Source organism: Bradyrhizobium murdochi (assembly GCF_000472965.1).
Taxonomy (GTDB): Bacteria; Pseudomonadota; Alphaproteobacteria; order Rhizobiales; family Xanthobacteraceae; genus Bradyrhizobium; species Bradyrhizobium murdochi.
On record NZ_AXAU01000019.1, the window covers coordinates 56,916 to 114,586 of the forward strand.

Below are 57,671 nucleotides of genomic sequence, written 5' to 3' on the forward strand. Positions count from 1 at the left end.
ACATGCCGAGCGGCGTCAGATGCACGGGATCGGTGGCGCGCATCCGCTCGTAATGCGGATAGGGGTTGCGAATGAATTCCGGGGCCAGCGGATTGAACAACGGCGCGCTACTGGCAGTCTGAACATGCTCGTTCATGGAGACCTCCTGCTGGCTGTGCGCCATTCAGCGCGTTTTCCCCCGGGCCGATCGGTCGAAACTCGATACATTATTGTATTGAGTTGCATTCTCGCCTAAACTGGACAGATGTCAAGAGTGCGAACCAGACCCACAAGGGACGACACCCGCGAAAAGCTGTTCGAGGCGGCGGCGCGGGTGTTCGAGGAACAGGGGATTGGCGGCGCCAGCATCGAGGCGATTGCGGCGGCGGCCGGCTTCACGCGCGGGGCATTCTATTCGAACTTCAAGAGCAAGGACGAACTGATCATCGCCATGCTCGAGGATCACGTTGAGCAATCTATCGGGCGCATCCGCGATCTGCTCGAGCGGCATAGGAGCCTTGCCGATTTCATCGACGCGCTCAAAACCATGAATAAAAGCCAGCAGGATCCGCTTGGCCGCTCGCCCCTGCTGCACATGGAAATGATTCTGTTCGTGGCGCGCGCGGAAAAGCGCCGGCCCGAACTTGCCAAGCGGCTGCGCGCCCGGCGAAAGCTTGTCACCGACATCATCGAAACCACGGCCAGGAACAGCGGCCGCACCACCATTCTCAATCCGACCTGGGCCGGCGCGCTGGTGCTGGCGCTGGAGGACGGCTTCCGTCTGCACCGCCTGATCGACCCAGAGACCACGCCACCCGACAGCTTTTTTCGCGCCATCGGCGACCTGCAGCGGGCGATGGGAATTTCATCGGCATGAGACGAAAATATCTCCGCGCGCTCCGGACGATGCTTCGCATCGCCGCGGCTACGCCGGGTCGTGCTTGATTGGCGCCTTGTGCATTTGTCCGGCGACCGCCCTCACCTTGCCCGGCGATGCCTGCCAGATCGCTACTGCCGACAGGATGCTGACGGCGATGCCGAGCACAAACGCCGACGTGTAGTTGCCCGAAAGGTCGTACAGCAGCCCGGTTGCCCATGGGCCCGCCGCGCCTCCGGCCAGCGCCGCCAGCATGATGGTGCCGAAGATGCTGCCGTATTGCTTGCCTTGAAAGATTTCCAGCACCACCGCGCCCATGATCGAGGTCAGGCCATAGCCGAGCGCGCCTTGCGTGAAGATCATGAGATAGACCAAAGGCAGGACCGGCGCGAACTTCAGGACGATCAGCGCTGCAAAGCAGATCGCAAACCCGGCGCAGCTTATCGCCCAGATCCATTCGCGGCCGATCCGATCGGAAAGATGCCCTAGCCAGATCTGGCCGGGGATGCCGAGCAGGCTGACGACGCCGAGCGCCCATACCGCGACGTTGGCGCTGAAGCCAATGTCGAGCAGGTATTTGGTCTGGTGCACCTGCACCGCGTACCAGACATACAGGCCGCCGAAATAGCCGAGCGAAATCCACCAGAATCGCGCGGTACGCAGCGCGCGGCGCAGCGTCCAGTCGGTGGCGGCCCACACGGGGTCGACGACGTTCGAGCGAGGGGCGGCCGATGTCGCCGACGGCGCCGCGTCGCCATCCGGCAATAGCCCGATATCCTCGGGCCGTTTTCGCAGCAGAAGGTTGATCGGCGCGAGCACGGCGAGCACCAGAATACCCATCGCGGTGCAGGCGGTGCGCCAGCCGGTCTGCTCGATCATGTGCTGCACCCACGGTAGCAGCGTTACCGAACCGATGCCGACGCCGGCAAAGGCGAGCCCCATGGCGAGCCCGCGGCGGCGAATGAACCAGTTCGGCAGAAACAGCGATTGGCCGGAATAGCCGAGGCACACGCTGCCCGCGCCGACCAGCACGCCGATGGTGAGATAGAGATGCCAGGGCTGTGTCGTCAGCGGCGCCAGCAACAACCCGCCGCCCATCAGCGCAACGCCGAGCTCCATCACCGCACGCGGCCCGAGGCGATCCATCATGCGGCCGATCAGCGGACTGACGCCGCCGGAAACCACGAAGCCGAACGAAAACGCGCCGGCGGTGACGCCGCGATCCCATCCGAACTCGCCGATAACAGGCGGAAAGAACAGCGAGAACGCCGTCCGCGCATTGACGCCGATCGCCATGGTCACGAACGTGACCACAACGATCAGCCAGCCGTAGAAGAAGGGAAGACGCATTGGGGGATTTTCTGTTGGCGCGATTGGAGTGGTTCGGCCTTGTTGTGAACAAGGCCTTGTTCCGAAAGGCCCTCCATGGCTATTTACCTTTCGTCGCCTGAGTGAGGGGCAATCATCACTGTGCGGAGTGTTGTTCTTCGAGCCTCGGATCAGGCGTTCGTATTCTGTCCGGTTGTTTGACTAAGCAGGCGAGCCGCCGAAATCATATCTGCAGTGCCCAATCCCTCGGCCATTCGGCCGTAGAGCTGGCCTAACCTCTCCAAGGTAGCGGCGCGTTCAGTGCCCTGTATAGCCGACGCCAAGCTGAGTAGCGCGCGCAATTCCAGCGCCTGAGCACCCATTTCGCGCGCGAGGTCGGCTGCTTTTCGGATAAGATCGAGAGCTTCTGGATTCCCCCGATTTCCAGCAAGGATAAATTCGCCTCGGAGTCTGTGTAATTCCGGTTCACAGAATTTCGTCGATATGGTCACGGCAACTTCACCGAGCAAATGAAGTGCATGCTGCGCATCGCCGGCTGCCGCAACTGTCTCGGCGAGCAACATGAGTCCATATGGACGCATCAGCTCCGCGCCTGTTGCACGATAGTCTGCAAGGCCCTGTTCGATTTCTGCCGCGCCTTCCCGGAAGTCGCCGAGTTTGCCGACAGCCCAGCCCCGCAGCATTTGGCCCCACGCACTCCAATATGGAAAGCGATATTTACGCCCAACGTTGATGGCTCGCTCGGCGGCTTCGAGGGCCTCGACTGGTTCGCCCCGCGCCTGTCGAATCGAAGCTTCGAAGCTCAACGCAAACCCAAGACTGTGTGGATGATCGAGTTGAACAGCTCTATCGATCGCCTGAGCACTGTCCGCTACGGCACTGTCTGCCAAGCCCAAAAACCACTCAGTCCACGCGAGATTGCATTGGGCTAGAACAGCAGGATCCGAACCATACTCAAAACGGTGATGATGGTGCCGGTCCGGATCATAGAGCCGGAGCGCCTCCTCAAGAGTTGCTTTTGCAATTGCGAATTGGCCAAGATAGAAAAGAGTCAGCCCAAGCGGCCGCTTTGCCTGCAGCAGAAGATCGCGGTCATTTGCCAGTTCTGCTTGTTCGACCAGACGCACGCCCAGCGTCTTCGCCTTCTCGAGCTGACCTCGAACGATGCAGAACATCATAAGACCGTAGAGCGCTCTAAAGAGCATGTGATGCTCGCCGAGCCGTTCACTCAGTTCGCAAGCGCGGGAGAATACCGTTTCGACTTCAGGCGCAGCATTACCCTTCGTAGCGAGGAGTTGGGATCCCCGACTAATCTCTAGCGAGAGCTCGCGGCGCGCGCGCTCGGCTGTGTCAGGAAGGCGCCGCAGCGCAGCCAGTGCACTCGCAAAATGGCTGGCGGCCTCCACGTTCGCTGAGCGCTCCGCGGCCTTTTTTCCCGCTGCTTCCCAATGCAATATCGCAGGTTCAAAGAGGTTCGCGGCTGCGTAATGTTGGGCAACTACTTCGGGAGTTGCGGCAACAACTGCTGGAAACTGACTCGACAGAACCTCCGCAATTTTACGGTGCAATGCTTGGCGCTCGCTTTTTAGCAACGAATCGTACGCGGCGTCTTGAATGAGCGCGTGCCGGAACGAGTATTTCGCTTCACCGAGCATTCCGTGCTGTTGCAGGAAGTCATCGCGCAGGAGTTCAGCCAACTGATCGCGAAGTGCCGCCTGGCTCTCGCCAGTTACTGCACTTAGAACTTCCCCATCGAAGACACGCCCGAGTGTCGCAGCAATTTGCGCCAGTGGCTTCGCTACTTTAAGACGATCCAGCCGGGCAGCCAGTGAACCACGCAGCGTCGAAGGAATGCTGTCTACGGCAGGTGCAAGTCGCAAATAATCCTCGCTGCTTGCGGACACATTGCCTTCAAGCACCGTTTTAGTTAGCTCCTCGATAAAAAGCGGGATACCACCTGTCTTTGTAACAATGAGTTCGATCACATCAGCCGGGACGGTCGCCGCCCCGACGATTTGATTGACCAGCGTTCGAGCCTCAATCGGAGAGAGTCGCCGGAGTCCGAGACGCGTGCCCTGCGCTTCCAGCATCCATTCAGCCTTAAACTCCGGCCGGAACGTGAAGATTGCCATCACCTGCCGGGCCGATATTTGCTGAATTAGCCGGGCGAGCAGACTGCTGGTCGAAGCATCAGCCCAATGAAGATCTTCAACAATAAACAGGACGGGTAGCTGTTCAGATTGTCTAAGCAACCAGTGTGTGAGGACCTCAAGCAAAAGCTCGCGACGCTGGGAAGGGGCCAACTCGTACTTCGGTGACGACACAGGCAGTTCGAGAAGTTCAGCTATCAGCCCAACCGCATCGGGGGTTACCGACTCCAATCCGGCAAAGGCTCTTTCAATACTTGCAAGCTTACCCTCGACGGTGCCGAGACTATCCAAGCTCAAGGTGCGACGGATCAACTCAATAATTGGATAGAGTGCGCTCGACTGATTGTACGCAGAGCAATAGCAGGTGACGGATGATACTTTCGTGCCCGCAAGCGCTTCCTTGAACTCGCGCACCAAGCGCGTCTTGCCCGCGCCAGCTTCAGCCGCAATGAGGACCAGTTGTCCCTCTCCATCAATCGTCTGCGCAAAGCGATCCTGCAGAAGGGCAAGCTCCTGACCGCGTCCAACCATCGGATGGGCAGCGCGCAGCGCATCACGACCGTGATCCAACCTTTCAGCGACAACCTGGTAAAGGTTAGTTGATTCCTGTGTACCGCGGATGTGGTGCGAACCAAGGTTTTGAAGTTCGAACAGGGTGCCGACCAGCCGAGCGGTCGTTTCGGAGATTACCAATGTATCCGGAGGTGCGATTTGCTGCAGTCGGGACGCAATATTGGGGGTGTCGCCGAGGATACCCATTGTCTCGAACGTTCCGGATGATCGCAAATCACCGGCAATGACAATGCCGGTATGCATGCCCATGCGCAGGTGGATCAGCGGCTTGGACGACGATTCCCGGCTGTTAAGTTGACGCATGTCGTTCAGTAGCGACAGCGCTGCGCGTACAGCTCTGACTGGATCATCCTCGTGCGCTACAGGAAAACCGAAACATACAAGTAGCCCATCTCCGATATAGCGGATAATGGTGCCATCAAAGCGTCGTACCGCGTTTGCGCAGGTGTCGCGATAGCTGAAGATGACATCCCTGAATTCTTCCTCGTCGAGCTGAACTGACAGATCGGTCGAGCCGATCATGTCAATGAAAAGCGCGGTGACCTGGCGTCGCTCGGGACGCTGATCATGGGTCGCGCCAGATGCCCCAGTCGATGTGGAATGATCCCGGCGCTGAACATCCAGGAGAGCTGGAAGTGGCGCACCACACCCGCCACAAAATCGAGATTCGGCTGGGCCTTCAAAGCCACAGCGCTCGCAGACTAGATGCAGCCTCGCGCCGCATTGGGAGCAGAAGCGCGCTGTTTCCGGATTCGAACGACCGCAACTAGGGCATTGCATATGAGTGACTGCAGGCTTAAGGCTTGCCAATTAGTATGTCTTATGCCAGCTTAGCATTCCAAGCTTGCGCGAGATAGGCCCACGACGCATCGGATCGCGTCGCAGAAACAGGGTCGGCCGTCATGGCTCCCATACAAAATCCCTTTGCGCTTCAGAAGCCTCTCAAGCTTACAATTTGCTACACCGAAACCTGCAACCTCTCCTGCCAACATTGTTATGCCGATTGTTCACCGGAGAAGGCGTCGGCCGAGCTGAACAGTGAGGAGTGGAGTCGCTTCCTTGATGAAATTGCCGAGTTGGGCGTGGTCTATCTCTACATTGAAGGAGGCGAACCTTTTCATCGGCCAGACTTCTTGCCCTTCCTCGCTTCCGCATCGAACCGTTTCTTCACTCAGGTTCGGACCAACGGCACACTTATAACGCGCGATATCGCCGCCAGACTCAAGGAGGTCGGCGTCGGTATCGTGCTCGTTGATATTCTTAGCCCACATGCCGAGGTGCATGATTATTTTACAGGCACACAAGGCAGTCATGCGCGCGCCTGCGAAGCCGTCACATACCTGGTGGAAGCAGGAATTGAAACACAGCTACTCACGATCCTTAACCGCAAGAATGTCGAGGACCTGCAAGGCTACATTGATCTAGCCCACCGGCTCGGTGTGAGGACGGTCGGCGTTTTGCGGCCTTATCCGCTCGGCCGCTTCAAGTACCGCTGGAACGAATTTTCTCTGTCGCTTGACGAAATGCATGCGGCGCTCGACTCGCTGCGATTGCCCGCCGGCATGAAGCTGATGCAGTCATGGCATCCCAATGATGGCAATTCGTGCTGGCAAATGGCTGCGGTCAATGCATTCGGGGCCTCGATAGGGTGCGCCTATCTTCGCGAATATGTTGACTACGGAAATATCAGGAATGTCTCCTTTATGGAGACCTGGGACCATCCGCTGTACCGCGAGTTGAGATTAGGTCGGGTTAAGGAGACATGCCCTAGCTGCTCGTCGAGCCAGGGATCCCACGGCGGATGTCGCTCTACTGCTTACGCATTCCACGGCGCGTGGGACGCGCCGGATCCATTTGACCGAACGCTCAATCATGGAGTCGACTTGCGTGTCCTCCCCGAATGGCTGCTACAGCCACACCCCAAACCTCCGGGTACGCCCTGTTGAAGAGATGAAGAGTTGCGTGGTGTTTCGGCCCAATCCGCCGAAACTTTTCATGCTGAACCTCAATGCTTGGCTCATATTTGAGCTCTGCGACGGCAGCAGTCCCGACCACGTCGCGCAGAGGTATCGAAAAAGCGTGGCGGCTCAGATGTCCGAGCGCGAGGCCGATCGCCATCTTAGGATTGGTATCAAGAATTTGCATGACCAGGGCCTGATTGAGTTGAAATTAACAGATTGAGGAGGACTGAATGAGTAACGTCGATCCGACCCGGGTGGTAGCCGACCTTGTCGCCGGTGAGCGGCTGACCACTCCGACCGTCAAGCCAATCGAGCCGGAGGTGCGATCGGGCGGCTTTTTCCCGTTCTGCGACCTCCTCAAGCATGGAGAGGGCGCGGACCTTAGCCAGCTCGTTGCGGACAGCACTCTGCTGGGTGCGCTTGTGATTGAATGGGGTTATGAGGTTCCATTCGACAAGCACGAAGAGTTCAAAGCGTGGCTGATCCGCAATGAGGCAGACATTGTAAAGTATCAGCCAGACGGCGTTCGCTACCGAGGCACCTATGCAGTTTCAGCAACAAGCGAGAAGCACAGTGGGCTGTATCGCACGATCTGGTCGTTCAACACGCTTCTAGCGCTAGATACCTTCAGTGACGCCATGCATTCCAAATCGGATTTTGCCCGGCTTGTTGACGAATTGAACGCCTTCCGCGACCGCGACCGCGGCGCGGACAGCAGCCAGCAAATGTACCAGCCGGTGCGTTGCGCTCATCGTTTCGGTTGAGACGGGACAACGCAGCGCTGGCGGTGGTTAGCCGTAGTTGCTCGTTCGCGGCGACCACGGTACGCATCGCGCGCGGCGCCGAAGGCTCGGGTCGCCTCGCGCTTGAGTCAGGCTCGCCACTTCCAGTGATTGGCGTTGACCGCGCCGACCGGCACCTCGCCCGCAATGACGGCTTCGACTTGCCGCACCGTCTCCAGCGACTGGCTCTCGATCGCCGGCGGCGTCAGGCCGCCGATATGTGGCGTCGCGATGACGTTCGGCAGGCTTGCGAGTTCCGGCGATGGCATCTGGTCCAGCGCGCGGCCGACGTCCATCGCGGCGCCGGCGATGCGGTTCTCGCGGAGCGCTGCTGACAACGCCGCCTCGTCGACGAGATTGCCGCGCGACAGGTTGATGAAGAAGGCGTGCGGCTGCATGCGGGCCAGCGCCGCCTGCCCGATCAGGTTTTCGGTTTGCTCGTTGGCGACCGCGAGGCAGACGACGTAATCGGAGTTCGCCAGCAGTACGTCGAGCGGCACATGCCGGATCGCGGCGTCGCTCACCGTCGCAAAGGGATCGGCGACCATGATCTCCATGCCCAACACCTTGGCGATATCAGCCAGGTAACGGCCGATGCTGCCATAGCCGATAATGCCGAGGCGGCTGCCGGCCAGCTGCCGGCCCATGTGACCTCCGGCTTGCTGCCGGCATGGTAGTCGGCGGTCGCGCGTGAAACGCCGCGCGACAGATCCACCATGAAGCCGAGCGCGAGTTCGGCAACCGATTGAATGAAACCGGGTCCAGCCCGTGTGACCAGAACGCCGGCGGCCGAAGCGGCTTCGACGTCGACGTTGCGGATGTCGACCGCGCAACGAACGAAGGCGCGCAGCTTTGGCAGCTTCGAAAATATCTCGCCCGGACCCGCGGTGAGCCGGTCGGCCACGATGATATCGACATCGCGGGCGGACGCGATCAGGCCAGCCGCGTCGAGCGCGTCGCTTGCTTCATGCAGTTTCACCTGCGCGACGGCCTGCAGCCCGGCAAGACTACGGTCGCCGTAGTACTGGGCGCGCGACTGCGGCGTATGGGTCAACAGCACTTTCAACGCGGAACGGCTTCCCTGTCGATCGCTAAGCGAATGCAGCGTCAAGGCCCGCTCATCTATGGCCAAGCCGCCCCCGCAAGGCAAGGCGACAAAAGCCGCGTCGGGCTACTTGGTTCGCGCCACCGTCGTTCCGTCCCAATCTTCGCCGACCGGATTTTCGAGCTGCTGCCTGCAGCGCTCGATCATCGTCGCCGACGCTGCATCGTGCTCGCGGATTTCCAGCACCTTCTCGAACGCGCCGATCGCTGCCGAGAAATCCCGTGCGCGCCAGGCGGCAAGGCCGGCCTCGTACGAAGCCACCCAGGCGGGTGCGCCGATATCGCCGGCCATATCAAGCAATTCATAGATCTGCAAACCGCCCGCACGGCCATAGACCGCCAGCCGGTCGAGTTCGCGAACCACTATGCTCTTCCCGGCGAGCCGGCGCGTTTCGGGGCCGATGATGATCGTGGAACCGTACGCCTTGTTGGTGCTCTCCAGCCGGCTCGCAATATTCACGGCATCGCCGATCACGGTGTAGTTCAGCCGCACCTCCGATCCGATATTGCCGACCAGCATGTCGCCGGAATTGATGCCGATGCGGATCCTGACCGGCTGGCCATGGTCGTCGACGAGGCCGGCCTCTTCCACCGCGCGCCGGCACGCCAAGGCGGCCCGGCAGCAATCGACGGCATGATCGGGGTTGGGCGACGGCGCGCCCCAGAACGCCATCACGGCGTCGCCGATGAATTTGTCGATGGTGCCGTTCTGGTTTTGAATCTGCGCCGAGACGCAATCGAAGTAGCGCGACAGCAGCGGGATGATGCGGTCGCCGATCCGCTCCGATATGCCGGTGAAGCCGGCCAGATCGATAAACATCACGCTCATCGGCCGCACCGCGCCGCCAAGCCGCGCGCCGTTGCCGTCGCTGATCAGCCGCTTGACCAGGTCGGCCGGGATGTATTTGCGGAAAGCGGCAAGCCCTTGCGCCATGTCGCCGATCGCGCCGGACAGGTTTCCGATCTCGGCCAGCCGCGACGGATGCCGTTGCACCTTGTCGAGATCGAAACGCTCGACATGCCTGATCTCGTTGACCACCTTGATCAGGGGAGCTGCGATCAGGCGCTGGGCGAGCCATGCCGACAATAGCCCGGCAAAAACGATCAGGACCGCAAGCCCGATCAGCAGGTTTCGGATCGTCATCTGAACCGGTCCGAGAAATTCCGATTCCGGCACCACCGTCACCAGCGACCAGCCCGGAAACGAAATCGGCGTGATCACGGCCTGATAGGCCTTGCCGTCGCGCGTCACCGTCGTGTTGAACGGCTGGCCCTCGCCGGGTTCGTAGGCGCTGCCGGCATTGCGGATCGCATCGACTGCGACCGGAAACAGCGGATGATCGGTCTTCAGCGCCACCAGTTCGCTGGCATCAGCGTCGGGCGAGGCCACCACCTTGCCGTCCCGCTCGAGAATGAAGGCGCCTGCAGATTTGCCGACCGTGAGCTGCGACAGGAAGTTCGAGACGCGAGTCAGCTCGATGATGATCGCAACGACGCCGGCCGGTTTCTGATCGATTTCGATCGGGGCAGAAAAGGCCGCCGCCAGCCGCTCCCCGCGCGGATGCGTCGTCAGCGTCGACCAGTGTTCGTCGTTGGTCTCTTTTGCGACCCGAAACCATTCCTGCTCAGTCACGGAATAGTCGGTGTCTTCGAACCAGCTCGCGTTGAGCCGAAGATCGTTACCGACGAATTCGTAGCGATTGATGCGCAAATTGCGGTCGGGCGTGATTTCGAGCATTTCGATGACGTTGTCGCCGAGTTTGTGCCCGGCAAAGAACGACCCGTCCGGCCATCCAAATGCCACCCAGGAGATCGTCGGTTGCGACAGCAACTGCGAGCGGAAGACGATCTCGCGTTTCCTGGCGTCGCGCGGGTCGAACACTTTTTCGGCCAGCAGCGTTCGCACCGACAGCATCGACGACCGCGCCTCTGAAGTGACCGACTGCAGTTCGTCGCTGACCGCGGAAACGATCTGGTCGTTGATGGTGTTGGCAAGCGTCTGGCTGACCTGATGGGCGGTGCGCCACCACAAAAGATGCACGCCGACGGCACTGACGACGATCGACGTCAGCACGAGGGCGGAAATGGCGGTGCGAATGCCGAGGCGCATGCGGGTCTCGTTGACGGTCTGATTACTGCAATACGGGACCATACCAGCGTCTGTTTCGCCAGCGAGGCAATTTAGGCGCCCCGGACACGGCTCTGTGACCGCAGTTGAGCCGTAATGGCGACGAAACTTATCAATTGCCTGTTCCGTACAAGCGAAGACGGCGCTATGCCTTGCGGCAGTTCTCGAAGGTCATGCGATGCACGATGTTTCCATCCCGGCGGCCCTGATTGCCGGTCTCGTCAGCTTTCTGTCCCCCTGCGTGCTGCCGCTGGTGCCGCCCTATCTGATCTATCTCACCGGCGCGACCATCGAGCAGGTCGCCAATGCCGGACCGACGCAGGCATCAAAGCGCGCGGTGATGGCTTCGGCGCTGATGTTCGTGCTCGGCTTCTCCACCGTCTTCGTGGCGCTTGGCGCCAGCGCCTCGCTGATCGGCGGCCTGATCCGCGCCTGGTCGGCGGAGCTCTCGATCGTGGCCGGCATCGTGATCATCATCATGGGCCTGCACTTCCTCGGCCTGACCCGGATCGGACTGTTGATGCGCGAGGGGCGGATGCCGATGCCGAAACCGGTGGGCCTCTGGGGCGCCTATGCCATGGGGCTCGCCTTCGCTTTCGGCTGGACCCCCTGCATCGGCCCCATTCTGGCGGCGATCCTGTCGATCGCAGCCGCCGAGGCCACCGTCACCAAGGGCGCCGGCCTGCTCGCGGTCTATTCCGCCGGGCTCGGAATCCCGTTCCTGCTGGCAGCTTTCATGATCGAGCAGTTCTCCTCGCTGTTTGCGCGGATGAAGCGGCACCTCGCCAAGGTAGAGCATGCCATGGGGATCCTGATGGTGATCACCGGCATCGGCTTCCTGACCGGCGCCGTCTCCAACGTCAGCATTTGGCTGCTCGAGACATTCCCCGCCCTGCAAAATTTCGGCTAAGGCCCCGTAACAAGCGGGCCGGCTATTGCGTCCTTCCTGTCAGGACCAGATTGCCGCGCTCGCGGCCGCGGCTTCTTGCGCGCACTGGATTGAAGAAGCCAGGTCGCGGCATCGCCGAATACTCAACGGGGGGATTCACATGTATTCGATCGTTTATCTGCTCATCCTGGTGCCGGCGCAGATCGCCTCGCATTTTTCCTGGGCCGGCCCCCTGATCATGCGGCTCATCGTCGGTTACACCTTCATGCTGGCCGGCTGGGGCAAGCTCAATCATCTGGCGCAGGTCACCGAAAACTTTGCCGGTTGGGGCATCCCTTTCCCGACAATTCTCACCCCCTTCGTGTCCGGCGTCGAATTCTTCGGCGGCGCCATGCTGATCGTCGGTCTGTTCACGCGAATCCCGGCTGCGATGCTGGCGGTGGTCATGGTCGTCGCCATCAAGTCGGCCAAATGGGGCGACGTCGATTCACTGGAGACGCTGCTCGGGTTCGAGGAAGCTGCCTACTTCGCCGGCTTCATGTGGCTTGCGATTGCCGGTCCCGGCGCGGCGTCACTGGACCGGCTGCTGGTGAATGCCAGCGGCCACCCCAAAGCTTCAACCTGACACTCACAATCCCGTGACATCGGCTAATGCTTGAGCCCTAATCTTGCCGCCTGCGTAGCTGGAGAAAACGCCACGCTTCCGGGAGCTACCATGAAATTCGTCCGCATTGCCGCCTTCGCACTTGCCGCGCTGGCGGCATTGCCGTCGTTTAGTTCGGACGGGCCCAAATGGAGCGACTGGAGCGACGATCTGTTCGCCCGCGCGCAGGCCGAACAGCGTTTCGTCATTCTCGATCTCGAGGCGGTGTGGTGCCACTGGTGCCACGTCATGGAGAAAACGACCTACGCCAATCCCGAGGTCAGGAAATTGCTCGCCGCGAAATATCTGCCGGTGCGAGTCGATCAGGACGCCAACCCCGATCTGTCGAGCCCGCTATGGCGACTGGGGTTGGCCGGCGACCATCGTGTTCGGCCCCGACGGCACCGAGATCGCCAAGATCAGGGGCTATATCGAGCCGGAGCGCATGCAGGCGCTGCTCAAGGCGATCATCGACGATCCCTCGCCCGGACCGTCAGTCGGCGAAGCCTTTGAGGTGAAGCCATCGACCTCCGCCTTCCTCGACAAGGAACAGCGCGCCGCGCTGATGAAGAATGTCGACGAATCCTACGAGGAAAAGCTCGGCGGCTGGGGCGAAAACCAGAAATACATCGACGCCGACAGCATGGACCTTGCGATCACCCGTGCCGAGTCCGGCGACGCCATAGCGGCCAAGGGCGCCCGGCAGACGCTTGACGCCGCGATCGCGCTGATCGATCCGGTCTGGGGCGGCGTCTACCAATATTCCGAAGCGGGCTCCTGGACGCATCCGCATTTCGAAAAGATCATGTCGTTTCAGGCGCAATATCTCCGGCAATACAGCCAGGCCTATGCGCTGTGGAAGGATCCGAAATATCTTGCTGCCGCACGCAACATCGAACGCTATCTCGCGGAGTTTCTCAAGAGCCCCGAGGGCGCGTTCTATGTCAGCCAGGATGCCGATCTCGATCACGATACCGATGGGCACACATACTACGCGCTATCGGACGGCGAGCGGCGCAAGCTCGGCATGCCGCGCATCGACAAGAACCTGTATGCGCGCGAAAACGGCTGGGCGATCTCGGGGCTTTCGGCCTACTATAACGTCACCAACGATCCGAAGGTGCTGGCGATCGCAGAACGCGCGGCGAAATGGGTGATCGACAACCGCGCGCTCCCCGATGGCGGCTTCCGTCATGGCGAGAAAGATCGCGGCGGGCCATTCATCGGCGACACGCTGGCAATGGGCCAGGCCTTCCTCGATCTCTATGCCGCCACGGGAAACCGCGACTGGCTCACCAGAGCCGCCAAGGCCGGCGAATTCGTCGCGACCTTCCACGATGAGACCGGCGGCTTCGTGACCTCGAAGACAGCGGAAGGCAAAACCGGCGTGCTCGCCAAGCCCGCCAAGCTGATCGACGATCAAGTGCAGGTCGTCAGATTCATGAACCTGCTCAACCGCTATTTCGGCAACGAGACCTATCGCGAAGAGGCCGCGCATGCGATGCGCTATCTCGCCGGCGCCTCGGCCGGGATGATGCGTCCCCTGCCCGGCGTTCTGCTCGCCGACGAAGAGCTCGCGGTGGAGCCAACCCACCTGACAATCGTCGGACACAAGGATGACGCCCGCGCGAAAAACCTGCATGCGCTGGCTCGCGCGCTGCCGGCCCGCTACAAGCGACTGGAGTGGCTCGATCCGCGCGAGGGCAAGCTGCCCAACCCCGACGTCGAATATCCCGATCTCGGCGAACCCGCGGCGTTCGCCTGCAGCAACCGCATCTGCTCGTTTCCGTCCTTCAACGCCGAGGAGCTGCGGGCCACCGTCGCGCAGATGGCGAAGCTGAAGCCGGCGCGGGGCTAGGTGAACTAGGCCGCGAACCCATAAACCTGCCGGGGAGTCGGCTTGCTAGAGTCCGCTATGCCCCGATAGCGACTAGATTCCGCAGCGCGGCGAAGCGACGCGAAGCGACGCGAAGCGCCATTGGCGACTAATGCAGTGCAGCAAATAGCGTCCTATTCGATCACCTCTTCGGCGCGGGCGGGAGTTTTGCCGGATCATATGTCCACACCCCGGCGACCCGATGCCGGCGTTCCTCAGCGGCCCAGGCCCGCACCCGACGCCCACGCCAGCCTGCTGAAGCTGCCACCCCCTCAAATTATTTTTTGTGTCGCGACCCCGGCGCCGGGTTTGCGCCCTCTTGTCTGGGTGAATGCGCCATAGCGGCGCGTCACGAACCGGAGCACAGAACCATGTGGTATAGGAAGAACGTTGGCGGGTGGGAGCGCGCGGCCAGGCTGATCGGCGGGGGCTTGATGCTCATCTGCGGCGTGGTTGCGCTACACGCTTCGCCGCTCGGGCTACTGCTCAGCGGCGCGGGTGTCGTGACGCTGGTCACCGGCGTGTTAGGCTATTGCCCTGCCTGCGCCGTCGCCGGGCGCGAGCCACTGAAGGGGTGACTGCCTTGGCGCGCGTATCAGACGATCTCTTGCTCGCGGCACAGTCGGGTGACCGGCACGCGCTGACACAGCTATTGGTGGCGCTGCAGCCGGACATTCGACGCTACGCCCGGCGCCTTTGCTACCGCACCTCGGTTATCGAAGATGTGGTGCAAGAAGCACTCATCGTCGTGTACCGGCGCGTGGGTACGATCCGCAGTCCAGCCGCACTCGCCGGCTGGCTGCTGACCGTCATCGCGCGCCTTTGCATGCTGCCGGCGCTGATGCTGATGCGCGGAGTCGAGGAGCTCGCCAGCCGGGAAGAGTCACGCGAGCTCGCAAAGGTCCCGCCGGACGAGTTGCGCATAGACTTGGTCAATGCGATCGAGTCGCTTTCGCCGTCCCATCGCGAAGTGCTGCTGCTGCGAGATCTCGAAGATCTGACGATTTGGGAAATCGCCGGGCGGCTCGGCGTGACGCGCGAAGCGGCCAAAAGCCGCCTGCGCCGCGCCCGCACATTGGTGCGCGAATACCTGCTCGGCACAAAGGACAGCGGACGAGAGAGCACATGAATTACTTTCGTGGAGTCGGCATGTTCGGGAGCGCCTTCCTGGGCGCACACCTGATGCGCGGCGCAGCTGCAGCGGCGCTACTCGCTTGGGCCATCGTCCACCAGACCGCGCACCCTTGGCTATCTTTGGGCGTGGGCGTTGCCGCCCTCGTCGCGCTACGCGGATGCCCGATGTGCTGGACTGTGGGCTTGGTCGAGACGCTTTCGCAGGGCCGTCGCGATTCAACGATAAGATAGTTGTTTGCGTGCGTGAGCCGGCGCCTCGATGTCGGGGCTGGCGCGCCGTGGCCGATGAAGATGGGCACTACGTGTTCGCCGTGGCGCTATGATGCAAACGGTTCAATTTTGCCGACCGCCTTGCGACAGGACGGGAAGGAGGTGCCATGCCGAAAACGATCGCGGTAGTGGGCTCTGCTCTATTCTTCGTCGTCGCGCCCTTGGTGCTGGCGGGGTTCGTCCCATGGTGGATCACACATTGGGAGTTCCGGCCGGCTTTTTTCGGCTTTGAACTGACCCGCGCCATCGGACTTATGTTGATCATTGCCGGAGTGCCCGGAGTTGTGGATTCGTTCGCGCGGTTTGCACTGCAGGGGCTGGGAACGCCAGCCCCGATCGCGCCGACACAGAAGCTGGTGGTCACGGGTCTCTATCGCTACGTGCGAAATCCGATTTACGTCGGGGTCGCTGCTGTCATTTTTGGTCAAGCACTTTTATTCGGCGATTGGCGCCTCCTCTGGTATGCCGCGCTGCTCTGGCTCTTTTTCCACGTCTTCGTCTTGGTGTACGAAGAACCAACGCTCAAGCAGACGTTTGGCGCGCAGTACGAGGACTTTCGGGCCAACGTCCCGCGCTGGGTTCCACGGCTGGCGAGTCCCGTAACGCGAGCATCATGACGACGGGCACTGCCTTCGCTAAGGTCCAAGCGCGCCTCTCCTCCCCGATCAGGTGCAGCAGCTGCGGCGGCGCCATGTCGGCTTGGGGTCATTCGCGACCGGGTCGAGCCAGCAGCAAGTCCGGCCATGTCAGCTATGCCGCCGAAAGCGGAAGTAGATTCAGGGGCATTAGCGACGCAGCGATGGCCCATTGCGGGTTGATCACGCTGCCGTGGACATGATTCAAGCTCCGAAACGGGAGCCTCGAATCATGCGCTACGAACTCAGCGATTATGAATGGACCGCCATCAACCGATGCTGCCGAACAAACCGCGTGGCGTTCGGCGTGTAAATGATCGTCGCGTGCTCAATGGCATCTTTTGGGTCCTCCGTTCGGGCGCGCCCTGGCGCGACCTGCCAGCGGCCTTTGGTCCCCGCACCACTTGTTATAATCGCATCGTTCGCTGGCGGCGGGCGGGAGTCTGGGACCAGATCATGGATGCGCTGGCCGCTGGTCATGATCCGGCGGTGCAGATGATCGATACCTCCGTCGTGCGCGTGCACCAGCACGGAGCTTGTATCGCGGACAACAATCAGCAAGATATGGGACGTTCACGCGGTGGCCTGACCAGCAAGATTCACGCGGTGGTGGACAGCAATGGCCTGCCGGTCCATCTCGCTCTCACGCAGGGTGAGGCGCATGACAATCGGCTGTGTTCCGCTCTCCTCAGCGCCTTGCTTCCACAAACGATGTTACTCGCGGACCGCGGATACGATGCAGACTGGATCAGGGAGCTTGCCCGCCAGCAAGGTGCATGGGCAAACATTCCGCCGAAACGAAATCGCAAAGACCCGATCTGCTTCAGCCCATATCTGTATCGCGCGCAACTTGATCGAACGGTTCTTCAACAAGATCAAGCAGTGTCGGCGTGTCGCGACCCGATACGACAAACTCGCGGCCAACTATCTGGCATTCGTCAAGCTCGCATCAATCCGCATTTGGTTGCGGGCTAGAGAGTCCGCGCCCTAGATCTCTTTGTGCAGTGCAATCAACTGCCGACATTCCGGCCAATCTGCTGAAGCATCGCACCAACCGCAAAAAAAGAAAATTTTTTTGAAACTCTGTAACCAAATCGCCCGATGCACCGTAGCTGGCATGGATGAACAGTCGGGTCACGGCGGCGTGACGTTTTCTGCAAGCCCGCCGCGACCTGGTTGCCATCCGTCACATCGCTTGCGTTGTGGGGGTCCGTGAACGAACGGTCAACGGATGCGCGCGACGTCCTGTCTGCAAACAATCATCGAGGAGATCGTCATGAAGTTGAATTCCAAATCCGGTGCGACGCTCGCCGCAGCCGCCGCCACTCTGTTCCTCGCCGGCTCGGTGGTGTCGACGGTGTCGACGCCTGCGAACGCCGCCCAGGGCAAGTGCATGGCCGGCAATGCCTGCAAGGGCCAAAGCGCCTGTAAGGGCGCGGCCAACGCATGCAAGGGCCAGAACGCCTGCAAGGGGCAGGGCTTCTCGGCGACCTCAGAGAAGGCTTGCGCCGCCATGGGCGCCAAGTTCGTCAAGGGCTGATCGTTCCGATCAGGTGCAACGAGGGTCCGGCGTTTGCCGGGCTCTCGTTGTTTCGACACTGCGGCCAAAATAAAGTCGGCCTCGCGTGTAACTAAATCCAGACCCGCCACGTAGCTATCTCCGGGCGCAGTTTGCCGGCCGGAACTGTCGCGGCTTGCGGGCGATGCACCCTCACACTTCCTTGGAGGAACCCATGAAGATGACTTCGAAGTCCGGCGCCACCCTCGCTGCCGCTGCAGCCACCTTGTTCCTGACCGGCGCCACCGTGTCGACCGTGGCCTATGCCGCCGGCGAAGGTAAGTGCGTCGGCGCCAATGCCTGCAAGGGCCAAAGCGCCTGTAAGGGCGCGGCCAACGCATGCAAGGGCCAGAACGCCTGCAAGGGGCAGGGCTTCTCGGCCATGACCAAGGAAAAGTGCGACGCCGCCAAGGGCAAGTATATGCCGTCTTAGTTATACTGCGTCATCGGCCCCTCATGGTGAGGAGCGCGAAGCGCGTCTCGAACCATGAGGCCCCGTTCGTGGCCTACATCCTTCGAGACGCCCGCTTCTCGCGGGCTCCTCAGGATGAGGAGTTTGAGCAGCTATGACGCAGTAGAACTAGGGGACGGTCCGATCGAGGCCCGGTGTAGGCCGGGCCTCGCATCCATGCTAGGTTGACGGTGCAGTTTGGGACACGCCGCGCGTTTGCGGTGCCGTTCGAGCGGAGACGAGATGAACGTCGCAAGCAGATTGCCAGATACTTCGGCGGCTGCGCTTGCAGACCGCCAGGTGACATCGGCCAAGCCGCCCTTCCTCGGCTTCGGTCTCGGCTTGCGCCATCAGCACTACGACGAAATCCTGAGCGGTAATCCGCCGATCGACTGGTTCGAAGTGATCAGCGAAAACTACATGCTGCCCGGCGGCCAGCCGTTGCGCACGCTGGACCGGATATGCGAACGCTACCCCGTGGTCATGCATGGCGTGTCGATGTCGATCGCCTCAACCGCCCCGCCGAACTTCGAATATCTGCAGGCTCTGAAGGATCTCGCCCGGCGCGTCGAGCCGAAATGGGTATCGGACCATCTGTGCTGGACCGGCGTGCACGGCAAGAACCTGCATGATTTGCTGCCGATCCCCTACACCAGGGAAGCGCTCGATCACGTCGTCAGCCGTGTCCAACTGGTGCAGGATTTTCTCGGCCGCGCCATCGTGCTCGAGAACGTCTCGACCTACGTGCAGTTCAGCAATTCCGAGATGATGGAATGGGAATTCCTCTCCGAATTGTCGCGCCGCTCCGGATGCTGGCTCCTGTTCGACGTCAACAATGTCTTTGTCAGCGCCTTCAACCACGACTACGATCCCATAACTTTCCTCAATGGCATTCCGACGGATCGCGTGGTGCAGTTTCACATGGCCGGCCACAGCCACATGGGCACCCATATCATCGACACCCACGACCATCCGGTGTGCGAGGATGTCTGGGATCTCTATGCCGCGGCGTTGAAGCGTTTTGGCCGGGTCTCGACCATGATCGAGCGCGACGATAACATCCCGCCGCTCGATGAATTGTTGCTCGAGGTTATCAGGACCCGTGAGATGGCCGAAAAAATCTTGCCGAGGTGCACGCAGGCGGAATGAGCGATTTTGCGCGACAGCAAGCCGAGTTTCAGCGCGGCATCCTCGATGGCGACGATACGGTGCTGGCTGAAATCCTCGACAGCCCGCGCGAGAAGCGCGAAACGCTGTTCGGCGTCTATCGCTATGCCTACGGTTCGCGGCTGGTCGAGGCAATGCGCAACGACCACGAACTGCTGCACCTTTATCTCGGCGACGAGATGTTCGACGAGATGGGGCACGCTTATGTCAAGGCGCGCCCGTCCGCGCATCCGAACCTGCGTTGGTTCTCGCAAGGCCTGCCGGAGTTTTTGAAATCGGCGAAGCCTTACTCGGACCATCCCGTATTGTCCGATCTTGCCGCGCTGGAAAAGGCGCTCAACGACGCCTTCGACGCCGCGGAAAGCAAGGTGGTCGAACTGACCGACATGGCACGCTTTGCGCCTGAGGCATGGTCGGGCCTGAGGTTTCAGCCGCATCCCAGTGTCTTCAGGCTCGATCTTGCAACCAATGCGGCTGCGATCTGGCTCGCGCTCAAGAACGACGAAACGCCGCCGGACGCGACTGTACTGGAGCAGCCGGCGCATCTTCTGATCTGGCGTCAGGACGTCACGCCGATGTTCCGCGAGCTTTCGGCGGAAGAGGCGATGATGTGGGATGAGGCCGCGAACGGCATTCCGTTTGGCGTGCTCTGCGAAATGCTCGCGACCTATGACGACCCCGACGGCGCGGCAGGCCGCGGCGCCGGCTATCTGCACGGCTGGATCACGGCGGGACTTTTGACGGATGTTTCCGTCGGCTCATGAAGGGGAGCGCTCGGCGAATGGGAATGGACACCGATCGCCACTTCATCGAGCGCATGCACTGGGATGAAGTCGCGCGGCGCATCGGTAGTGGCGCGGTGGCCATATTGCCAATCGGCGCCGCCGCCAAGCAGCACGGCTTCCATCTCCCGCTCAACACCGACCGCATCCAGGCCGAATGGCTCGCAGCCAGGATGGCGGAAAAGATCGACGCGCTGATCTGGCCAACGCTGACCTACGGCCATTATCCCGCCTTCGTCGAATATGCCGGCAGCACCAGCCTGTCGATTTCGACCTTCGAGGCGCTGGTGCGCGAGATTGCGGGGCTGATTCTCGCCAGCGGAATCCCGAAGCTGCTGGTGCTCAATACCGGGATCAGCACGTTAGCCCCGGTCGATCGCGCACTGGCGCGCCTCGACGGCGAGCGGATCAGGCATCTGTGGATCCACGAAGGCCCGCGCTATCCGCGCGTAGCCAGGCAATTGGCCGAGCAGAGCCATGGCAGCCATGCGGATGAACTGGAAACGTCGCTGATGCTGGCGCTGGCGCCGCGTCTGGTCGATATGACGCGCGCCGAAGCCAGCCCTGCCCTGAACCAGGAGACGCCGGGCGCACTGACGCCGTCGGATCCGTACTCGCCAAATTACAGCCGCTCCGGCAGCTATGGCGATCCGACACGGGCGACGTTGGCCAAGGGCGAAGCCTTGCTCGCCGCCATGCTCGGCGATCTCCACGAACAGGCCGCCTCGTTCATCGCGCAACGCCCAGGTGAGGAGCGGTCGGCCGCGGTCCAGACCGTGCTGAGATGAAGGTCGCCAGCGCCTTTCGCTGGACCGTAGCCGCCACCGTCATCACCGCGATGCTGGCAAGCGCCGTTTCGTTCCGCGCCGATGCGCAATCGGAATATATGCGCGACCGGATGCCCTACGACGCTTTCGACCGGCTGCCCAAAACCGATATTGAAGTGCCCGGCGGCATCATCCATGTCGCGCTCGCGCCGGGCGACTTCATGCTGCCTAGGGAAAAACTGCTCGACTGGATCAGGATGTCGGCTCGGGCCGTGACGACCTATTACGGGCGATTTCCCGTCAACTCGCTCCGGCTGCTCTTGGTGCCCGTCGATGGTGGGCGCATTCGCGGCGGCACGACGTGGGGCTATCGCGGCGCCGCCATTCGCATTCCGCTCGGCCGCGACTCCACGGAAGATATTTTGCGGCGCGACTGGGTGATGGTGCACGAGATGGTGCATACCGCCCTGCCCGACATCCCCGACCGCTACGCGTGGCTGTCGGAGGGGCTGGCCGTTTACATCGAGCCGGTCGCGCGGGTGCAGGCCGGCGACCTCGCGGCGCGCGAAATCTGGCAGGCGATGATGCGCGACATGCCGAAGGGGCTGCCGCAGGCCGGCGACCAGGGCCTCGACAACACCGGCACCTGGGGGCGGAAATATTGGGGCGGCGCGATGTTTTGCCTGCTAGCCGACATCGAAATCCGCAAGGCCACCAACAATCGCCTCGGCCTGCAGGACGCGATGCGCGGCGTGCTCGCCGCCGGCGGCAACCACGAACAGGACTGGCCGATCGAGCGCATCCTTGCAACCGCCGACAAAGCCGTTGGCGTGGACGTGCTGACCCGGCTTCACAACGAGATGGGGCCGAAGCCGGTGACGCCCGATCTCGCGTCGCTGTGGCGCGACCTCGGATTGAAGCGGATTGGCGAAGATCTCGAGTTCGACGACACCGCGCCGCTTGCTGCAATCCGCAAGGCGATCACCGCGCCGCCCGTACGCTAAAGCATTAGATGAGCGCGACATGATGATCCGGCAGCAATCTCCGCCGGACCATCCTGAGCGAAGCATCAGAACCGATAACTGGCGCCCACGCGCACGAAGTGCATCTCGTTGCGGAATTCAGCCCGGGTGCGGTCGCGGCTCGACATCGTGGCGCTGCCGTAATCGGCATAGAGATATTCACCGCGCGCGACCAGATGCTTGGTGAAAGCATACTCGATGCCCACGCCTGCTATCAGCCCTGCCTTGACCTGCTCGTCCCAGATCGCCTGCTCCAGCGTGTCACACCCTCTCTGAACCGTATAGCGATAGCCGTTGCTGATGCTGGCCACGCCGACACCGACCGCACCAAAGGCCAGCAGGCGGTCGAACGCGTAGCCGGCGCGCAGGCGTGCGGAGCCGAACGCGCCGAATCTCGATAGCAACGCACTGTCGCCAAAGACGAGCTCGTCCTGTGACGAGGTGGACTTGCCCCAATCGAATTCAGCGCCGATGACAAAGCGGTTGGCGAATTGATAATTGTAGCCGCCGTAAACGCCGACGGCGAAGCCGCCCGCCTGTCCCTCCGCATGGCGGCACGCACCGTTTCGGCAGTAATCGGCGGCCCACGCCGCATACGCACCGCCGCCGTAAACGCCCGCATAGAACCCGGTCCAGTTGTAGTGAGGCGAAGGCAGGTCCGGAACACGGATTTCGGCAGCCCTCGCCGCCGGACCTGCCAGTAAAAAGCCGCAAGCGGCAACAATCCCCCAGGAAATAAAACGCATTAACGCACCTCATCACGCAAGACACACGCAACACATGTTGCGGAACAAGCTGAAGAGGTCAGTTCGGGCGCGACAATGTTTAAGTCTGGCGGCGCTGTGTTGAAACGAGGCTATGTTTGGAACCAAACTGCGACGGCCGCCACAATGTACAATCTTTGATTGAACAACCTCGTTGCAACCTCCTGTCCGCCACCTGCGGTTTCACGCGAGGGTGGCGGAGCGCGGGCGCAGCCAGGCCGCGCCAATAATTTCCCGCGCCGCTACTTTTTTGACGCGGCCGCTGGTGCGGGCAGTAGGACGAGCGCCGCGACCAGCCCCGCCGCTGAGGCCATTGCCGCTGCCGAGAACAGCCAGATGTAGCTGATCGCCGATCCCTGGTTGTGAAGCGCCGCGCCGAGAACTGCGATGCCGACCGCGAAACCGGCTTGGCGCATGACGACCGTCACGGCAGATGCGAAGCCCGCAAGATCCGGCGGCACAAGCGACACGGCCGCGCGGGACAGTTGCGGGTGAGCCAAAGCGACGCCGACCCCAATCGCGACGATCCCGCAGAAAGTCGGGATTAGCGGCGGCACTGAACCATCCGAGAGCAGCGCGATCACAATGGTCGCATTGCCGGCTGCCAAAATTGCGAGCGCCAGGGCGAAGTGAAGCCGCCATCCGAGACGATCGACAAGCCGGCCGCCCAATGCCGGCAGGAACAGCATCGGCAACGTGGCCGCCAGCAGCGCGATGCCGGCCACTTCCGAGGGCCAGCCGAAAGCGGCAGCAAAGAAGAGTGGCAAGTAGACGAGGATCGCCCAGTAGCCGATCGATACGGCGCACAGGAGGATCGCAATTCCGATCATGGCCCGTTGAACGAATATGCCGGGATCGAGGATCGGGTCGGCGCGGTTTCCCTGCTGTACGGCGAATACAGCCAAGAACACCGCACTCAGCGCGAGACCCGCCACCAAATGTGACGTCGACGTGCGGCCATGCAACAGCGCTTCGACAAGCGCAGTAAGCGCGGAGGTAAACAATACGACGCCCAGGATGTCGAGCCGCCGGGGCACCGCCTCGCGTGCTTCCGCGACCCACCGTGGTACGCCCCACGCGACCAAAGCGCAGGCTGGCAGGTTGATGAGGAAAATCCAGCGCCAGCCGATCCACGATGAGACAAGTCCGCCAACCGTCGGGCCAAATGCCATGGCGACGCCGGACATGACACCAAGCAAGGCAAACGCATCTGTGCGCGCCCTTGCCTGCGCATAGACACTGGCGATCAGCGCAAGGCCGCCGGTCACGATGAACGCAGCCCCGATTCCCTGCAGTGCGCGAGCGCTCAATAGCGTCGGCCCGTCCCATGCCATCCCGCACGCCAAAGACGCGAGAGCAAAGATGCCATTGCCGACAAGCATCGCCCGCCGTCGCCCATACCGATCAGCCAACGCTCCCGCAAACAACAAGCAGGCTGTGAAGGCCAAACTGTAGGCATCCATGACCCACGCGTACCCAGCAACGTCGAACCCGAGTTCATGCGCGACCGTCGGCAACGCGATGGCTACCGCCGTCACATCAAAATTGGCCAGGAAGGGCGCCACCCCTAAGAGCAGGGCCGGCATCATGGATTGTGCAGACCGACCGGAGTCGCTGTCTGCGATATTTATCGGCTGTGTCATCGTGCGGCTACTCGTGTCTTGGATTGCCGCTTTTTGCCAACGCCAATTGTTCACATCGCCATGAATATCCCTCATAGTGCCGGCATGCGTGCCCTTCCTCCTTTTGATGGCCTGATTGCGTTCGACGCGGCGCTGCGCCATCGCAGCATGACGCTCGCGGCCGGTGAGCTGGGGCTCACGCAGAGCGCGATCAGCCATCGACTGAAGAAACTCGAGGGCTTTGTGGGCACGCGGTTGCTTGATCGTACAGGTGGCGGCCTGTTGCCGACCGCTGCTGGCGCCACCTTGGCCGAGGGACTCGGGCGGATGCTTGACGAGATGGCAGAGCTACGCGCCCGCTCGCGTGCGTCGGTGCGGCCGCTGACACTCAAGATCGGACTGGGCTCCGCTCTTGCGAACTACTGGCTGGTGCGGCGTCTGACGGCGTTTGCGTCCGCATATCCCGATATTGCGATCGAACTCTGCATCATCGAAAGCGATGTTCAAGCGCGCGCCCTCGATCTCGACGTGCAGATCCGATGGATTCCTAAAGCTGGCGCGCGCGCCACGTCGACGCAGCGCTTGCTGTTCGACGAGATGGTTTTCCCGGTCGCGATCCCGTCTCTGCTGCCGCGCGGGCGCCCGTTGCGAGAGCCGCATGTGCTCGGCACTTTACCAATCCTGCACAAGGGCCTCGTTGGCCGGAACGACGGCGCGGAATGGTCGTGGCCGGTGTGGTTCGAACGGCTGGGCGTCACGGCTCCCGTTCAGCACGGGCTTCGCTTCGATAATCTCGGTACAGCAATCACCGCCGCTTTGCAGGGCAGCGGCGTCGTTCTAGCCAGGTCTTTGCTTGTTCATGATGCACTCGCGGAAAAGCGGCTTTGCCGCGTCGTGTCGTCAAACTGGGATATGACGTCCAGCAAGGCGCACATCGTCCGCTGGCCTGCCGCCCTGGCGAATGACAGGCGTGTCGCACTGTTTGTTGACTGGGTTGTCAAGGAAGCGGAAAGAACATCCTTTCGATGAAGTGCCTCGCCGCTGACGTCCGCTCCGCGTCAACGAGTCCGCCTACCCCACCGGCACGATCTTGCCGGGATTGAAGATGTTCTGCGGATCGAGCGCCTGCTTCAGCGCGCGCATGGCGTCGATCGCCTCGGGGCCGAGCTCGGCCTTGAGGTATTTCTGCTTGCCCTGCCCGATACCGTGCTCGCCGGTGCAGGTGCCGCCCATCGATTGCGCGCGCTCGACCAGGCGATGCATGAACTCCTCGCCGCGCGCCATTTCTTCCTTGTTGTCGACGTCGCAAGCCAGCGAGCAGTGAAAGTTGCCGTCGCCGACATGGCCGACGATCGGCGACAGCAGGTTCAGCCGTTTCAGATCCTCCTCGGTCTCGGTAACGCAATCCGCAAGCCGTGAAATCGGCACGCAGACATCGGTCGCCACCACGCCCGCGCCGGGCCGCAGCGCCTTGACGGACCAATAGGCGTCATGCCGCGCCTGCCAGAGCTTTGTGCGGTCCTCAGGCTTGGTGGTCCAGGTGAAATCGCCGCCGCCGCATTCCTTGGCGATTTCGCCGAAATTCCTGGACTGTTCGGCGACCTCGATGTCGCTACCGTGGAATTCCAATAGCAGCAGCGGCGTCTCCGGCAGGGTCAGCTTGGAATAGGCGTTGCAGGCGCGCACCTGCTCGGCGTTGAGCAGCTCGATCCGCGCCAGCGGAATGCCGGTCTGGATGGCCAGGATCGTGGCCTGGCAGGCGCCGCGCACCGTCTCGAACGAGCAGGCCGCGGCTGCGATCGTCTCGGGGATGCCGCGGAGCTTGATGGTGAGCTCGGAGATGATGCCGAGCGTGCCCTCGGCGCCGACGAACAGATGCGTCAGGTCGTAGCCGGCCGAGGACTTCTTCGCCCGCGTGCCCGTCGTGATGATCTCGCCATCGCCGCGCACCACTTTCAGCGCCAGCACGTTCTCGCGCATGGTCCCGTAACGCACCGCGTTGGTGCCGGACGCCCGCGTCGCGGTCATGCCGCCGAGCGAGGCGTCGGCGCCCGGATCGATCGGAAAGAACAATCCCTGGTCGCGCAGGTGCTCGTTCAGCGCCTTCCGGGTGACGCCGGGCTGGATCACGCAGTCCAGATCCTCCGCGTGAACTTCGAGAATCCGGTTCATGTCGCGCAGATCGATGCAGATGCCGCCGGCCGGCGCATTGACCTGGCCTTCCAGCGAGGTACCGGTTCCAAAAGCGATCACGGGCACGCCGTGTTTGGCGCAGATCCGCACCACGTCCTGGATGTCGGCGGTTTCCTGCGCCATCACCACTGCGTCGGGCGGCTGGGTCGGCAGCCATGTGGTGGTATGGGCGTGCTGCTCGCGCACCGCCTGCGAGGTGATCAGCCGGTTGCCGAACCGCGCCGCCAGCGCCTCGACCGCGCTTGCCAGCGCCTGCGGCTCCGGCCGCTTCATACTACCCGATATCGTCATCGCCACGTCAGTTCCTCCCGGATTTGAGCGGACCGTGGCAAAGGATATAAATGGGGTCAAGATAGCGAAACGACAACGGGATGGATGATGACGACCGCTGCCGCCGCCAGGGAAAACCTGAAAGATATGCCGCTGCCGCCGGCTCCGTTCCTGTCCTCGGTCATGCAGATCGAGCCGCAGTGGATCGATTATAACGGCCACCTCAACATGGCCTATTACAACGTGATGATGGACCGCGCCATCGACGAAATGTGGCTGCAGCTCGGGATCGGGCCCGCCTACATGAAGGCGCGCCACTGCTCGACCTTCACTGCGGAAGCCCACGTGCGCTACCTGCGCGAAATTCACCTCGGCGACCCCGTTCAGATTTCAGTTTATCTGTTGGGTGCCGACGAGAAGCGGTTGCACACGTTCGAGGAATTGCGCCACGCGACCGAAGGTTGGCTCTCCGCGACTTCGGAAAACATGACGCTGCATATGGACATGAAGCAGCGGAAAGTAGCGCCCTTCCCGCCCGACATTCGCGCGCGCATCCTGGCGGTGATGGATTCGCATGCCACCGTGCCGCGGCCCGAGGGGATCGGCCGCAAGGTCGCGATGCCCCAGAAATAGCGACTCATTCAGGCCGGCAGCCCGGCCTCCTGCAGCGCCCCGACGACCAGATCGCACTGAATTGGCGGCAGCGGCGGCATGCCGCGCTGCACTTCCGTTACCGTGAGATCGGGGTAGTGCTGGCGCAGCGCACCAAGGCTGCGGCGGGCCTGCGGCGCCTGCCCGGCGAGCACATAGGCCGGGCACAGCGTTCGATGCACCCAGCTCGCCGAGGGATGTTCGACCAATGCGCGCTCCTGCCAAGCCGCACCTTCGGCGTATTGACCGGCGGTGAAAAGCGCGCAGCCGATCCCGACCATGCTGTTGAAGGCCAGGGGATCGTGGGGAGCGAGATCAAGCGCGATCTTGAAGCGCTCGACCGCCGATTGCGGATCGCCCTTGTAAACGTCGATCCACCCGCTGCGGCTCCAAGCCCAGGCGGATCCGCCGTCCATCGCAAGCGCCTTGCGCGTGACGAGATCGGCGGCATCGAACTCGTTGAGCAGCGACAGCGCGTTGCCGAGGATCGCCAGCACAGTCGCATCGCCGCCCAGCGCCCTTACCTTATGCGCCAGTTCGAGGCTTCGGGCGCGCTCTTGCAGCGGCGCATGGGTGAAGTGATAGACCACGCGCTGGACATGCGCCCAGGCCGCCAGCGCGATGGCGAGCGGATGGTTGGGGTCCTGATCCATCGCGCGCTCGAGCAATTCGAGGGCCCGGGCATTGCCATTGGCATCAAGCGAGAGAACGCCCGGCATCGCCCGTAGCGCCAGATCCTGGGCACCGAGGCAATTGGCCGGCTTGCGCAGCGCGCGATCGATTTCGGCCAGCCGCAAACATGGCTGCAGCGCCGCCGCGATCCTGGCTACGAGATGTTCCGTCGTTGTGGTTTCGCCGCGCAGGACGCCATCGGCGCGATGCGCCCAGAGCTGGCCGCCGGTTTCAGTGTCGATCAGCCTAATCGTCAGGTGCGTCTGCGCACCCGATCCCCTGATGGCACCACCCAAATGATAGCGCGCCGCCATCGACCGCGTTGCAACTGCGATTCCGGCGCGGGTCAATGCGGTGACGAGATCGTCGGCGATGTCAGCCGCGACGACCAGATTTTCCTTTGCCGCCTCGATCGGGCCCAACGCGACCGCCGGCCGGTCCCGCGCTGGCAAGAACAGCGAGGGCATCGCACCGAGCGCGTCGGTGAGCACCTCCTGCCGCTTCAATGTCTGCGATGGCGTTTCGCCATAGCGGTGGCGATAGGCAATCGAGAACCGCCCGAAATGCGGAAAGCCGCAGCGCAGCGCCACGTCCATGATCTTGATATCAGGCGTACCCTGCAACAGCTCGCGACGGGCGCATTCGAGCCCGATCTCGCGAAGCGCGGCACGCGGGGTCTTGCCGACAAAGCTAAGGAACTGCCGCTGCAGGGTTCTGCCGGATACGCCGCCGATCGCGGCAAGCTCCGTCAGCCGCCAATTGTGGCCGACATTGCCACGCATCGCGTCCAGCGCACGCCTGACGCCGCGCGGCAGCGGCGATGTCGCCGGTAAAGCGGTCTGGCCAGCAATCATCCACAACTCCGAAGGCCCCTGGTGGTTGAGTCCTGGGAACAGCGGAAAGGTTCACGTTCCGGATAGCCATGTCGCGAACTGGATAGGCATCCGGCGGGCCCGGGGACTAAGCCGACAGCACGCTGAAATCGGCAAATTGACCCGCTCAAAGGAGTAGAACATGGCTACATCCGCCGCCGCTCAAACCCTGCAACCCGGCCAGATCGATCTTTCCGCCCTGAAAACCAAGCAACACGGCGCTTGGTCGTCCGGCGACTACGCCGTTGTCGGCACCACGCTGCAGATCGTCGGCGAAGAGCTGTGCGAGGCGCTCGACCTCCGGGCCGGCCAGAAGGTGCTCGACGTCGCTGCTGGAAACGGCAATGCGACGCTTGCCGCGGCGCGCCGCTGGTGCGACGTCGTTTCGACCGATTATGTGCCGAGCCTGCTCGACCGCGGCCGGTCGCGTGCCGCAGCCGAAGGCCTGTCAGTCGAGTTCAAGGAAGCGGACGCAGAAGCTCTGGACTTCGGTGACGCGACCTTCGACGCGGTGCTCTCGACCTTCGGCGTGATGTTCACGCCGGACCAGGACCGCGCGGCATCCGAACTTTTGCGGGTATGCAAGAGCGGCGGCAAGATCGGTCTCGCCAACTGGACGCCGGAGGGCTTTATCGGGCAATTGTTCAAGACGCTCGGCAAATATCTGCCGCCGCCGGCGGGCGCGAAATCGCCCGCGCTGTGGGGCACCCAGGCGCGCATCACGGAGATGTTCGGAACGTCGGCCGCTTCTATCAAGGCCGAGAAGCGTCACTTCATGTTCCGCTACCGCTCGCCGCTGCATTTTCTCGACGTGTTCAGGAATTACTACGGCCCGACGCTGAAAGCCTTTGCCGCACTTGATGAAACCAACCAGCGCCGCCTCGCCGACGACATCCTGACGCTGATCGCGTCGATGAACCGCGCCGAGGATGGCACGATGGTGCTGCCGAGCGAGTACCTGGAAATCGTCATCGTCAAACGCTGACGGAATCGGGAGAGCCCCTGCGGCGACGGCCCACCTTGGCCGTCGCCGTCAATTTTTGCGCAGCCGTGCCGGCTGACTAGACATTGCTTCGTCCGCGCACCAGTCCGACCACCGCCGAGATCAGGAACAGGATTACGGCGATAAAGAAGATCGCCTTGGCGATTTCGACCGAAGCGCCGGCGATACCGCCGAAGCCAAGAACACCCGCGATCAGCGCGATGATCAGAAACGTAACGACCCAACTCAGCATGTCACGACCTCTATTGCCCGTTGCTCCTTCGATGGCGGCGATTGAGGCGTCGCACATCGCCTGTGGGACCAATCCGGGCTGGGAATGATGGTTCCGGGCGGCAAAAGCGCGAAATTTGACGTTTCGAGCGGAACAAAATCGCCGCAAAGCCTCGAAATCGGGCCAGCAACCGCGACCGCATAAAACCTGTCAAAACGGCCGGACAGGCCCTATATGGCCCTTGATCCCTGCTATGAAGGCTCCCCTTTGCTGCCTCACGGTGCCATCGTGTGGCCAAGACGATTCGAGAAATGACCGAGCCGAGCAAACTGCCCCATCACGGCGTCCCCGAGCACCAGCCTGCGGCTGGCGGCATCGCCGCGCGTGCGCGGGCCGCCGCTGGCCCGCAATATCTCAACGGGCTCAATCCGGAGCAGCGCGAGGCGGTCGAGACGCTGGATGGGCCGGTTCTGGTGCTGGCAGGCGCCGGCACCGGCAAGACCCGCGTGCTGACCACGCGCATCGCCCATATCCTGAGCCAGGGCCGCGCGCGGCCGCATGAAATCCTCTCGGTGACTTTCACCAACAAGGCCGCGCGCGAGATGAAGCTCCGCCTGGGCCAGATGCTGGGCCAGGCCGTCGAAGGCATGCCGTGGCTTGGCACCTTCCACTCGATCGGCGGGCGCATCCTGCGCATCCACGCCGAGCTGGTACAGCTCAAATCCAATTTCACCGTGCTCGACGTCGACGATCAGGTCCGCCTGCTCAAGCAGCTCCTGCAGGCCGAGAACATCGACGACAAGCGCTGGCCGGCGCGCATGCTGGCCGGGCTGATCGACGGCTGGAAGAACCGCGGGCTGGCGGCCAGCCAGGTGCCATCGGGCGAAGCCGCGATGTTCGGCAACGGCAAAGGCGGCAAGCTCTACGCCAGCTATCAGGAGCGGCTGAAAATCCTCAACGCCGCCGATTTCGGCGATCTGCTTCTCGAGAACATCCGGCTGTTTCGCGAAAACCCTGATGTGCTCAGGCAATACCAGAACCGCTTCAAGTTCATTCTGGTCGACGAATATCAGGACACCAACGTCGCGCAGTATCTCTGGCTGCGGCTGCTGTCGCAGGCGCCCTCGCGCCCGGGCGCACCGCTGTCGGCGATCATCCCGGGGGATCTAACCTCGCCCCGCTTGCGGGGAGAGGTCGGCGCGCAGAGCGCGCCGGGTGAGGGGGACTCTCCGCAGACTGAGCTCGTGGAGACGGCCCCTCACCCCAACCCTCTAAGAGCGAGCTCCGCTCGTCTCGACCCCGTGAAGGACGGGGAGAGGGAGAAGAGCGCCCCCGCCTCCCCGGCCAAAAACATCTGCTGCGTCGGCGACGACGACCAGTCGATCTATGGCTGGCGCGGCGCGGAGGTCGACAACATCCTGCGCTTCGAGCACGATTTTCCCGGCGCAAAAGTCATCCGCCTGGAACGCAATTACCGCTCCACCGGCCACATCCTCGCCGCCGCTTCGCATCTGATCGCGCACAACGAAGGCCGGCTCGGCAAGACGCTGCGCACCGAGGATGTCGACGGCGAGAAGGTCACGGTCACAGGCTCCTGGGATTCGGAAGAGGAAGCCCGCGCCATCGGCGAGGAGATCGAGGAGCTGCAGCGCGCGGGCGAAAACCTCAACGAGGTCGCGATCCTGGTGCGGGCCTCGTTCCAGATGCGCGAATTCGAAGATCGTTTTGTTACCCTCGGCTTGCCCTATCGCGTGATCGGCGGTCCGCGGTTCTACGAGCGCGCCGAAATCCGCGATGCGCTGGCCTATCTGCGCGTGATCAATTCGCCGGCCGACGACCTTGCCTTCGAACGCATCGTCAATGTCCCGAAGCGCGGGCTTGGCGACGCCACCGTGCAGTTGCTGCACGACCACGCCCGCAAGCGGCGCATGCCGCTGTTCGAAGCCGCGCGCGCCGTGGTCGAAACCGACGAATTGAAACCGAAAGCGCGTGGCGCGCTGCGCGATCTCATTCTGCAATTCGACCGCTGGCGCGCCCAGCGCGAGGTGACCGCGCATACCGAGCTCGCCGAAATCGTGCTCGACGAGAGCGGCTATACCGAGATGTGGCAGAAGGACCGCTCCGCCGACGCCGCCGGCCGGCTCGACAATTTGAAGGAACTGGTGCGCTCGATGGAGGAATTCGAGAACCTGCAAGGATTCCTCGAACACATCTCGCTGGTGATGGACCGCGACGGTGAGGCCAGCGACGAGGCGGTGTCGCTGATGACGCTGCATTCGGCCAAGGGGCTCGAATTCGACAACGTGTTCCTGCCGGGCTGGGAGGAAGGCTTGTTTCCGAGCCAGCGCACGCTTGACGAACAGGGCCGCGCCGGCCTCGAGGAAGAGCGCCGCCTCGCCCATGTCGGCCTGACGCGCGCCCGCCGCCGCGCCAAACTCTATTTCGCCACCAACCGCCGCATCCACGGCACCTGGACGACCACGATCCCGTCGCGCTTCCTCGACGAACTGCCATCGGCCAATGTCGAGATCACGGAATCGAAAGGCGGCTCCGGCTGGGGCGGTGCCGGCGGCTACGGCCCGTCGCGTTTCGACAATGTCGAATCCTTCGGCTCCAGCTATACGACGCCGGGCTGGCAGCGCGCGCAGGCCAATCGCAACCGCAACCAGGGCGGCCGCAGCGGTCAGGCCCGCGGCGGGTTTGAGGAAAGCCAGTCGTCATTTTCAGGCGGCTTCTCGCGCAACAAGCGCGGCCCGATCGTGATCGAAGGCGAGTTGGTCGCGAAATCCACCGGCACGGTTTCAGAATTCTCGCTGGCCGATCGCGTCTTCCATCAGAAGTTCGGCTATGGCCACGTGGTGAAGATAGACGGCAACAAGCTGACGATTGCGTTCGAAAAGGCCGGCGAGAAGAAGGTGGTCGATAGTTTCGTGGAGCGGGTGTAGGGGCGATAATTTTTCCCCGCGCGATTGCATAGGTGGCAAAACGTTCCTATCTCCCGGTTCCCACCCCTCCCCGCCTCGACCCGGCCAAAGCGCCGCTTCGACGCGGGCTACATTCCGTTTCAGACTGTCATGCTCGCGCCACCTCCCATCATATCCGTTTCCAATCTTTCAAAAACCTACGGCTCTGGCTTCAAGGCGCTGAAGGGCATCAACCTCGATATCAAGCGCGGAGAGATCTTCGCGCTGCTTGGGCCTAACGGCGCCGGCAAGACCACGCTGATCAGCATCATCTGCGGCATCGCCAACCTAAGCGAGGGCCGCGTTACCGTCGGCGGCCACGACATCAATAGCGACTATCGCGCGGCGCGGTCGCTGATCGGCCTGGTGCCGCAGGAACTGCACACGGACTCGTTTGAAACCGTTTGGGCGACGGTCAGCTTCAGCCGCGGTCTGTTCGGCAAGCCGAAAAACCCGGCGCATATCGAAAAGGTGCTGAAGGACCTGTCGCTGTGGGACAAGAAGGATTCCAAGATCATCACGCTCTCCGGCGGCATGAAGCGCCGCGTGATGATCGCAAAAGCATTGTCGCACGAGCCGCAGATTCTGTTCCTGGACGAGCCGACCGCGGGCGTCGACGTCGAATTGCGCAAGGGCATGTGGGACGTGGTGCGCGGCCTGCAGGCCTCCGGCGTCACCATCATCCTGACCACGCATTACATCCAGGAAGCCGAAGAGATGGCCGACCGCATCGGCGTCATCAACAAGGGCGAGATCATCCTGGTCGAGGACAAGGCCGGGCTGATGCAGAAGCTCGGCAAGAAGCAGCTCACGCTGCACTTGCAGCAGAAGATTGACGCCATCCCGCCCGCGCTCGCGCCTTACAAACTCCATCTTTCCGACGACGGCCGACTCTTGACCTATGATTACGATACCAAGGGCGAGCGCACCGGGATCACCAGCCTGCTGAGCGACCTCCGCAATGCCGGCATCCACATCTCCGACCTCGATACCACTCAGTCTTCGCTGGAAGACATCTTCGTCAGCCTGGTGAGGGCACCATGAATTACCGTGCGATCCGCGCCATCTATCTGTTCGAAATGGCGCGCACGTGGCGCACGCTGCTGCAGAGCATCGTCTCGCCGGTGGTTTCCACCTCGCTTTATTTCGTGGTGTTCGGCGCCGCGATCGGCTCGCGCATCACCGAGGTCGAGGGCGTCAGCTACGGCACCTTCATCGTGCCGGGCCTCGTCATGCTGTCGGTGCTGACCCAGAGCATCGCTAACGCCTCGTTCGGCATCTACTTCCCGAAATTCGTCGGCACCATCTACGAAATATTGTCGGCGCCGGTTTCCTATATCGAAATCGTGATCGGCTATGTCGGCGCGGCCGCGACCAAATCCATCATCCTCGGCCTGATCATCATGGCGACCGCCGCGCTGTTCGTGCCGCTGCACATCCATCATCCCCTGTGGATGCTGACCTTCCTGGTGCTGACGGCGGTGACCTTCAGCCTGTTCGGCTTCATCATCGGCATCTGGGCCGACGGGTTTGAAAAGCTGCAGATGATCCCGATGCTGATCGTGACGCCGCTGACGTTCCTAGGCGGCAGTTTCTACTCCGTGAACATGCTGCCGTCGGGCTGGCGCACCGTCACGCTGCTCAATCCGGTCGTGTACCTGATCTCGGGCTTCCGCTGGAGTTTTTACGAGATCGCCGACGTCAGCGTGGGATTGAGCCTCGGCATGACGCTCGGCTTCCTCGCGATCTGCATGGTACTGGTGTGGTGGATCTTCAGGACCGGGTACCGGCTGAAGAACTGACACGGGCGGCTCGCAGAGCCGAACCCGGAATCTCGAGATTCCCCGGTGCGCAATTGCGCACCTGAGGTCTGGCCCTAACGGACCATCCCGGAATGATGGCCTCCAACTCTGTCGATGACGAGACGCGCAGCGCCCGGTTGCTCGCGAAAATGTCAGCACTTTGCCGCCGATTGCGCCGCCCTGACGCCTTGTTTGCGCCGCGGGAGGCGTTAACGATTGCGGACGCAGGCCACTGGAACCAGTGCCGGTTTCCGGGCATATTGGATGCCGGGGACGGAGAGCCGGCGCATCATCAGGGGCCTGGAGGCCAAAGGTAAAATGCGTTCCTTCCTCATTGCCGTCACCGCCCTGACGCTGTTCGCCTCGGGCACCGCCCACGCCAAGATCGCCATAACAGTCGACAAGGACAACCAGCAGATGACCGTCGCCGTCGACGGCGTCGAGCGGTACCGCTGGCCGGTGTCTTCGGGCCTTCCCTCCTATGAGACGCCGAACGGCAGCTTCCGCGCCTTCCGGATGGAAGAGGACCATTACTCCAAGGAATTCGACGACGCGCCGATGCCGCATTCGATCTTTTTCACCAAGATCGGCCATGCCATCCACGGCACCGATTCCGTGAGCCGTCTCGGCAGCCCGGCCTCGCATGGCTGCGTACGGCTGTCGCGCGAAAATGCCGCGAAGCTCTGGGATTTGGTGAAGCAGGAAGGCGTGCTCAACACGACGGTGACGTTGACCGGCTCCTCCCAGGTGGCGCTGGCGCGCAATCCGCGTCGCGGCAATACGGCCGTCGCGCGCCGCGCCCCGCAGCCGCAATATGAGCAGCAATACGACTCCGCAGCCGGCGCCCCCGTCGTGATCACGCCGCAGCAGCAGCGCGTGGCGCCACAGGCGCGGGCCGATGACGGCTATATCTATCCGGCCGACGGATCTTCCAACGAAGCGCGATATCCCGCGCCCGGCCGCCGCGTTTACGACACCACCCAGGCCTATCAGCAGCAACAGCCACAATACTACGATAACCGCGGCTATGTGCCGGCGCCGCAGGGCTACTACTACCAGCCGCGGCAGCAATATTATCAGCAGCGCGGGCTGTTGACCTACCAGGATTAACGAGCGAGTTCATCGCGGTCGCAGAACGTCCTCAGCCGTCCGTCGCGCTCGCCAGCAAACGGTCGCGTTGCGCGGTCAACCGCGACTGTTGCCAAGCGTCGTGAGCAATCATCCCTACCGCCATCGCGGCGACGAAGACGATGATTCCGGGCGACAACGTCGCCAGGCTTTCCAGCGCCGGCCCTGGGCATAACCCGACGAGGCCCCAACCGATTCCAAACAGCCCCGCGCCTGCAACCAATGGCAGATCGATTCCCGATTTGCCCGGCCGAAAATATTGCCCGGCAAACCAAGGCCGCGCACTGCGGTCAGCCAGCAGGAAGCCGGGTATCGACACGGCCAGCGCCGCTGCCATCACCACCGCGAGACTCGGATCCCACGCGCCGAAGATATCCAGAAAGCCAAGAACCTTCGTTGGCTGCACCATGCCCGAAATCAACAGGCCCGCGCCGAAGATCAGGCCGCACAACAAGGGAGCGATGATCCACATGGCTCAGCCTTCCAACGCATGATGAGTGATCGCGACGGTGACAACCGCCGTCACCATGAAGACGATCGTGGCGACGATCGAGCGCGGCGACAGCCGCCCTATGCCGCAGATACCGTGACCGGAGGTGCAGCCGCCGCCGAGCCGCGTTCCGAATCCGACCAGCAGGCCCGCCGCGACAATGACAGCCCAGCTCGATGGCAGCTTTGGTTGCGCCATTCCGTAACCGATCATGCCGGCGAGGATAGGCGCCAGAATGAGCCCGGCGATGAACGCGACGCGCCAGCCCTTGTCCTCGCCGCGCAAATTCAACAGGCCGCTGAAGATGCCGCTGATCCCGGCGATCCGGCCGGTCGACAACATCAGCAGGACGGCGGAAAGCCCGATCAGGACGCCGCCGATCGCGGCCGATACGGGGGTGAAATTGGCCATCGTCGCTCCATCGGTTCGGGGCCGACCATGATCATAGGCGCACCCTGCCCGGCTGCAACTCGCCTATTCCTCGCCTTTCCTAAGCCGCCGCCATACCGCGCCCAGGATGTTGGAATAGTCGTCGGTCCAGACCCGCTGGTTTTCCCTGGCTTCCGTCAGCGTCCATTGCTCCGACGATGCCAGCTTGCCGACGTCAGTCTCTTCCCTCGCCGAGACGACGACCGAGGTCGAGAAGATGTATTCGCTATCGCGCCCGGAATCCTCGCTGTAGACCCAGCTCTTCAAGTCGTTGGCGTCGGCGATGCCGACGACCACGCTCGACAGCTCCAGATGCCGGTTGGAGACGTGCATCACGACCGCCCCCTGCGGCGCCAGCTTGGACTTGTAGATTTCCATGGCTTCTACGGTCGCCAGGTGAACCGGGATCGCATCCGACGAATAGGCGTCGACGATGATCAGGTCATAGACGCCGTCGGGCTCGCGCGCGAAGGTGAGCCGCGCATCGCCGATCACGGGCTGCATGTTCGGCTCGCAGACCTGGATATAGGTAAAATATTTCGGGTCTCGCGCGGTATCGACCATCGTCTGATCGATCTCGAAGAATTTCCACTCCTCGCCGGGCTCCGAGGCGCAGGCCAGCGTGCCGGAGCCGAGCCCGATCACGGCCACGCGCAGCGGCGCGCCCTTGCGTTCACGGATCGCCGTGATCGCCTGGCCGATGCCGCCGTCCCTGTAGTAGTAGGTGATCGGCTCCGGCTGGCCGGTGACCGGCGTGCCGTCGTCGTTCTTGAATTTCTCGGCGCCATGGATCGTGGTGCCGTGCATCAGCACGTGATACTGGCCGTTCGGCGTCACCACGATCTTGTGGACGCCGAAGAAGCTGCGCACCGTCTCGACCCGCCCGTCGTCGGAGGGATACATCCGGATCAGCACCAGCGCCAACGTCACCACGGCGGTCAGCTTCCAGCGATCCGCCTTGAGCAGGATCGCCAATATCATCGAGAGGACCGCAACTGCGCCTACCACGTAGACTCGATTGGTATCCAGCCATGTGAAAATTTTGCCGCTGCTGTAGGACGGCGCGATCAGCGCCACCGCAGCGATGGCCAGCAGCGGCCAGAACCAGCGGGTCCATTGCGGCCACCGCTCGTCGGCCGGCGGCCGGCACAGCACCGCCAGCGCCACCAGGATCGGATATTCCGCGACCCAGGAGAACGTGAACGGCGCGATTAGCCCCGTGAACAGTCCGCCGACCATGCCGCCGAACGACAGCGCGACATAGAAACCAGTGAGATATTTCGCGGCGGGGCGGGTGCGCGCCAACTCGCCATGACAGGCCATCGCAATAATGAAGAAGCAAAGCTGGTGGCCGCCGAGCGTCAGCAACAGGTTCTGCTCGCCGCCTATCGCCAACAGCAGGATCACCCCCATGATCGCCAACGGTTGCAGCATCAGCATGAACTTGTGCGGCAACAGCGGGCGTGATTGGAACACCAGCACCCAGGTCAAGAGATAGAGCGACAGCGGCAGCACCCACAGCAAGGGCGCCGCCGCAACATCGGTGGAAATATGCGCGGTCACCGCGATCAGCAGCCCCGACGGGACGGCGGCAAGGAAGATCCAGCGGGCGCGCAAAATCCATGACGGTGCCGGCGCGGCGCTATCGTCGGCCGGCATGTTCAGTTCCGCCGCCTTCGCCGGCGAGCGCAATAGCAACACGCCGCAGGTTGCGATCAGCACGATGAGCAGGCCGTATCCACCGGTCCAGATCAGGTTCTGCGTGCGCAGCGTGAACATCGGCTCCAGCAGCACCGGATAGGACAACAGCGCCAGGAAACTGCCGACATTCGAGGAAGCGTAGAGGAAGTACGGGTCGGGACCGTTGGGGTGGCCGGTGCGGACGAACCAGGCCTGCAGCAGCGGGTTGTTGGCCGCGAGCGCGAAGAACGGCAGGCCGATCGAGACCGCAAACAAGCCGAGCAGCCAAAGCGCATAGCCGGAATTCGGCGGATCGCCCCACCCGCCTGCGATCGACAGCGGCATCGTCAGCATCGCAACTGCGAGCAGCGCTAGATGAACCGCCACGGGAATCGTGCGATTGCGCGCCTGCATCAAAAAATGCGCATAGGCATAGCCGCCGAGCAGCAGCGACTGGAAGAACACCATCGCCACCGACCAAACCGCCGGCGAGCCGCCGAGCCGCGGCAGCACCATCTTGGTGAACAAGGGTTGCACCGAAAACAGCAGTAGCGCGCTGACGAAAATCGCAGCGGTGTAAACGACCAGGACCAGCCGGTTCCGGCTTTCAGAAGGCTGGTCCGCTGAAACGGACAGATCGGGAGACGTCATCATAACTCCGGCTGGAAACCGGCGGGCGCCGGTGGCGGGATGCCCGGCAGGGCCGCCGGAGGGGCGCAATGGAGCACAGGGCGACACGGCGAGCAATGCGGGATAAGAAAGCACGGATAGGGCGCGCCGCGCCCATCCTGATCAAACCTTCTTGAAGCTGAAGCTGGGCATGAACGAGACGGACGTTGTCATCATCGGTGCGGGGCACAACGGCCTCACCTGCGCGGCCTATCTCGCGATGGCCGGCCTGCGCGTGAGAGTGGTCGAGCGCCGCAAGGCGGTCGGTGGCGCCGCGGTGACCGAGGAATTCCATCCCGGTTTCCGCAATTCGGTGGCCGCCTATACCGTCAGCCTGCTCAATCCGCAGATCATCGCCGACCTGAAACTCGCCGAACACGGCCTGCGCATCGTCGAGCGCCGCGCGCAGAATTTTCTGCCTGCCCCCGACGGCAGCTATCTCCTGACCGGCGAGGGCCGCACCCGGCAATCGGTGGCTAAACTCAGCGAGCGCGATGCCGTCACGATCGAGGCCTTCTCGCGCGAACTGGAAGCTATCGCCGATGTGCTGCGGCAATTCGTGCTGCGCGCGCCGCCGAACCTCGTCGAGGGCTTTGGGATCGGCGCGATCCGCGAGGCCTTCAACGCCGTCGGCACGGCCGGCATCCTGCGCAAGCTCTCGCTCGAACAGCAGCGCAGCCTGCTCGACCTGTTCACGCGATCGGCCGGCGAAATGCTGGACGAGCGTTTCGAGAGCGACCTGGTGAAGGCGCTGTTCGGCTTCGACGCCATCGTCGGCAATTACGCCAGCCCCTACGCCGCCGGCTCCGCCTATGTGATGCTGCACCACGCGTTCGGCGAGGTGAACGGCAAGAAGGGCGTATGGGGCCACGCCATCGGCGGCATGGGCGCGATCACGCAAGCCATGGCGCGCGCAGCCCGCGGGCATGGCGCCGAGATCGAAACGGAGGCCGGCGTGCGCGAGGTGATCGTCGAGGGCGGGCGCGCCGCAGGCGTCATCCTCGACAATGGCGAGACCATCCGCGCGAAATACGTCGTGTCCGGCGTCAATCCGAAATTGCTGTATACGCGGCTCGTGCCGTCGGGCGCGCTGACGCCGGAATTCCTCGCACGCATCGCGCGCTGGCGCAACGCATCCGGCACCTTCCGGATGAATGTCGCGCTGAACGCCCTACCTTCCTTCACCGCCCTGCCCGGCGCCGGCGATCATCTCACTGCCGGCATCATTCTCGCACCCAGCCTCGGTTACATGGATCGCGCCTGGCAGGACGCGCGAGAGCACGGCTGGAGCCGCGAGCCGGTGGTGGAAATGCTGATCCCCTCGACGCTCGACGATTCCCTTGCACCGGAGGGCCGGCATGTCGCGAGCCTGTTCTGCCAGCACGTCGCGCCGGAATTGCCGAATGGAAAGTCATGGGACGATCACCGCGATGAGGTCGCCGACCTCATGATTGCGACGGTGGACAAATTCGCGCCGGGCTTTGCGACAAGCGTGATCGGCCGTCAGGTGCTGTCGCCGCTGGATCTCGAGCGCCAGTTCGGTCTGCTCGGTGGCGACATCTTTCATGGGGCGCTGACGCTAAACCAATTGTTCTCGGCGCGGCCGATGCTGGGCCATGCCGATTATCGCGGGCCGCTGAAGGGCCTCTACCATTGCGGCTCGGGCGCGCATCCCGGCGGCGGCGTCACCGGCGCTCCCGGCCACAACGCCGCGAAGGTGATCCTGAGCGATCACCGCGCCCTGTTCGGATAGAATGCAGTGGACAATGTCGGCAAAGCGGGTGGGTAATGGCGGGAGAAGCCTGTGGATTGCTTGTTGATAACCCGCGGCATCGGCTGTGGAAGACATCGGTATGTTTCCGTTGACAACCGGTTGGCAACTTCCCCGCTCGGCTGTGGACAGGCGGTAGAAAGATGCGACATGAAACTTGCTCAAGTTTGAACGAAACGCCCATTCCCAATCGTATCCTTCCCCGCTTTCGCCAGGTTCTTCAATGACTTCTCTCGCCCCCACACATCGCGTCCATTTTGCCGTCGGCGACGAGCACACAGCCAAGGGCGTCGTCGACGCCCTGACCGAGGTTTTTTTTGAGGGCCAGGCGGCAATCGCCGCGTTCGAACGGCCGGATGGCCGATGGGACGTCACGGTGCATTTTGGCGAGCCGCCCGATCAGCCGCTGGTCCGCGAACTCGTGGCCAATGCGGCCGACGCGGAAATCGCAGCCGGCATCGCCTTCGACACGGTCGAGGCCAAGGATTGGGTCAAGGCCAGCCTCGAGGACCTGGTTCCCGTGCCCGCCGGGCGCTTTGTGGTCCACGGCCAGCATGACCGCGACAGGATCTCGCCCAACAAGCTTGGCATCGAGATCGAGGCGGCGCTGGCCTTCGGCACCGGCCACCACGGCACCACGCGCGGCTGCCTTCTGCTGCTCGATCATGTTCTGAAAGCCTGGCGCCCGCGCCGCGTGCTCGATCTCGGCACCGGCACCGGCGTGCTGGCGATTGCGGCGGCGAAAGCGCTGCACGAAAAGATACTGGCCAGCGATATCGATCCGCCCTCGGTGCAGGTCGCGCGCGACAATGCGCGGCTGAATGTATCGGGACATCTTGTGCGGGCGGTGCGCGCCACCGGCTTCTCGGCGCCGCAATTTGCCCAAGCCGCGCCGTTCGATCTGGTGCTGGCGAATATTCTGGCCAATCCGCTGCGGCAATTGGCCGGGCCGATGGCGCGGCATCTGGCGCCGTCCGCGCTGGTCATTCTCTCAGGGCTTTTGACGCATCAGGCGCCCGCCGTCATCGCCGCCTATCGCGCCCGCGGGCTGGTTCCCGTGCGGCATCTGCGCATCGAAGGCTGGAGCAGCCTCCTGCTGCGCAAGGAATTCTAATCCGCTGGTCTCTGCCGGTTGCGGGCGATCACGCCCTTTTCTTTCTTCAACGACCGCTTGACGCGCGCTTCCGCGAACCGGTCGAGGATCTGGACGATGACGCCGCGCTGCTTCTTGTTGGCGACGGGCGGCGCGGGGCCGCGACGTTCCGGCGGTGAAATCTTCTCAAACGTGAAAGCAGGCATGGTGTATCCCCTCTTCGTTGAGTTGAAACACTCCTGGAGCTTCTCCCGGTATCTTGAGCTGAGCGGCTACACCGCAATCCGCTCCGTCCGACTAGCGCGGACCGACATATTGAAGCACAGATTATGCCAAATTGTGGCGGAGACTGCCGCATTGCGGACCGCTCCACCCAACCCTAAAGTGACCAGGCAATGTTCGAAGCCCATTTCCAGACATTCGAAGAACCCGAAGGCGGCGTGGCGCTGACCGCGCGGCTGGCCCGCTTCCGCGAGGAGCTGGCGCGGCGGAAGTTAACGGGATTCGTGGTTCCGCGCGCCGATCAGCAACAGAACGAATATGTCCCGGCCTCCGAAGAACGGCTGGCCTGGCTGAGCGGCTTCACTGGTTCGGCAGGCATGGCGATCGTTCTGACGCGCGATGCCGCGGTTTTCGTCGATGGCCGATATACGCTGCAGGCCGTCAAGCAGGTCGACCGCAAGGCCTGGCAAATCGAGCCGCTGGCCGATCCGCCGCCGGAGCAGTGGCTGACCAAGCACCTTGCGGCCGGCGACCGCCTCGGTTTCGACCCGTGGCTGCACACGTCGGCGGCAGCCGAGCGTCTGGCCGCCGCCTGCACCAAGGCGGGCGCGGAACTGATTGCGGTCGAAACCAACCCGCTGGATTCGATCTGGACCGAGCGCCCGGCCCCGCCGCTCGGCCGCGTCACCACTCACGGCGTGCAGTTTTCCGGCGAGATCGAAGCCGAAAAACTCAAGCGCATCCGGCTGGAGATCAACAAGCTCGGCGTCGACGCGCTGGTGCTGTCGGACAGCCACGCGGTGGCCTGGACCTTCAACATCCGCGGCGCCGACGTCTCGCACACACCGCTGCCCTTGTCCTACGCGCTGGTGCCGAAGGACGGCCGCCCCACCATCTTCATCGACCATCGCAAGCTGTCCAACCTGACGCGCGACCACCTCGAACAATCCGCCGATGTCCGCGAACCCGACGCATTGGTGCCTGCTCTGGCTGAGCTTGCGCGCAGCGGCGCCGCGATCGCGCTTGATGCCGCCACCGCCGCGGATGCACTGAGCCGGCTGATCGCAGGCGCCGGCGGAAAACCGGTACGCGGCAACGATCCGGTGAGCCTGTTGAAGGCGGTGAAGAACATCACCGAGATCGAGGGCACGCGGACCGCGCACCAGCGCGACGCGGTGGCGCTGGCGCGCTTCCTCGCCTGGATCGACCGCGAGGCGCCGTCGGGCGCGCTGACCGAAATCGACACCGTCGAGGCCCTGGAAACGTTCCGTCGCCAGACCTGCGCGCTGAAAGATGTTTCGTTTCCGACCATCGCCGGCACCGGGCCGAACGGCGCCATCGTGCATTACCGCGTCACCCGCAAGAGCAACCGGCGAATTTCGCCCGGCGATCTGCTGCTGATCGATTCCGGCGCGCAATATGAGGACGGCACCACCGACGTCACCCGCACCATCGCAATCGGCAATCCGACCGACGAAATGCGCGATCGTTTCACCCGTGTGCTGCGTGGGCACATCGCGATTGCACGCGCGGTGTTTCCGGACGGCACCACCGGCGCGCAGATCGACTCCTTTGCGCGACAATTTTTGTGGCAGGCCGGCCTCGATTTCGAGCACGGCACCGGCCACGGCGTCGGCAGCTACCTCTCGGTGCATGAAGGCCCGGCGCGCATCTCGAAACTCGGCACCACGCCCCTGAAGCGCGGCATGATCCTCTCCAACGAGCCTGGCTACTACAAGACCGACGCCTACGGCATCCGGATCGAGAACCTCGAACTCGTCATCGGCACCGATATACCCGGCGCCGAGAAGCCGGTGAACGCGTTCGAGACGCTGACGCTGGCGCCGATCGACCGACGTCTGATCGACGTGAACATGTTGAGCGCGACGGAGCTGAAGTGGCTCAACGACTACCACGAGCGCGTCAACCGCGCGGTGCGCCCGCACCTCGACGACAATGCCACGAAACTGTGGCTGGACGAAGCGACGGCAGCGCTGCTGCCGATTTGATCCGTCATTCCGGGGCGCGTCGAAGACGCGAACCCGGAATCTCGAGATTCCGGCTCTGGCGCGCGCGGTACCCCGAGGCCCACCTCTACAGCGATACGGCGCGGGTGCCGGACAAAAAATCGCGAAAACAACCCCATGCAAAGTAGAATCCAGCGGCCCAGCCTCTTACCCGCCTCCCCAATTCAGCATGGCCGCATGCCAAAACATCCCTGTTCGCGCTGAGCCATCTGGTTAAGAGTCCGATCCAAGCAAAACAGGATCTGAACTGAATGCACGGCGTCGTGGGCAAGCCGCCCGACGCGGCGGCGAATGCCGTCGCGACCTCAAAGATCATGCTGCTGATGCTGGTGGCGATGACCGGCGTCGCGCCGATCTCGCTCTACATGCTGGTGCCGGCGCTGCCCGTGCTAGCGACGATGTTCGGTGGTGACATTTCCGTCGTACAGATGACGGTGTCGCTCTACATGGTCGGCATCGCCTGCTCGCAGCTCATCATGGGACCGCTGTCGGACAAGTTCGGACGCCGCCCGGTGCTGCTCGCGGGCCTTGCGCTGATGGTGGCGGCGAGCGTCGGCTGCTCGTTGGCGCAGACGCTGCCGCAACTGATTGCCGCGCGTTTCCTGCAGGCGCTGGGCGGCGCGACCGGCATGGTGGTGAGCCGCGCCATCATCCGCGACCTCTACAGCCGCGACCGCATCAGCTCCATGATCAGCCTCGTGGTCGCCGTGATGATGATGGCGCAGATGCTCAGCGCGCTGGTCGGCGGCCTCCTGGAGACCGCGTTCGGCTGGCGCGCCATTTTCTATTTCATCACGGCGGCTTCGCTCGGCGTTGCGGTCCTGATCGCGCTGGCGCTGCCCGAGACGCGCGGCGAACGCAGCGAGAGCAGCAGCTTCCGCGGCGACGTCGGCAAGCTGATCCGCAGCCGCGCCTTCATCGGCTATGTGCTGTGCCAGGTGCTGGCTTCCCAGATTATTTTCATGTTCGCCGGCGGCGGACCTTACATCGTGGTGACGCAGATGGGCCGAACCACGGCCGAATATGGCGCGTGGTTCGCGACGACGGGATTTGCCTATCTGATCGGCAATGTGTTCTGCGTCCGTTTCGCGCCGCGGCATTCGCTGGAGAAGCTGATCTGGTTCGGGCTCGCGGTGCAATTCGGCGGCGCCCTCTTGAACCTCGTATTGAGCATTGGCGGGATCAACCAGGCGCCGCTCTGGCTGTTCGGCACCCAGATGATCGTGATGGTCGCCAACGCCTTCGTCATGAACAACGCCGCGGCCGGCGCCATCAGCGCGCGTCCTGAGGCCGCCGGCACCGCCTCCGGCGCGATGGGGTTTCTGCAGCAGGGCATCGGCGCGCTGGTCTCGCAATTCGGCGCCTATCTCGGCGGCCACTCCACGACCACGCTGCCGCTGACGGCGGCGATCTTCGCGCTGTCGATTGCCTGCATCTCGGTGATGTTCTTCATTGTGCCGCGGCGAGACGTCGTGGTCAGCGAGGAGCTGATGAAGAAGGCGGAGGAGGAAGAGTCGGGGATGTTGTGACCCGACGTCATTCCGGGGCGGCTCGAAGAGCCGAACCCGGAATCTCGAGATTCCGGGTCTGGTCCTTCGGACCATCCCGGAATGACGGTGCCTCAAACGATCACGCTGTGCTTCAGCCGTCATTGCGAGCGAAGCGAAGCAATCCACTTATCCGCTTGCGGCGCCATGGATTGCTTCGTCACTTCGCTCCTCGCAATGACGGTGGGAGAACGCCCCTCACTCCCCGATCAACTTCAACCACTCATCTTCGGTCAGCACCGGCACGCCGTGCTTCTTGGCCTCCGCGAGTTTTGAACCCGCGCCCGGCCCCGCAACGACGTAGTCCGTTTTCTTCGACACCGAACCGGCGGCCTTGGCGCCCAGCCGCTCGGCTGTGGCCTTGGCTTCATCCCGCGTCATCTTTTCCAGCGAGCCGGTGAACACCACGGTCTTGCCAGCGACGGCCGAATTGCTCTTGGGCTTCTCGGCGTCAATGATCTCGCTGAGCTCCTTGACCAGCCGCTCGACGATGCCGCGGTTATGGCTTTCACCGAAATAGGCGGCGACGCTCTTGATCACGGTGTCGCCGATCTGGTCGAGCGCATCCATCTCGGCGATGGTGTCCTCGTCACCTTTGGCGATCTTGAGGCAGGCATCGTGGAAGGCGTCCCACGAGCCGTAGCCGCGCGCCAGCGCCAGCGCGGTGGTCTCGCCGACATGGCGCATGCCGAGGGCGTAGATGAAGCGCTCCAACGAAATGCGGCGGCGGTTCTCGATCGCGGCGAACAGGTTGCGCACCGAAGTTTCGCCGTAGCCCTCGATCTCCTCGAGCTTCAGCCTGGCGTTGCGTTTCGGCAGCGTGAAGATATCGGCGGGCTCCCGCACCCATTCGCGGTCGAAGAAGTACTGAAGCTGCTTCTCGCCGAGCCCGTCGATATCGAACGCCCGGCGCGACACGAAAAGTTTCAGATGCTCGATCTTCTGGAACGGACAGGCGAACTCGCCGGTACAGCGGGCGCGCGAACCTTCCTCACCGGTCGCCGTCTCCTCGCGCACCACGTCGGTATGCAGCGGGCACGGGCACTTCTTCGGGAAGTGAAATTCCTTGGCGTTCTTTGGCCGCTTGTCGATGACGACATCGACCACCTGCGGGATCACATCGCCGGCGCGTTGGATCACGACGGTGTCGCCGAGCCTGATGTCACGGCCCTCGCGCAGCACTTCGCCCTTGTTGCCGATACCCTTGATGTAGTCCTCATTGTGCAGCGTGACGTTCTGCACGATCACGCCGCCGACGCCGACCGGCTCCAGCTTGCCGACCGGCGTGAACGAACCGGTGCGCCCGACCTGGATATCGATGTCGCGCAGCACCGTCATGGCCCGCTCGGCCGGGAATTTGTGCGCGACGGCCCAGCGCGGCGTGCGCGAGATAAAACCGAGCCGCTCCTGCCAATCGATACGGTCGATCTTGTAGACGACGCCGTCGATGTCGTAGTCAAGCTCGCCGCGCTGCTCCTCGATCTCGTGATGGAACGCGATCAAGTGCTCAACGGAGTGACAGAGTTTTGTCAGCGGATTGGTCTTGAAGCCGCAGCGCTCGAACCAGTGGATCATGTCGGTTTGAGTCTTTTCGGGCATCGCGCTCATCTGGCCCCAGGAATAGGCGAAGAAGCCGAGCGGGCGCGAGGCGGTGATGGAGGGGTCCTTCTGACGCAGCGAGCCTGCAGCCGAATTGCGCGGGTTTGCAAAAATGGTATCGCCTGCGGCCTTCTGGCGCTCGTTCAGCGCAAGGAACGCCTTCTTGGTCATGTAGACCTCGCCGCGCACCTCGCAGATATCAGGAACGTTGCGGCCTTTCAGCTTCTGCGGCACGTCCTCGAGCGTGCGGATATTGGCGGTGACGTCCTCGCCTTCCGCGCCGTTGCCACGGGTAGCTGCGGTAACGAGTTCGCCACCCTCATAGCGCAGCGACATCGACAGCCCGTCGATCTTCGGCTCGGCGGAAAAGTTGATCTTGTCGTCCGGCAGCTTCAGGAATCGCGTGATGCGGCCGATGAAGTCCAGCACGTCCTGTTCGGCAAAGGCGTTGTCGAGCGACAACATCGGCACCGCATGGCGGACCTTCCTGAAGCGGCCCGATGGCGTCGCGCCGATCTTTTGCGATGGCGATTCCGCTGTAACGAGCTCGGGAAACCGCTTCTCGATCGCATTGAAGCGCTGCCGCAGGGCGTCGTATTCGGCATCGCTGATGCTGGGCGCATCTTCCTGGTAATAGCGCTTGTCGTGCTCTTCGAGCTCCAGCGCCAGCCGCATGTGCTCCACCTTGGCCTGCGCCTTGGTGAGTTTGCCGACGTCGGTAAGGGCTTTTGTTTTGGATTTTGCTATCATGCTGGAAGCTAAGTCCCCGTCATTCCGGGGCGCGCGAAGCGCGAACCCGGAATCTCGAGATTCCGGGCTCGATGCGGCGCCTCGCCCCGGAATGATTAGTTGTAAATAGGCAATCTGCGATAGTCATGAGCTACTACGTCTATATCATCGCAAGCCGCAGAGATGGAGCAATCTACATCGGCGTGACCAATGACATTGTGCGCCGGATCTATGAGCATCGAACGAAGGCCGTGGCCCGGCTTCACTTCCCGGTACAATATCACACGGCTGGTTTGGTTCGAAATCTACGACGACCCGATCTCGGCGATTTCTCGTGAGAAAGAACTGAAGAAGTGGAAGCGGAGCTGGAAAGTCGAGTTGATCGAGAAGGACAATCCGCAATGGAATGACTTGTACGAGTCGATCTGCAACTGAGTTCGTCATTCCGGGGCGGTCCGTTAGGACCGAACCCGGAATCTCGAGATTCTCAGGGGCGCAAGGGCGCCCCATAGTTCGATGCTTCGCATCGCCCCGGAATGACGGCTAGGAGGCCGCCCTCAATAGCCGTTCCGCCGCGGCCCGCGCTTCCGCCGTGATCTCCGCCCCCGCCAGCATGCGGGCGATTTCCTCGCGGCGGTGGTCGGCGGCGAGCGCGTTGACGCGGGTGGCGACGCGCTTGCCCTTGTCGAGCGCGTCCTTGGAAATCAGCAAATGCTGGTTGGCGCGTGCCGCGACCTGCGGCGCATGCGTCACCGCCATTACCTGAACCTGGCCGGCGAGCCGCGACAGCCGCGCGCCGATCGCATCCGCCACCGCGCCGCCGACGCCGGTATCGATTTCGTCGAACACCAGCGTCGGCGCGGAGCCGCGATCGGACAACACAACCTTGAGCGCCAGCAGGAACCGCGACAGCTCGCCGCCGGAAGCGACCTTCATCAATGGTCCCGGCTTTGTCCCCGGATTGGTCTGAACCCAGAACTCGACGCGGTCGATGCCCTGCGGCCCAGGTGACTTCGCATCGGTGTCGACCTGCGTCATGAATTTCGCGCGATCGAGTTTCAGCGGCGCGAGTTCGGCGTTCACGGCCTTGTTGAGTTTTTCGGCGGACTTGCTGCGGGCTGCAGACAGCTTCGCCGCCGCCGCGCCGTAGCGCTGGTCGGCCTCGGCAGCCGCCGCTTCCAGCTTCTTCAGCCGATCCGCGCCGGCGTCGATCAGTGCGACGTCGGAGACGAATTTGGCCGCCAGTGCCGCCAGTCCATCGACCGGAGTCGAATATTTGCGCGAGGCGGCGCGCAGCGCAAACAGCCGCTCCTCGATCCGCTCCAGCTCGGCCGGATCGAAATCGGCCGCAACCAGCGCGGCGCTGAGATGCTGGTCGGCCTCTTCCAGCGCGTTGATCGCGATGTCGATCGCCTTCACCGCCGGCTCGACCAGCGCCGGCGAATTGGCGGCGCGGCGCTCGAGGCGGCGCACGGCCGCCGCCAGCGCCGGCACCGGCGAGTTGTGGCCGCCAACCGCCTCCTGCGCCTCACGCAGGTCGCTGGCGATCTTCTCGCCCTGCATCATGGTGGTGCGGCGTTCGGCGAGCGCGGTCTCCTCGCCGTCCTTCGGCTTCAGCGCTTTGAGTTCGTCGGCGGCGTGACGCAAATAATCCGCCTCGCGCGCGGCGCGTTCCATGCTGGCGCGATGCTCGTCGAGCGCCTGATTGGCGGTGCGCCGCGCCTCCCACAGCGTCTCCAGCGCGGCGACTTCTTTTTCCAGCCCGGCAAACGCGTCGAGCAACTGCCGGTGCGTCGAAGCATCGACCAGCGCGCGCTCGTCATGCTGACCGTGAATTTCGACCAGCGCCGCCCCTACCGCCTTCAGGGTCTGCACGCTGATCGACTGGTCGTTGATGAAGGCGCGGGTGCGGCCGTCAGCGAGCTGCACGCGGCGAAGAATCATTTCGCCGGTGTCGTCGAGGCCGTTCTCGGAAAGGATCGCTGTCGCGGGATGGCCCTTGGGAACGTCGAAGCTGGCCGTCACCTGGCCCTGCTCCGCGCCATGGCGAACCAGGCCCGCATCACCGCGGCCGCCGAGCGCCAGCGCAAAGGCATCGAGCAGGATGGATTTGCCCGCGCCGGTTTCGCCGGTCAGCACCGCGAGGCCACGGGAGAATTCGATATCGAGCCGTTCGATCAGGACGATGTCACGGATCGACAGACGCGCCAGCATGCGAAGTCAATTCCTAGTGGTCCGGTTCTAACATTCGCTCCCCGCCGGGGAGCCACTTTTGCGAATGTTAGAATCAAAAGGACCACTAGCAAATATCAAGCTGGTAGTGGAGCTTTATGGATTTGACATTCGCTTCACGAAGTCGCGGCAAGTATCGAGCGAATGTCAAATCCGCTCCACTACCCGAGACCCAACTTCTTGAAGGCCCTGGAAATATAGGACCCCTTGTTCTCGCTCGGCTCGAGACCGCCCGACTTTACAAGATTATAGGCGTCCTTGTACCAGCGGCTGTCAGGAAAATTGTGCCCAAGTACGGCTGCCGCCGTCTGCGCCTCGCCGACGATGCCGATCGCCATATAGGCCTCGGTGAGTCGCGCCAGCGCTTCCTCGACATGCCGCGTGGTCTGGTAGCGAGTGACCACGGTCTTGAAGCGGTTGATGGCGGCGGTGTAGTCGCGCCGTTCCATGTAGTAGCGGCCGACGTCCATTTCCTTGCCGGCGAGCTGGTCGCGCGCGCCTTCGAGCTTGGCCTTGGCGGAGTTGGCGTACTCCGAGGTCGGATATTTGCGAATCACCTCTTCCAGCGCCGCGATCGCCTTTTCGGTGCGGCCCTGGTCGCGAGAGATGTCCGGGATCTGGTCGTAATGCGAAGCCGCAATCAGATATTGCGCGTAGGCCGCATCGGGGCTGCCGGGATGCAGCGTGACGTAACGCGTCGCTGCGCCGATGCAGCTATCGTAATCGCCGGCATTGTAAAAGGAGTAGGCCGACATCAGGAGCGATTTGCGTGCCCAGTCGGAATAAGGATGCTGGCGATCGACCTCCTCGAATTTCTTGGATGCCGCCTTCAGATCCTTGCGCTGGTTCATCAGGTACAAGCCCTCATTGTAGAGCTTGTCCGCCGGCTCCTCGTTGAAGGTGTCGTCCTTTTGCGTGAACTTGTCCCAGAGCGCGCCGGTGCCGCAGCCGCTCAAGGGAATGGCAAGCACGATCAACCCTGCAGCCAGACGTAGCGAGCGTCCGGCGCGAGCGAGGCTGGAGCGCCCGAGTGATTGGCCTGATTCGAGCGTCATACGCTGTGCCGACATGGAATTTGTGACCTGACGCCCCGTGATGCGACTGATGAGTGAGCCCGCCCGTCCGTGAACCGCAGCCATGGACGTCATATTCCCCGTGCCCCAAATTTCTTGAGCCCAATACGCTCGGTGCCCAATTCTTTAAGGCCCGTGGCGCCTTGTGGTGCTACCGCGGGCTTCTCTAGCCGAAAAATGGTCCTCGACCAACCGAATACGCAGCCAATTCGCCCGGATTAAGGCGGCTGAACGGCCACGTTACCACCGTGGTTACCACGGAAAACGCGCCCAAGCGGCGCAAAACAGCTCAAAATTCAGAGCTTTTGCAAAGACGAAAGTCAGGAAACGTCGGGACCATAGGCCGGGGCTATCATGCCGCCCACCATGCCTGCGCCGGCCTCGACATAAGCGCGGGGACGGCGTGCCGGTTCAGCCTCGACCACCCGCCAGGCGCTGCGATCGGCCAACAGGGCGGTCAGCACGGCGTGGTTCAGCTTGTGGCCGCCACGTACTGAACGGTAGGCGCCGAGCAGCGGCAGACCAGCCAGGGTCAAATCACCGACCGCATCCAGCGCCTTGTGGCGAGCGCACTCATCGCTGAAGCGCAGCCCTTCGGTGTTCAGCAGGCGGGCTTCGTCGAACACCACCGTGTTCTCAAACGAGGCACCACGCGCATAACCGGCGCTCCAGAGCCGCGCGACGTTGTTCATGAAGCCAAAAGTCCGGGCGCGGGAAATCTCGCGGCGGAAGCTTTCGGGGCTGAGATCGATGGAATATTTCTGGCAGCCGATCATGGCGTTGTTGAAGTCGATCTCGACCTCGACGCGAAACCCGTTGCCATGCGGGCGCAACTCGCCAAAACTGTCGCCGATCGCAACCTGCACCGGCTTGAGCACCTGAATGAAGCGGCGGGAGGCCGACTGGGTGACGATGCCGGCCTGATCGATAGCGGCAACGAAAGCCGCCGCGCTGCCGTCCATGATCGGAACTTCGGGGCCGTCGACTTCGATGATGGCGTTGTCGACACCCATGCCGCGCAGGGCAGCAAGGACATGTTCTGCGGTGGAAACCAGCGGACCTTCGCGGTCGCCAAGAACGGTAGCAAGATCGGTGGCAGTTACGGCGGCGGCTACTGCGGGAACCTCACGATCGGCTTCGTCCAGGCCGGTACGGACAAAAACAAAACCCGCATCCACAGGAGCAGGTCCAAGCGTGAGGCTGACAGGTAATCCGGAATGAACGCCAACACCCGTTACGGTGGCTTGCGACCGAAGCGTCGTTTGGCGACTGAATTTCATCGATAACTGCCCACTACCCGACTTAACCTAAAGACGGGAACCGCGCGCTAGCGTCGATTCGCGTTCTAGGCATCCCCAAAGTCACGGCAGACCATAGTCATTGCCCTAAGGCGCACAACTCACGCTTCTTTACGGATTGTTACCCTATCTCTGCCGCATTCGCGCCAAGGGTTAACCAAACTCCGACGCGGCCGGACGCTGTTCGAGCTTCGATACCTGATCACGAAATGGATAATTAATGATTTAAAATCAGTTGGTTGGCGCGTCCGCTGGACCTCGGCACTAGGCCAAAGAGAAGGGCCCCGACCGTTCCAGCGGGGCCCCTTGGATCACCTCGATTGTAACAAAAGCTCAGTTGGCCTGGCGTCGGAGGAAGGCCGGGATATCAAGATGGTCGTCGCCCTGTGGCGCCGGTGCAACAGGTGCCGGGCGGCCATGGGCGTCCAGACCCTGCGGCGCCGAGCGCTTTGCATACTCCGATACCGGCTCGTGATTCGCCATTTGCTGGGCGACGGTGCGCTGCGGCTTGCGTTCGGGCAGCGGCGGCAGCGGCGCCATCGACGGGCCCGAGGCACGTGCCGCGATCGGCGGCTCGGTCTCTTCGTCGCGGCGGCCGAGGCCGACATTGGCGAGCCGCTGCAGCAGCGACAGCCGCGTCTTCTGCGGGTGCTCCTCCTCGGGCTCGCCGCGAGCGTGCCGGATCTCGGCCTGGGCGGGCATCGGGAGGTCCTCGAACTTCGGCATCCGCGGCGTGCGGGCCGGCGGACGTTCGGCCGCCTGCGGGATGAAGGTTTCAGGCGCCGGCGCCTCCGGCTCGACGCGGGCGGCCTCCTTGTGATCCGGGAACAGCGTCGGCTTTTGCGCGATCGGGCGAACCGTGACGTCGCCGTAGGAGGCGGGCTGGATCGGGGCCTGTTGCGGCGTCTCAACCGCCGCAGCAATCGCGGCAAGCGCCGCGCGCTCGACGTTGCCGCGCTGTGCCGGCGTAGCGGCAGGAGCCGGTGCCGGAGCACCTGCCTGCTGCGCAGCCGCCGGCTCGAGCTTCTGGGCGCGTTCGGCCAGGCGCGCATTGTCGGCGCGCAGGCGAGCGGTCAGTTCGGCCAGCCGGTTGTCCGGCGAAGACGGCGTGGCAGAGGCGGTGGTTGCGGTGGTGGTGGCAGTGGCAGCGGCGGCGGTGCCCGCGTTGCGCGCAATCTGCGACTGGTCGATGCCGGTCGCGACCACGGAGACGCGGATGATGCCGTCGAGCGATTCGTCGAAGGTGGCGCCGACGATGATGTTGGCGTCCTGGTCGACTTCCTCGCGAATCCGCGTGGCGGCTTCGTCGACTTCGAACAGCGTGAGGTCCTTGCCGCCGGTGATCGAGATCAACAGGCCGCGCGCCCCCTTCATCGAGGAATCATCGATCAGCGGGTTGGCGATCGCAGCTTCGGCCGCGGTCAGCGCGCGCTTCTCGCCGGTCGCCTCGCCGGTGCCCATCATCGCCTTGCCCATTTCCCTCATCACCGCCCTTACGTCGGCGAAGTCGAGATTGATCAGGCCTTCCTTCACCATGAGGTCGGTGATGCAGGCGACGCCCGAATAGAGCACCTGGTCGGCCATCGCGAAGGCGTCGGCGAAGGTGGTCTTTTCGTTGGCGACCCGGAACAGGTTCTGGTTCGGGATGATCAGCAGCGTGTCGACCACCTTGTGCAGCTCGGCGATGCCGGACTCGGCGGTGCGCATGCGGCGCTGGCCTTCGAAATGGAACGGCTTGGTGACGACGCCGACGGTGAGGATGCCCATGTCGCGCGCGGTCTTGGCAATCACCGGAGCGGCGCCGGTGCCGGTGCCGCCGCCCATGCCGGCGGTGACGAACACCATGTTGGCGCCCGAGAGATGGTCGCGCAGCTCGTCGATCACTTCCTGCGCCGCCGCCGCGCCGACATCAGGCTGGGACCCCGCGCCGAGGCCCTGCGTCACCTGGGTGCCCATCTGCACGATGCGCTGGGCCTTCGACATGGTCAGCGCCTGCGCGTCGGTGTTGGCGACGACGAAATCGACCCCCTGCAACCCGGCAGTGATCATGTTGTTGACGGCATTGCCGCCTGCGCCACCGACGCCGAAGACGGTAATCCGCGGTTTCAGCTCGCTGATGTCAGGGGGGGTCAGATTGAGTGCCATGGTTGCCTCTCTACGACGCGCGCGTTGGTTCGCCCCGGCCGGCGGCCGCGGGATTTGGTGAAAATCGTTTGGTCACAGGACCGGTCATCAGAAGCCCTCGCGAAGCCATCGTCCGACCTTTCCAAAATAGCCGTCTGTCCCTGTCTTGAGCTGCCGCGTATGCCGCGGTTCGACGTGTTCAAGATGAGCGTATTGTGGATAGACCAGGAGGCCGGTGGGAACCGCGAACGAAGCGCTCTTGGCCTCGTTGGGCAGCCGGCCGAAACCGAGCGGACGGCCGATCCGGACCGGCCGGTTGAGAATGCGCGTGGCAAGTTCGACGGTGCCGGTGAGCTGAGAAGCCCCACCGCTCAACACAACCCGCGCCCTCGGCTCTGCCGCAAAGGGGGAATCCGCGAGCCGGTCCCGGACCATTTCAAAAATCTCCTCGGCGCGATGCCGGACGATGTTGGCAATCGTGGCGCGCGATACGATCTGCGGCGCATCGTGTTCCTCGCCCGCAGTCGGTACAGACATCAGCTCGCGCGCGTCAGACCCGCCGGTCAGCACGGTGCCATATAACGTCTTGATTCGCTCGGCATCCGCAATGCATGCGCCGACGCCGCGTGCAAGATCCATTGTCACGTGCTGCCCGCCGAGCGCAAATCCGCTCGCATGCACGAAGCGGCCGCCGGAATAGGTCGCAATCGTGGTCGATCCGGCCCCCATTTCGACCACAGCGGCGCCGAGATCGGCCTCGTCGTCGGTCAACACGGACAGGCCTGCGACATAAGGACTCGCCGCCATGGCTTCGACGTTGAGGTGGCAGCGCTCGACCACCAGCATCAGGTTGCGGGCGACGGTGGCATCCGCCGTCACGACTTGCATGTCGACGCCGAACTGCCGCGCGACCATGCCGCGGGGATCGCGGATGCCCTTGACGCCGTCCAGAGCGTAACCGACCGGGAGCGCGTGCAGCACCGTGCGGCCCTCGCCGGTAGCGTGGCGCATACCGGTGGAGGTCACCCGGGTGACATCATCAGCGGTGACCGCGCCGCCTCTGATGTCAGCAGCGGCCTCGACAAGCTGCCCCTGCAGCCGGCCGCCGGAAATCGACAGCAATATTGATTCAACGCGGACCTTGGCCATGCGCTCGGCCAGCGCCACCGCCTGCCGCACCGCCTGCTCGCATTCGGCGAGATCGACCACGGCGCCCGCCTTGACGCCGCGCGACTGGATCTGGCTGTAGCCGATCAGTTCCACCGCGTGGGTACGGCCGCGCAGCGCGTCGCTCGGCGGCGACGGCTTCAGCCGCGCAATCATGCAGGCGATCTTGCTGGTGCCGATATCGAGCGAGGCCACCATCGCCGTACGCTTGTGGTCGACGGGACGTGTCTTCGGGGTCTGGTTGCGATCGAGGCCGGTCATGCTGAATCACCGGCCTTCTTCTTGGTCTTCTTGTCCTTGAACAGTTCTTCGCGGGCCTTGGCCGCGTCTTCCGACAATTGCACCGTCAACCGGTCCGGCAGACGCATGTCGATGGCGACGATGTCGCGCGAGAACAGCTTGTCCTCCTTGTCGAGCTTGCTCAACATGGCAAGCGCGTTGCCGACGTCGTTCTCCGGCAAGCGAATGTCGAGGCCGTCCTTCAGCCGCAAATTCCAGCGCCGTTCGCCGACCAGGATTGCAGCCTTGGTCACCGAGCGGACCTGCGGATAGCGATCGAGCAGCGCGAGGAAATCACGGGCCCTGACATCGGCGCCCTTGCCGACCACCAGCGGCAGCGTCACGAAGCGGCGCGATACGTAGGGCTCCAGCACCGCGCCGTCCTCGGAGATCACGGACAGCCGGCCGTCCTGCTGCCACAGCGCGAACGCCGTGCGCTCGACGATGTCGATCTGCAACTGGCCAGGATACAGCTTCAGGATGGTCGCGTCCGCGATCCACGGATTCGCCTTGAGCTTGTCGCGCAGGATGGCGGCATCGAGGAACAGCAGCGATGAGCGGCCGTTGACGCCGCCGATCGCGAGCACCTCGTCCTGGCTCAACTGCTTGCGGCCATTGATGGCAACCTCGGTGATGCGGAACCCGGCTGAATTGGCCAGCGCGTTGCGGGTATCGCTGACCGCAACCATGAATTCGTCAACATGACCGCCCTTGACGATCCCAAGACCGGCGCTGCCGAGTAGCATCAGCACGGTCAGGGTAACGCCGAGACGATTCGGCAGATAACGCTCAACTAGACGGACCAGGCGATTCGGCGGCTCGCGATCGATCGTGGGCTTCGCCGGGAGCCGGGCGCGACGACCCAGCCGCTCGCGCAGCAGCACGACCGCTCCAATAGCGGCTGCTTTCAGGTCAGCCTGGGGCCCCACCGATCTCACCGACCGCGTGAGGCGTCCTGCACCATCCATTGCACGAGCCTGTCCAAGTGTTGTTCCCGCAAGCTTTTTGCGGGTC

48 protein-coding genes and 3 pseudogenes (1 of these 51 only partly in view) are annotated in these 57,671 nt (G+C 63.0%); 30 read left to right on the forward strand and 21 right to left on the reverse strand.

Features of this window, described 5'->3' with window-relative positions; all coding sequences use genetic code 11:
- Positions 1-136, reverse strand: the beginning of a protein-coding gene (locus YUO_RS0128480) for a cytochrome P450 (protein ID WP_028350328.1). 1,097 nt of this gene lie to the left of the window's left edge; only the first 136 of its 1,233 coding nucleotides appear in the window; it begins with the start codon at positions 134-136; the stop codon falls past the left edge of the window.
- A gap of 108 nt (positions 137-244) precedes the next feature.
- On the opposite strand from YUO_RS0128480, the gene YUO_RS0128485 reads away from it, so the two are divergent.
- Entirely contained in the window at positions 245-856 is a 612-nt protein-coding gene (locus YUO_RS0128485) for a TetR/AcrR family transcriptional regulator (RefSeq protein WP_028350329.1), read from the forward strand.
- 48 nt (positions 857-904) lie between these two features.
- Here YUO_RS0128485 and YUO_RS0128490 read toward each other — a convergent pair whose 3' ends face one another.
- Together YUO_RS0128490 and YUO_RS0128495 are read right to left on the reverse strand one after the other, a co-directional pair.
- Entirely contained in the window at positions 905-2,206 is a 1,302-nt protein-coding gene (locus tag YUO_RS0128490) for an MFS transporter (protein WP_028350330.1), read from the reverse strand.
- A gap of 149 nt (positions 2,207-2,355) precedes the next feature.
- Positions 2,356-5,688 carry an adenylate/guanylate cyclase domain-containing protein gene (locus tag YUO_RS0128495; RefSeq protein WP_028350331.1) on the reverse strand — a complete coding sequence of 1,111 codons (3,333 nt, stop codon included), beginning with the start codon at positions 5,686-5,688 and terminating at the stop codon, positions 2,356-2,358.
- Between the two features lie 122 nt (positions 5,689-5,810).
- On the opposite strand from YUO_RS0128495, the gene YUO_RS0128500 reads away from it, so the two are divergent.
- From YUO_RS0128500 to YUO_RS0128510, 3 genes are read left to right on the forward strand one after another with little or no spacing between them, the layout of a single operon-like run.
- On the forward strand, positions 5,811-6,854 hold the full coding sequence (locus tag YUO_RS0128500; RefSeq protein WP_028350332.1) for a radical SAM protein: 1,044 nt from the start codon (positions 5,811-5,813) through the stop codon (positions 6,852-6,854).
- 49 nt (positions 6,855-6,903) lie between these two features.
- The gene (locus YUO_RS0128505) at positions 6,904-7,089 is read left to right on the forward strand and encodes a PqqD family protein (RefSeq protein ID WP_235782852.1); all 186 of its coding nucleotides are present in this window, start codon (positions 6,904-6,906) and stop codon (positions 7,087-7,089) included.
- Between the two features lie 10 nt (positions 7,090-7,099).
- The gene (locus YUO_RS0128510) at positions 7,100-7,633 is read left to right on the forward strand and encodes a hypothetical protein (RefSeq protein WP_028350334.1); all 534 of its coding nucleotides are present in this window, start codon (positions 7,100-7,102) and stop codon (positions 7,631-7,633) included.
- A 107-nt stretch (positions 7,634-7,740) separates the two neighbouring features.
- Here the strand turns inward: YUO_RS0128510 and YUO_RS48695 are convergent.
- Positions 7,741-8,717: pseudogene (locus tag YUO_RS48695) on the reverse strand (hydroxyacid dehydrogenase).
- Between the two features lie 105 nt (positions 8,718-8,822).
- A complete protein-coding gene (locus tag YUO_RS41960) occupies positions 8,823-10,865 on the reverse strand; it encodes an adenylate/guanylate cyclase domain-containing protein (protein WP_063830325.1) in 2,043 nt (680 codons plus the stop codon).
- 196 nt (positions 10,866-11,061) lie between these two features.
- Here YUO_RS41960 and YUO_RS0128525 point away from each other — a divergent pair, with 196 nt between their 5' ends.
- From YUO_RS0128525 to YUO_RS0128600, 14 genes and pseudogenes are all read left to right on the forward strand, one after another.
- Complete coding sequence (locus YUO_RS0128525; protein ID WP_028350335.1) at positions 11,062-11,793, forward strand: cytochrome c biogenesis CcdA family protein; 732 nt, start codon at positions 11,062-11,064, stop codon at positions 11,791-11,793.
- A gap of 139 nt (positions 11,794-11,932) precedes the next feature.
- Complete coding sequence (locus tag YUO_RS41965) at positions 11,933-12,397, forward strand: DoxX family protein (RefSeq protein WP_051379690.1); 465 nt, start codon at positions 11,933-11,935, stop codon at positions 12,395-12,397.
- Positions 12,398-12,487: 90 nt separating this feature from the next.
- Positions 12,488-12,928, forward strand: coding sequence for a DUF255 domain-containing protein (locus YUO_RS47950; RefSeq protein ID WP_083754751.1), 441 nt, complete (start codon positions 12,488-12,490; stop codon positions 12,926-12,928).
- Between the two features lie 130 nt (positions 12,929-13,058).
- Entirely contained in the window at positions 13,059-14,273 is a 1,215-nt protein-coding gene (locus YUO_RS0128535) for a beta-L-arabinofuranosidase domain-containing protein (protein ID WP_283806431.1), read from the forward strand.
- Between the two features lie 389 nt (positions 14,274-14,662).
- The gene (locus YUO_RS0128540; RefSeq protein ID WP_028350337.1) at positions 14,663-14,869 is read left to right on the forward strand and encodes a YgaP family membrane protein; all 207 of its coding nucleotides are present in this window, start codon (positions 14,663-14,665) and stop codon (positions 14,867-14,869) included.
- A 5-nt stretch (positions 14,870-14,874) separates the two neighbouring features.
- Positions 14,875-15,420, forward strand: coding sequence for an RNA polymerase sigma factor (locus tag YUO_RS0128545; protein WP_051379699.1), 546 nt, complete (start codon positions 14,875-14,877; stop codon positions 15,418-15,420).
- A 382-nt stretch (positions 15,421-15,802) separates the two neighbouring features.
- Complete coding sequence (locus YUO_RS0128555; protein WP_028350339.1) at positions 15,803-16,312, forward strand: methyltransferase family protein; 510 nt, start codon at positions 15,803-15,805, stop codon at positions 16,310-16,312.
- Between the two features lie 250 nt (positions 16,313-16,562).
- A pseudogene (locus tag YUO_RS44340) lies at positions 16,563-17,321 on the forward strand (IS5 family transposase).
- Between the two features lie 285 nt (positions 17,322-17,606).
- Entirely contained in the window at positions 17,607-17,870 is a 264-nt protein-coding gene (gene bufA2 / locus YUO_RS0128570; RefSeq protein WP_197520947.1) for a BufA2 family periplasmic bufferin-type metallophore, read from the forward strand.
- Positions 17,871-18,063: 193 nt separating this feature from the next.
- Positions 18,064-18,321, forward strand: coding sequence for a BufA2 family periplasmic bufferin-type metallophore (bufA2, locus tag YUO_RS0128575; protein WP_028350341.1), 258 nt, complete (start codon positions 18,064-18,066; stop codon positions 18,319-18,321).
- Between the two features lie 261 nt (positions 18,322-18,582).
- Positions 18,583-19,488 (forward strand): MNIO family bufferin maturase, encoded by a 906-nt coding sequence (gene bufB, locus YUO_RS0128585; protein ID WP_083754753.1) that lies wholly within the window; start codon positions 18,583-18,585, stop codon positions 19,486-19,488.
- Positions 19,485-20,270, forward strand: coding sequence for an HvfC/BufC N-terminal domain-containing protein (locus YUO_RS43990; RefSeq protein WP_051379692.1), 786 nt, complete (start codon positions 19,485-19,487; stop codon positions 20,268-20,270). Before bufB ends, YUO_RS43990 begins: the two co-directional genes overlap by 4 nt.
- A 23-nt stretch (positions 20,271-20,293) precedes the next feature.
- Positions 20,294-21,076: a creatininase family protein gene (locus tag YUO_RS0128595; RefSeq protein WP_028350343.1), complete on the forward strand. Its 783-nt coding sequence runs from the start codon at positions 20,294-20,296 to the stop codon at positions 21,074-21,076.
- Positions 21,073-22,059, forward strand: a complete 987-nt coding sequence (locus tag YUO_RS0128600) for a hypothetical protein (RefSeq protein ID WP_028350344.1) — start codon at positions 21,073-21,075, stop codon at positions 22,057-22,059. Before YUO_RS0128595 ends, YUO_RS0128600 begins: the two co-directional genes overlap by 4 nt.
- Positions 22,060-22,124: 65 nt before the next feature.
- On the opposite strand, the gene YUO_RS0128605 is transcribed toward YUO_RS0128600, so the two are convergent.
- Both YUO_RS0128605 and YUO_RS0128610 read right to left on the reverse strand, forming a co-directional pair.
- Positions 22,125-22,823: an outer membrane protein gene (locus YUO_RS0128605; RefSeq protein ID WP_028350345.1), complete on the reverse strand. Its 699-nt coding sequence runs from the start codon at positions 22,821-22,823 to the stop codon at positions 22,125-22,127.
- Positions 22,824-23,083: 260 nt separating this feature from the next.
- Positions 23,084-24,559, reverse strand: a complete 1,476-nt coding sequence (locus YUO_RS0128610) for an MFS transporter (protein ID WP_235782853.1) — start codon at positions 24,557-24,559, stop codon at positions 23,084-23,086.
- Positions 24,560-24,568: 9 nt separating this feature from the next.
- On the opposite strand from YUO_RS0128610, the gene YUO_RS0128615 reads away from it, so the two are divergent.
- Positions 24,569-25,492: a LysR substrate-binding domain-containing protein gene (locus YUO_RS0128615; RefSeq protein ID WP_035727849.1), complete on the forward strand. Its 924-nt coding sequence runs from the start codon at positions 24,569-24,571 to the stop codon at positions 25,490-25,492.
- Between the two features lie 42 nt (positions 25,493-25,534).
- Here YUO_RS0128615 and YUO_RS0128620 read toward each other — a convergent pair whose 3' ends face one another.
- A complete protein-coding gene (locus YUO_RS0128620) occupies positions 25,535-26,947 on the reverse strand; it encodes an FAD-binding oxidoreductase (RefSeq protein ID WP_035727874.1) in 1,413 nt (470 codons plus the stop codon).
- Between the two features lie 87 nt (positions 26,948-27,034).
- Between YUO_RS0128620 and YUO_RS0128625 the strand changes: the two genes are divergently transcribed.
- Positions 27,035-27,559 carry a thioesterase family protein gene (locus YUO_RS0128625; RefSeq protein WP_035727877.1) on the forward strand — a complete coding sequence of 175 codons (525 nt, stop codon included), beginning with the start codon at positions 27,035-27,037 and terminating at the stop codon, positions 27,557-27,559.
- Between the two features lie 8 nt (positions 27,560-27,567).
- Here the strand turns inward: YUO_RS0128625 and YUO_RS0128630 are convergent, their stop codons facing one another.
- Positions 27,568-29,103 (reverse strand): helix-turn-helix domain-containing protein, encoded by a 1,536-nt coding sequence (locus YUO_RS0128630; RefSeq protein WP_028350350.1) that lies wholly within the window; start codon positions 29,101-29,103, stop codon positions 27,568-27,570.
- Positions 29,104-29,263: 160 nt separating this feature from the next.
- Here YUO_RS0128630 and YUO_RS0128635 point away from each other — a divergent pair, with 160 nt between their 5' ends.
- Positions 29,264-30,106 carry a class I SAM-dependent methyltransferase gene (locus YUO_RS0128635; protein ID WP_028350351.1) on the forward strand — a complete coding sequence of 281 codons (843 nt, stop codon included), beginning with the start codon at positions 29,264-29,266 and terminating at the stop codon, positions 30,104-30,106.
- Positions 30,107-30,182: 76 nt separating this feature from the next.
- On the opposite strand, the gene YUO_RS0128640 is transcribed toward YUO_RS0128635, so the two are convergent.
- Positions 30,183-30,356 carry a DUF1328 domain-containing protein gene (locus YUO_RS0128640; RefSeq protein WP_028350352.1) on the reverse strand — a complete coding sequence of 58 codons (174 nt, stop codon included), beginning with the start codon at positions 30,354-30,356 and terminating at the stop codon, positions 30,183-30,185.
- Positions 30,357-30,646: 290 nt separating this feature from the next.
- On the opposite strand from YUO_RS0128640, the gene YUO_RS0128650 reads away from it, so the two are divergent.
- The 4 genes from YUO_RS0128650 (at position 30,647) to YUO_RS0128665 (ending at position 36,210) form a co-directional block, all read left to right on the forward strand.
- Positions 30,647-33,280 (forward strand): ATP-dependent helicase, encoded by a 2,634-nt coding sequence (locus YUO_RS0128650; RefSeq protein ID WP_028350353.1) that lies wholly within the window; start codon positions 30,647-30,649, stop codon positions 33,278-33,280.
- Between the two features lie 129 nt (positions 33,281-33,409).
- Positions 33,410-34,342: an ABC transporter ATP-binding protein gene (locus YUO_RS0128655; protein WP_028350354.1), complete on the forward strand. Its 933-nt coding sequence runs from the start codon at positions 33,410-33,412 to the stop codon at positions 34,340-34,342.
- Positions 34,339-35,100, forward strand: coding sequence for an ABC transporter permease (locus YUO_RS0128660; RefSeq protein ID WP_028350355.1), 762 nt, complete (start codon positions 34,339-34,341; stop codon positions 35,098-35,100). The genes YUO_RS0128655 and YUO_RS0128660 overlap by 4 nt, the downstream gene beginning before the upstream one ends.
- A gap of 318 nt (positions 35,101-35,418) precedes the next feature.
- Positions 35,419-36,210 carry a L,D-transpeptidase gene (locus YUO_RS0128665; RefSeq protein ID WP_028350356.1) on the forward strand — a complete coding sequence of 264 codons (792 nt, stop codon included), beginning with the start codon at positions 35,419-35,421 and terminating at the stop codon, positions 36,208-36,210.
- Between the two features lie 31 nt (positions 36,211-36,241).
- Here the strand turns inward: YUO_RS0128665 and YUO_RS0128670 are convergent, their stop codons facing one another.
- The 3 genes from YUO_RS0128670 to YUO_RS0128680 all read right to left on the reverse strand — a co-directional run bounded on the left by YUO_RS0128670 (position 36,242) and on the right by YUO_RS0128680 (position 39,478).
- Complete coding sequence (locus YUO_RS0128670; protein ID WP_028350357.1) at positions 36,242-36,700, reverse strand: DUF6691 family protein; 459 nt, start codon at positions 36,698-36,700, stop codon at positions 36,242-36,244.
- A gap of 3 nt (positions 36,701-36,703) precedes the next feature.
- The gene (locus YUO_RS0128675; RefSeq protein ID WP_028350358.1) at positions 36,704-37,129 is read right to left on the reverse strand and encodes a YeeE/YedE family protein; all 426 of its coding nucleotides are present in this window, start codon (positions 37,127-37,129) and stop codon (positions 36,704-36,706) included.
- 63 nt (positions 37,130-37,192) lie between these two features.
- The gene (locus tag YUO_RS0128680) at positions 37,193-39,478 is read right to left on the reverse strand and encodes a spermidine synthase (protein ID WP_028350359.1); all 2,286 of its coding nucleotides are present in this window, start codon (positions 39,476-39,478) and stop codon (positions 37,193-37,195) included.
- Between the two features lie 169 nt (positions 39,479-39,647).
- Between YUO_RS0128680 and YUO_RS0128685 the strand changes: the two genes are divergently transcribed.
- Together YUO_RS0128685 and YUO_RS0128690 are read left to right on the forward strand one after the other, a co-directional pair.
- A complete protein-coding gene (locus YUO_RS0128685) occupies positions 39,648-41,249 on the forward strand; it encodes a phytoene desaturase family protein (protein ID WP_028350360.1) in 1,602 nt (533 codons plus the stop codon).
- Between the two features lie 241 nt (positions 41,250-41,490).
- A complete protein-coding gene (locus YUO_RS0128690; RefSeq protein ID WP_028350361.1) occupies positions 41,491-42,381 on the forward strand; it encodes a 50S ribosomal protein L11 methyltransferase in 891 nt (296 codons plus the stop codon).
- Here the strand turns inward: YUO_RS0128690 and YUO_RS0128695 are convergent.
- Complete coding sequence (locus tag YUO_RS0128695) at positions 42,378-42,566, reverse strand: hypothetical protein (RefSeq protein ID WP_028350362.1); 189 nt, start codon at positions 42,564-42,566, stop codon at positions 42,378-42,380. The genes YUO_RS0128690 and YUO_RS0128695 overlap by 4 nt on opposite strands.
- A gap of 189 nt (positions 42,567-42,755) precedes the next feature.
- Between YUO_RS0128695 and YUO_RS0128700 the strand changes: the two genes are divergently transcribed.
- Both YUO_RS0128700 and YUO_RS0128705 read left to right on the forward strand, forming a co-directional pair.
- On the forward strand, positions 42,756-44,591 hold the full coding sequence (locus YUO_RS0128700) for an aminopeptidase P family protein (protein ID WP_028350363.1): 1,836 nt from the start codon (positions 42,756-42,758) through the stop codon (positions 44,589-44,591).
- A gap of 269 nt (positions 44,592-44,860) precedes the next feature.
- Positions 44,861-46,138 carry a multidrug effflux MFS transporter gene (locus YUO_RS0128705; RefSeq protein ID WP_028350364.1) on the forward strand — a complete coding sequence of 426 codons (1,278 nt, stop codon included), beginning with the start codon at positions 44,861-44,863 and terminating at the stop codon, positions 46,136-46,138.
- A gap of 216 nt (positions 46,139-46,354) precedes the next feature.
- Here YUO_RS0128705 and ligA read toward each other — a convergent pair whose 3' ends face one another.
- Positions 46,355-48,505, reverse strand: coding sequence for an NAD-dependent DNA ligase LigA (ligA, locus tag YUO_RS0128710; RefSeq protein WP_028350365.1), 2,151 nt, complete (start codon positions 48,503-48,505; stop codon positions 46,355-46,357).
- A 125-nt stretch (positions 48,506-48,630) separates the two neighbouring features.
- Here ligA and YUO_RS41990 point away from each other — a divergent pair.
- Positions 48,631-48,919, forward strand: a pseudogene (locus tag YUO_RS41990) (GIY-YIG nuclease family protein).
- Positions 48,920-49,027: 108 nt separating this feature from the next.
- Here the strand turns inward: YUO_RS41990 and recN are convergent.
- The 6 genes from recN to YUO_RS0128745 all read right to left on the reverse strand — a co-directional run bounded on the left by recN (position 49,028) and on the right by YUO_RS0128745 (position 57,625).
- Positions 49,028-50,698 carry a DNA repair protein RecN gene (gene recN / locus YUO_RS0128720; RefSeq protein ID WP_028350366.1) on the reverse strand — a complete coding sequence of 557 codons (1,671 nt, stop codon included), beginning with the start codon at positions 50,696-50,698 and terminating at the stop codon, positions 49,028-49,030.
- Positions 50,699-50,877: 179 nt separating this feature from the next.
- Complete coding sequence (locus tag YUO_RS0128725) at positions 50,878-51,786, reverse strand: outer membrane protein assembly factor BamD (RefSeq protein WP_028350367.1); 909 nt, start codon at positions 51,784-51,786, stop codon at positions 50,878-50,880.
- Positions 51,787-52,109: 323 nt separating this feature from the next.
- Positions 52,110-53,069, reverse strand: coding sequence for a UDP-3-O-acyl-N-acetylglucosamine deacetylase (gene lpxC, locus YUO_RS0128730; RefSeq protein WP_028350368.1), 960 nt, complete (start codon positions 53,067-53,069; stop codon positions 52,110-52,112).
- Positions 53,070-53,420: 351 nt separating this feature from the next.
- Entirely contained in the window at positions 53,421-55,232 is a 1,812-nt protein-coding gene (gene ftsZ / locus YUO_RS0128735) for a cell division protein FtsZ (RefSeq protein WP_028350369.1), read from the reverse strand.
- A gap of 87 nt (positions 55,233-55,319) precedes the next feature.
- Entirely contained in the window at positions 55,320-56,639 is a 1,320-nt protein-coding gene (gene ftsA, locus YUO_RS0128740; protein ID WP_028350370.1) for a cell division protein FtsA, read from the reverse strand.
- Complete coding sequence (locus YUO_RS0128745) at positions 56,636-57,625, reverse strand: cell division protein FtsQ/DivIB (RefSeq protein WP_028350371.1); 990 nt, start codon at positions 57,623-57,625, stop codon at positions 56,636-56,638. Before YUO_RS0128745 ends, ftsA begins: the two co-directional genes overlap by 4 nt.
- Positions 57,626-57,671: the final 46 nt, after the last annotated feature.

Coding starts and splice junctions, on each gene's coding strand:
- ligA (WP_028350365.1), bottom strand. CDS start 48,505: ATGATAGCAAAATCCAAAACAAAAGCCCTTACCGACGTCGGCAAACTC.
- YUO_RS0128635 (WP_028350351.1), top strand. CDS start 29,264: ATGGCTACATCCGCCGCCGCTCAAACCCTGCAACCCGGCCAGATCGAT.
- YUO_RS0128660 (WP_028350355.1), top strand. CDS start 34,339: ATGAATTACCGTGCGATCCGCGCCATCTATCTGTTCGAAATGGCGCGC.
- YUO_RS0128700 (WP_028350363.1), top strand. CDS start 42,756: ATGTTCGAAGCCCATTTCCAGACATTCGAAGAACCCGAAGGCGGCGTG.
- YUO_RS0128650 (WP_028350353.1), top strand. CDS start 30,647: ATGACCGAGCCGAGCAAACTGCCCCATCACGGCGTCCCCGAGCACCAG.
- YUO_RS0128705 (WP_028350364.1), top strand. CDS start 44,861: ATGCACGGCGTCGTGGGCAAGCCGCCCGACGCGGCGGCGAATGCCGTC.
- YUO_RS0128640 (WP_028350352.1), bottom strand. CDS start 30,356: ATGCTGAGTTGGGTCGTTACGTTTCTGATCATCGCGCTGATCGCGGGT.
- lpxC (WP_028350368.1), bottom strand. CDS start 53,069: ATGAAATTCAGTCGCCAAACGACGCTTCGGTCGCAAGCCACCGTAACG.
- ftsZ (WP_028350369.1), bottom strand. CDS start 55,232: ATGGCACTCAATCTGACCCCCCCTGACATCAGCGAGCTGAAACCGCGG.
- YUO_RS0128675 (WP_028350358.1), bottom strand. CDS start 37,129: ATGGCCAATTTCACCCCCGTATCGGCCGCGATCGGCGGCGTCCTGATC.
- YUO_RS0128680 (WP_028350359.1), bottom strand. CDS start 39,478: ATGACGTCTCCCGATCTGTCCGTTTCAGCGGACCAGCCTTCTGAAAGC.
- YUO_RS47950 (WP_083754751.1), top strand. CDS start 12,488: ATGAAATTCGTCCGCATTGCCGCCTTCGCACTTGCCGCGCTGGCGGCA.
- YUO_RS0128655 (WP_028350354.1), top strand. CDS start 33,410: ATGCTCGCGCCACCTCCCATCATATCCGTTTCCAATCTTTCAAAAACC.
- YUO_RS43990 (WP_051379692.1), top strand. CDS start 19,485: ATGAGCGATTTTGCGCGACAGCAAGCCGAGTTTCAGCGCGGCATCCTC.
- YUO_RS0128630 (WP_028350350.1), bottom strand. CDS start 29,103: ATGATTGCTGGCCAGACCGCTTTACCGGCGACATCGCCGCTGCCGCGC.
- YUO_RS0128485 (WP_028350329.1), top strand. CDS start 245: ATGTCAAGAGTGCGAACCAGACCCACAAGGGACGACACCCGCGAAAAG.
- YUO_RS0128525 (WP_028350335.1), top strand. CDS start 11,062: ATGCACGATGTTTCCATCCCGGCGGCCCTGATTGCCGGTCTCGTCAGC.
- YUO_RS41960 (WP_063830325.1), bottom strand. CDS start 10,865: ATGCGCCTCGGCATTCGCACCGCCATTTCCGCCCTCGTGCTGACGTCG.
- YUO_RS0128500 (WP_028350332.1), top strand. CDS start 5,811: ATGGCTCCCATACAAAATCCCTTTGCGCTTCAGAAGCCTCTCAAGCTT.
- YUO_RS0128690 (WP_028350361.1), top strand. CDS start 41,491: ATGACTTCTCTCGCCCCCACACATCGCGTCCATTTTGCCGTCGGCGAC.
- YUO_RS0128745 (WP_028350371.1), bottom strand. CDS start 57,625: ATGGATGGTGCAGGACGCCTCACGCGGTCGGTGAGATCGGTGGGGCCC.
- YUO_RS0128540 (WP_028350337.1), top strand. CDS start 14,663: ATGTGGTATAGGAAGAACGTTGGCGGGTGGGAGCGCGCGGCCAGGCTG.
- bufA2 (WP_197520947.1), top strand. CDS start 17,607: ATGAAGTTGAATTCCAAATCCGGTGCGACGCTCGCCGCAGCCGCCGCC.
- YUO_RS0128490 (WP_028350330.1), bottom strand. CDS start 2,206: ATGCGTCTTCCCTTCTTCTACGGCTGGCTGATCGTTGTGGTCACGTTC.
- YUO_RS41965 (WP_051379690.1), top strand. CDS start 11,933: ATGTATTCGATCGTTTATCTGCTCATCCTGGTGCCGGCGCAGATCGCC.
- YUO_RS0128600 (WP_028350344.1), top strand. CDS start 21,073: ATGAAGGTCGCCAGCGCCTTTCGCTGGACCGTAGCCGCCACCGTCATC.
- YUO_RS0128610 (WP_235782853.1), bottom strand. CDS start 24,559: ATGAGGGATATTCATGGCGATGTGAACAATTGGCGTTGGCAAAAAGCG.
- YUO_RS0128505 (WP_235782852.1), top strand. CDS start 6,904: ATGCTGAACCTCAATGCTTGGCTCATATTTGAGCTCTGCGACGGCAGC.
- YUO_RS0128605 (WP_028350345.1), bottom strand. CDS start 22,823: ATGCGTTTTATTTCCTGGGGGATTGTTGCCGCTTGCGGCTTTTTACTG.
- YUO_RS0128695 (WP_028350362.1), bottom strand. CDS start 42,566: ATGCCTGCTTTCACGTTTGAGAAGATTTCACCGCCGGAACGTCGCGGC.
- ftsA (WP_028350370.1), bottom strand. CDS start 56,639: ATGACCGGCCTCGATCGCAACCAGACCCCGAAGACACGTCCCGTCGAC.
- YUO_RS0128595 (WP_028350343.1), top strand. CDS start 20,294: ATGGACACCGATCGCCACTTCATCGAGCGCATGCACTGGGATGAAGTC.
- YUO_RS0128620 (WP_035727874.1), bottom strand. CDS start 26,947: ATGACGATATCGGGTAGTATGAAGCGGCCGGAGCCGCAGGCGCTGGCA.
- YUO_RS0128670 (WP_028350357.1), bottom strand. CDS start 36,700: ATGTGGATCATCGCTCCCTTGTTGTGCGGCCTGATCTTCGGCGCGGGC.
- YUO_RS0128535 (WP_283806431.1), top strand. CDS start 13,059: ATGGACCTTGCGATCACCCGTGCCGAGTCCGGCGACGCCATAGCGGCC.
- YUO_RS0128555 (WP_028350339.1), top strand. CDS start 15,803: ATGCCGAAAACGATCGCGGTAGTGGGCTCTGCTCTATTCTTCGTCGTC.
- bufA2 (WP_028350341.1), top strand. CDS start 18,064: ATGAAGATGACTTCGAAGTCCGGCGCCACCCTCGCTGCCGCTGCAGCC.
- YUO_RS0128665 (WP_028350356.1), top strand. CDS start 35,419: ATGCGTTCCTTCCTCATTGCCGTCACCGCCCTGACGCTGTTCGCCTCG.
- YUO_RS0128625 (WP_035727877.1), top strand. CDS start 27,035: ATGACGACCGCTGCCGCCGCCAGGGAAAACCTGAAAGATATGCCGCTG.
- YUO_RS0128725 (WP_028350367.1), bottom strand. CDS start 51,786: ATGTCGGCACAGCGTATGACGCTCGAATCAGGCCAATCACTCGGGCGC.
- YUO_RS0128495 (WP_028350331.1), bottom strand. CDS start 5,688: ATGCAATGCCCTAGTTGCGGTCGTTCGAATCCGGAAACAGCGCGCTTC.
- YUO_RS0128615 (WP_035727849.1), top strand. CDS start 24,569: ATGCGTGCCCTTCCTCCTTTTGATGGCCTGATTGCGTTCGACGCGGCG.
- YUO_RS0128685 (WP_028350360.1), top strand. CDS start 39,648: ATGAACGAGACGGACGTTGTCATCATCGGTGCGGGGCACAACGGCCTC.
- bufB (WP_083754753.1), top strand. CDS start 18,583: ATGAACGTCGCAAGCAGATTGCCAGATACTTCGGCGGCTGCGCTTGCA.
- YUO_RS0128510 (WP_028350334.1), top strand. CDS start 7,100: ATGAGTAACGTCGATCCGACCCGGGTGGTAGCCGACCTTGTCGCCGGT.
- recN (WP_028350366.1), bottom strand. CDS start 50,698: ATGCTGGCGCGTCTGTCGATCCGTGACATCGTCCTGATCGAACGGCTC.